35 protein-coding genes and 1 pseudogene (1 of these 36 only partly in view) are annotated in these 57,671 nt (G+C 49.9%); 25 read left to right on the top strand and 11 right to left on the bottom strand.

Annotation, left to right across the window (positions count from 1 at the left end):
• The 4 genes from tyrB to NBA72_RS14415 all read left to right on the top strand — a co-directional run.
• On the top strand, nucleotides 1–449 hold the final stretch of the coding sequence (gene tyrB, locus NBA72_RS14430; RefSeq protein WP_000486909.1) for an aromatic amino acid transaminase. Its footprint begins 745 nt before the window's first position; 449 of the gene's 1,194 nt are visible here — the last part of the coding sequence; its start codon lies off the left edge, out of view; the stop codon is at nucleotides 447–449.
• A 186-nt stretch (nucleotides 450–635) separates the two neighbouring features.
• Complete coding sequence (gene aphA / locus NBA72_RS14425) at nucleotides 636–1,349, top strand: acid phosphatase AphA (RefSeq protein WP_000724435.1); 714 nt, start codon at nucleotides 636–638, stop codon at nucleotides 1,347–1,349.
• A gap of 128 nt (nucleotides 1,350–1,477) precedes the next feature.
• Nucleotides 1,478–1,894 carry a secondary thiamine-phosphate synthase enzyme YjbQ gene (locus NBA72_RS14420; RefSeq protein WP_000270392.1) on the top strand — a complete coding sequence of 139 codons (417 nt, stop codon included), beginning with the start codon at nucleotides 1,478–1,480 and terminating at the stop codon, nucleotides 1,892–1,894.
• Between the two features lie 2 nt (nucleotides 1,895–1,896).
• A complete protein-coding gene (locus NBA72_RS14415; RefSeq protein ID WP_000155665.1) occupies nucleotides 1,897–2,253 on the top strand; it encodes an MmcQ/YjbR family DNA-binding protein in 357 nt (118 codons plus the stop codon).
• On the opposite strand, the gene NBA72_RS14410 is transcribed toward NBA72_RS14415, so the two are convergent.
• The 3 genes from NBA72_RS14410 to uvrA all read right to left on the bottom strand — a co-directional run bounded on the left by NBA72_RS14410 (nucleotide 2,254) and on the right by uvrA (nucleotide 5,991).
• Nucleotides 2,254–2,592, bottom strand: a complete 339-nt coding sequence (locus NBA72_RS14410) for a hypothetical protein (protein ID WP_000146589.1) — start codon at nucleotides 2,590–2,592, stop codon at nucleotides 2,254–2,256.
• Complete coding sequence (locus NBA72_RS14405; RefSeq protein WP_077917571.1) at nucleotides 2,579–3,034, bottom strand: hypothetical protein; 456 nt, start codon at nucleotides 3,032–3,034, stop codon at nucleotides 2,579–2,581. The genes NBA72_RS14410 and NBA72_RS14405 overlap by 14 nt, the downstream gene beginning before the upstream one ends.
• Before the next feature lie 131 nt (nucleotides 3,035–3,165).
• On the bottom strand, nucleotides 3,166–5,991 hold the full coding sequence (gene uvrA / locus NBA72_RS14400; RefSeq protein ID WP_042949349.1) for an excinuclease ABC subunit UvrA: 2,826 nt from the start codon (nucleotides 5,989–5,991) through the stop codon (nucleotides 3,166–3,168).
• A gap of 247 nt (nucleotides 5,992–6,238) precedes the next feature.
• Between uvrA and ssb1 the strand changes: the two genes are divergently transcribed.
• The 7 genes from ssb1 (at nucleotide 6,239) to siiF (ending at nucleotide 31,218) form a co-directional block, all read left to right on the top strand.
• Nucleotides 6,239–6,769 (top strand): single-stranded DNA-binding protein SSB1, encoded by a 531-nt coding sequence (gene ssb1 / locus NBA72_RS14395; protein ID WP_000168322.1) that lies wholly within the window; start codon nucleotides 6,239–6,241, stop codon nucleotides 6,767–6,769.
• 1,040 nt (nucleotides 6,770–7,809) lie between these two features.
• Complete coding sequence (siiA, locus tag NBA72_RS14390) at nucleotides 7,810–8,442, top strand: SPI-4 type I secretion system auxiliary protein SiiA (RefSeq protein ID WP_042949346.1); 633 nt, start codon at nucleotides 7,810–7,812, stop codon at nucleotides 8,440–8,442.
• The gene (locus NBA72_RS14385) at nucleotides 8,439–9,827 is read left to right on the top strand and encodes a MotA/TolQ/ExbB proton channel family protein (RefSeq protein ID WP_023195271.1); all 1,389 of its coding nucleotides are present in this window, start codon (nucleotides 8,439–8,441) and stop codon (nucleotides 9,825–9,827) included. The genes siiA and NBA72_RS14385 overlap by 4 nt, the downstream gene beginning before the upstream one ends.
• On the top strand, nucleotides 9,817–11,136 hold the full coding sequence (siiC, locus tag NBA72_RS14380) for an SPI-4 type I secretion system protein SiiC (protein ID WP_052324022.1): 1,320 nt from the start codon (nucleotides 9,817–9,819) through the stop codon (nucleotides 11,134–11,136). Before NBA72_RS14385 ends, siiC begins: the two co-directional genes overlap by 11 nt.
• Nucleotides 11,133–12,410 (top strand): SPI-4 type I secretion system protein SiiD, encoded by a 1,278-nt coding sequence (gene siiD, locus NBA72_RS14375; protein ID WP_001081935.1) that lies wholly within the window; start codon nucleotides 11,133–11,135, stop codon nucleotides 12,408–12,410. Before siiC ends, siiD begins: the two co-directional genes overlap by 4 nt.
• A 16-nt stretch (nucleotides 12,411–12,426) precedes the next feature.
• Nucleotides 12,427–29,112, top strand: a complete 16,686-nt coding sequence (gene siiE / locus NBA72_RS14370) for a non-fimbrial adhesin SiiE (protein ID WP_439005594.1) — start codon at nucleotides 12,427–12,429, stop codon at nucleotides 29,110–29,112.
• Nucleotides 29,113–29,151: 39 nt separating this feature from the next.
• Nucleotides 29,152–31,218 (top strand): SPI-4 type I secretion system protein SiiF, encoded by a 2,067-nt coding sequence (gene siiF / locus NBA72_RS14365; RefSeq protein WP_000358582.1) that lies wholly within the window; start codon nucleotides 29,152–29,154, stop codon nucleotides 31,216–31,218.
• Nucleotides 31,219–31,496: 278 nt separating this feature from the next.
• Here siiF and NBA72_RS14360 read toward each other — a convergent pair whose 3' ends face one another.
• Nucleotides 31,497–31,778 (bottom strand): YjcB family protein, encoded by a 282-nt coding sequence (locus tag NBA72_RS14360; protein WP_000719058.1) that lies wholly within the window; start codon nucleotides 31,776–31,778, stop codon nucleotides 31,497–31,499.
• A 561-nt stretch (nucleotides 31,779–32,339) separates the two neighbouring features.
• On the opposite strand from NBA72_RS14360, the gene NBA72_RS14355 reads away from it, so the two are divergent.
• Nucleotides 32,340–33,941, top strand: a complete 1,602-nt coding sequence (locus NBA72_RS14355; protein WP_000083651.1) for an EAL domain-containing protein — start codon at nucleotides 32,340–32,342, stop codon at nucleotides 33,939–33,941.
• Here NBA72_RS14355 and soxS read toward each other — a convergent pair.
• Nucleotides 33,929–34,252, bottom strand: a complete 324-nt coding sequence (gene soxS / locus NBA72_RS14350) for a superoxide response transcriptional regulator SoxS (protein ID WP_000019483.1) — start codon at nucleotides 34,250–34,252, stop codon at nucleotides 33,929–33,931. The genes NBA72_RS14355 and soxS overlap by 13 nt on opposite strands.
• Nucleotides 34,253–34,338: 86 nt before the next feature.
• On the opposite strand from soxS, the gene soxR reads away from it, so the two are divergent.
• The 4 genes from soxR to NBA72_RS14330 all read left to right on the top strand — a co-directional run bounded on the left by soxR (nucleotide 34,339) and on the right by NBA72_RS14330 (nucleotide 39,250).
• Nucleotides 34,339–34,797 (top strand): redox-sensitive transcriptional activator SoxR, encoded by a 459-nt coding sequence (gene soxR / locus NBA72_RS14345; RefSeq protein ID WP_000412686.1) that lies wholly within the window; start codon nucleotides 34,339–34,341, stop codon nucleotides 34,795–34,797.
• A 292-nt stretch (nucleotides 34,798–35,089) separates the two neighbouring features.
• On the top strand, nucleotides 35,090–35,758 hold the full coding sequence (locus NBA72_RS14340; protein ID WP_000958575.1) for a glutathione S-transferase family protein: 669 nt from the start codon (nucleotides 35,090–35,092) through the stop codon (nucleotides 35,756–35,758).
• A gap of 346 nt (nucleotides 35,759–36,104) precedes the next feature.
• Nucleotides 36,105–37,454, top strand: coding sequence for a guanine/hypoxanthine transporter GhxP (gene ghxP, locus NBA72_RS14335; RefSeq protein WP_000106907.1), 1,350 nt, complete (start codon nucleotides 36,105–36,107; stop codon nucleotides 37,452–37,454).
• 149 nt (nucleotides 37,455–37,603) lie between these two features.
• Entirely contained in the window at nucleotides 37,604–39,250 is a 1,647-nt protein-coding gene (locus tag NBA72_RS14330) for a Na+/H+ antiporter (protein WP_000402189.1), read from the top strand.
• A 94-nt stretch (nucleotides 39,251–39,344) separates the two neighbouring features.
• Here NBA72_RS14330 and NBA72_RS14325 read toward each other — a convergent pair whose 3' ends face one another.
• On the bottom strand, nucleotides 39,345–40,232 hold the full coding sequence (locus NBA72_RS14325; protein ID WP_000354962.1) for a LysR family transcriptional regulator: 888 nt from the start codon (nucleotides 40,230–40,232) through the stop codon (nucleotides 39,345–39,347).
• Nucleotides 40,233–40,335: 103 nt separating this feature from the next.
• Here NBA72_RS14325 and NBA72_RS14320 point away from each other — a divergent pair, with 103 nt between their 5' ends.
• Nucleotides 40,336–40,746 (top strand): CidA/LrgA family protein, encoded by a 411-nt coding sequence (locus tag NBA72_RS14320; protein WP_000257347.1) that lies wholly within the window; start codon nucleotides 40,336–40,338, stop codon nucleotides 40,744–40,746.
• Complete coding sequence (locus tag NBA72_RS14315) at nucleotides 40,739–41,428, top strand: LrgB family protein (RefSeq protein ID WP_001067096.1); 690 nt, start codon at nucleotides 40,739–40,741, stop codon at nucleotides 41,426–41,428. The genes NBA72_RS14320 and NBA72_RS14315 overlap by 8 nt, the downstream gene beginning before the upstream one ends.
• Nucleotides 41,429–41,466: 38 nt before the next feature.
• Here the strand turns inward: NBA72_RS14315 and actP are convergent, their stop codons facing one another.
• The 3 genes from actP to acs form a co-directional block, all read right to left on the bottom strand.
• Nucleotides 41,467–43,116: a cation/acetate symporter ActP gene (actP, locus tag NBA72_RS14310; protein WP_000832536.1), complete on the bottom strand. Its 1,650-nt coding sequence runs from the start codon at nucleotides 43,114–43,116 to the stop codon at nucleotides 41,467–41,469.
• Nucleotides 43,113–43,427, bottom strand: a complete 315-nt coding sequence (locus NBA72_RS14305) for a DUF485 domain-containing protein (protein WP_000999620.1) — start codon at nucleotides 43,425–43,427, stop codon at nucleotides 43,113–43,115. The genes actP and NBA72_RS14305 overlap by 4 nt, the downstream gene beginning before the upstream one ends.
• Before the next feature lie 245 nt (nucleotides 43,428–43,672).
• The gene (gene acs / locus NBA72_RS14300) at nucleotides 43,673–45,631 is read right to left on the bottom strand and encodes an acetate--CoA ligase (RefSeq protein ID WP_000083877.1); all 1,959 of its coding nucleotides are present in this window, start codon (nucleotides 45,629–45,631) and stop codon (nucleotides 43,673–43,675) included.
• A gap of 431 nt (nucleotides 45,632–46,062) precedes the next feature.
• Between acs and nrfA the strand changes: the two genes are divergently transcribed.
• From nrfA to gltP, 7 genes and pseudogenes are all read left to right on the top strand, one after another.
• Nucleotides 46,063–47,499, top strand: a complete 1,437-nt coding sequence (gene nrfA / locus NBA72_RS14295) for an ammonia-forming nitrite reductase cytochrome c552 subunit (RefSeq protein WP_042949327.1) — start codon at nucleotides 46,063–46,065, stop codon at nucleotides 47,497–47,499.
• 111 nt (nucleotides 47,500–47,610) lie between these two features.
• Nucleotides 47,611–48,177, top strand: coding sequence for a cytochrome c nitrite reductase pentaheme subunit (nrfB, locus tag NBA72_RS14290; protein ID WP_042949325.1), 567 nt, complete (start codon nucleotides 47,611–47,613; stop codon nucleotides 48,175–48,177).
• Nucleotides 48,174–48,845, top strand: a complete 672-nt coding sequence (gene nrfC, locus NBA72_RS14285) for a cytochrome c nitrite reductase Fe-S protein (RefSeq protein ID WP_001278035.1) — start codon at nucleotides 48,174–48,176, stop codon at nucleotides 48,843–48,845. Before nrfB ends, nrfC begins: the two co-directional genes overlap by 4 nt.
• Nucleotides 48,842–49,798: a cytochrome c nitrite reductase subunit NrfD gene (gene nrfD / locus NBA72_RS14280; RefSeq protein WP_042949322.1), complete on the top strand. Its 957-nt coding sequence runs from the start codon at nucleotides 48,842–48,844 to the stop codon at nucleotides 49,796–49,798. Before nrfC ends, nrfD begins: the two co-directional genes overlap by 4 nt.
• Nucleotides 49,791–52,029, top strand: a pseudogene (nrfF, locus tag NBA72_RS14275) (heme lyase NrfEFG subunit NrfF). Before nrfD ends, nrfF begins: the two are co-directional and overlap by 8 nt.
• A complete protein-coding gene (gene nrfG / locus NBA72_RS14270) occupies nucleotides 52,026–52,646 on the top strand; it encodes a heme lyase NrfEFG subunit NrfG (protein ID WP_042949317.1) in 621 nt (206 codons plus the stop codon). The pseudogene nrfF and the gene nrfG overlap by 4 nt, the downstream one beginning before the upstream one ends.
• A 344-nt stretch (nucleotides 52,647–52,990) precedes the next feature.
• The gene (gene gltP / locus NBA72_RS14265) at nucleotides 52,991–54,301 is read left to right on the top strand and encodes a glutamate/aspartate:proton symporter GltP (protein WP_042949315.1); all 1,311 of its coding nucleotides are present in this window, start codon (nucleotides 52,991–52,993) and stop codon (nucleotides 54,299–54,301) included.
• 157 nt (nucleotides 54,302–54,458) lie between these two features.
• Here the strand turns inward: gltP and yjcO are convergent, their stop codons facing one another.
• Both yjcO and fdhF read right to left on the bottom strand, forming a co-directional pair.
• Nucleotides 54,459–55,148, bottom strand: a complete 690-nt coding sequence (gene yjcO, locus NBA72_RS14260) for a Sel1 family TPR-like repeat protein YjcO (protein ID WP_000771451.1) — start codon at nucleotides 55,146–55,148, stop codon at nucleotides 54,459–54,461.
• 176 nt (nucleotides 55,149–55,324) lie between these two features.
• A complete protein-coding gene (gene fdhF / locus NBA72_RS14255; protein ID WP_077917570.1) occupies nucleotides 55,325–57,472 on the bottom strand; it encodes a formate dehydrogenase subunit alpha in 2,148 nt (715 codons plus the stop codon).
• Between the last annotated feature and the right edge of the window lie 199 nt (nucleotides 57,473–57,671).

Raw genomic sequence — 57,671 nt, 5'->3', positions numbered from 1 at the left:
TCTCGCTGTACGGCGAGCGCGTCGGCGGCCTGTCCGTGGTGTGTGAAGATGCTGAAATTGCCGCGCGGGTTCTGGGACAGCTAAAAGCGACGGTGCGCCGAATTTACTCCAGTCCGCCGTGTTTCGGCGCTCAGGTGGTCGCTACGGTCCTGGGCGATGAGGCGTTAAAAGCGGGCTGGCTGGCGGAAGTCGACGCGATGCGTAACCGCATTATATCGATGCGCCAGACGCTGGTGAAGGAGCTGAAGGCGGAGATGCCTGACCGCAACTTTGATTACTTGTTACAGCAGCGCGGTATGTTCAGCTATACCGGGTTAAGCGAGGAGCAGGTCGATCGGTTGCGCGATGAGTTTGGCGTTTACCTGATTGCCAGTGGCCGCATGTGTGTCGCCGGGCTTAATGCTTCAAATGTACACCGCGTGGCGAAGGCATTTGCCGCTGTCATGTAATATTCAGGCCGGACGGCGATAACAGTGCCCTCCGGTCTGACAATAGCTGTTGTGATCATCCTCTTTTTTCGTAACAAAACCGCAGATAATCCTTCCTTTTGACCGTTACTGGCGTTATGGTCAGATAGTTTTTTGAGCAAAGACTCATCTTAATAATTATAATATTTTGAATTTTAAGGGAAAAGCATGAAAAAAATAACCCTGGCGCTGAGTGCCGTCTGTTTGTTGTTTACGCTAAACCATTCCGCGAATGCGTTAGTATCTTCCCCTTCGACGCTCAATCCGGGCACTAATGTTGCAAAACTCGCGGAACAAGCGCCTGTCCATTGGGTCTCTGTCGCCCAGATTGAAAACAGCCTCACCGGACGCCCGCCGATGGCGGTCGGCTTTGATATTGACGACACCGTGTTATTTTCCAGCCCCGGATTCTGGCGCGGAAAGAAAACCTATTCCCCGGACAGCGACGATTATCTGAAAAATCCGGCCTTTTGGGAAAAAATGAACAACGGCTGGGATGAGTTCAGTATTCCAAAAGAAGTGGCCCGACAGCTCATTGATATGCATGTTCGCCGTGGCGACAGTATTTACTTTGTCACTGGTCGTAGTCAGACGAAAACGGAAACCGTGTCGAAAACGCTGGCGGATAACTTCCATATTCCGGCGGCGAATATGAATCCGGTGATTTTCGCCGGCGATAAACCGGAACAAAATACGAAAGTACAGTGGCTGCAGGAGAAGAACATGCGTATCTTCTACGGCGATTCGGATAACGATATTACCGCGGCTCGTGATTGTGGTATCCGCGGTATTCGCATCCTGCGCGCGGCTAACTCCACCTACAAACCGCTGCCGCAGGCAGGAGCGTTTGGCGAGGAAGTCATTGTCAACTCGGAGTACTAAAAATCAGGAGAGCGTCAGGCTCTCCTTTTTTGCATGATTTTTGCACAAACTTGCCCCGCTGGCTTTTACCTTTTCCAGACTTGCTGCACACTATTCAGGAGACGTTTGTTTTTAGGAAGGAGCAGCCTATGTGGTATCAGCGCACCATTACACTGAGCGAGAAGCCGCGCGGGTTTCATCTGATAACAGATGAAATTATCGATAAATTGTCTGGCTTACCGCCTGTCGAAACGGGTTTGCTGCATCTGTTGTTGCTACACACCTCGGCCTCGCTGACGTTAAACGAAAACTGCGATCCCACCGTGCGCGCTGATATGGAGCGCCATTTCCTGAAAACCGTTCCCGATAATGCGGCGTATGAACATGATTACGAAGGGGCGGATGACATGCCTTCGCATATTAAGTCGTCAGTATTGGGCGTCTCGTTGCTGCTGCCTGTACGCCAGGGGCGTTTACAGTTAGGAACATGGCAAGGTATCTGGTTGGGAGAGCACCGTATTCACGGCGGTCCACGTAAAATCATCGCGACACTACAAGGGGAATGATAATGACCATTTCGGAATTACTGCAATACTGCATGGCAAAACCTGGCGCAGAGCAGAGCGTCCACAGCGACTGGAAAGCGACGCAAATTAAAGTGGAAGATGTACTTTTCGCGATGGTAAAAGAAGTTGAAGGACGCCCGGCAGCCTCTCTCAAAACCAGCCCGGAACTGGCAGAGTTGTTACGTCAGCAGCACAGCGATGTACGACCGAGTCGGCACCTTAATAAAGCGCACTGGAGCACGGTCTATCTGGACGGATCGCTGCCGGATTCACAACTCTATTATCTGGTCGATGCCTCTTATCAACAGGCGGTAAATGCGCTGCCGGAAGATAAACGCAAGCAGTTGCCGCAGTCCTGATTATAGCGTGCCGACCAACAACGCCAGGGCGATATCAATGAGGCGGATGACCGTAGACCGGATACGGCTGCCGAGGGCGATTTGCGCATTATTGGCGCGTAGCCTGGCGAGGTCCCGCTGTCCTTCCAGCAGAATAATCATATCGTCGTCGTCCAGCCAGCCGCGAGCATGTTCCTGAAGCGCGCGGGCGATAAACGCGGCGGACTCGCGGATACCGTCGTCGCTGTCTTCTCTTGCCTGCTTATACGTCTGGATAAACTCGGCCATCGTCGAGGAGGCTACAGGGTGTTCGGCCCGGGCGGTGGTCATCAGGTTATGTATTTCGTTAATAGACGCCATTTTCATCTCCCTGAGTGCAGCGGGCGCCCCAATGCAGACACTCGCCCTGTATGGCTAATTTCCAGACCTGATTATTTTGCTGTTGGTATCTCTCAGCCTGGATGTAAGTAAGTGGTTGCTTACGTTGCATAACCCGCGCATAAAGACGCAAATAGTGATTTTTCAGCAGCGCCAGATTATCGAGTCGGTGTTTATCCCCACCTTGACGGGCGACCCGCTCAGCCTGAAAAAATGTCTGGCGGATATCGCGGTCATCCTTGAGCAGTGTCTCTTTTTGCCACGGTATTCGCGCCGCGTCCTGCAGGAAGCGGGTTGAGCGCGCTTGTAATAGCGTCAGTTGTTGAAAAGCCACGGCGCTAAAGCGGTCAGGCAGCGTACAGGCGGATAAAAACAGGCACAGCAGTAGTGTGATTGCGTAGGGCAACTTCATGGTGTTTTCCATAACAGACCGTTTGCGCTATCACATGTCAGAGCGAGGCGGCACGCAAATCACAAATGCTCAACACGGATACAATGAGGTGGGATGAGGAAAAATGATGCCGCTTCCCGGCGAATCGGAAAGCGGCGTGAAGGTTATTTGAGCATAGGTTTAAGGAAGCGGGCGGTATGCGACGCCTCGCACTCCGCCACGGTTTCCGGCGTACCGGAGACGAGAATTTCGCCGCCGCCGCTGCCGCCTTCCGGGCCGAGATCGACAATCCAGTCCGCCGTTTTAATGACGTCCAGGTTGTGTTCGATCACCACGATGGTGTTGCCCTGATCGCGCAACTGATGCAGAACGTCAAGCAACTGCTGAATATCGGCAAAGTGCAGGCCGGTGGTCGGCTCGTCGAGAATATACAGCGTCTGCCCGGTGCCGCGCTTCGACAGTTCGCGCGCCAGCTTCACGCGCTGGGCCTCGCCGCCGGAAAGCGTCGTCGCCGACTGACCAAGACGGATATAGGTCAGCCCCACGTCCATCAGCGTCTGCAGCTTACGCGCCAGCGCCGGAACCGCATCAAAGAACTCACGCGCTTCTTCAATGGTCATATCCAGCACTTCGTGGATGGTCTTGCCTTTGTACTTAATCTCCAGCGTTTCCCGGTTATAGCGCTTGCCTTTGCACTGGTCGCACGGCACGTAAATATCCGGCAGAAAGTGCATTTCGACTTTAATGACGCCATCGCCCTGGCACGCTTCGCAGCGACCGCCGCGCACGTTGAAGCTGAATCGCCCTGGCGTGTAGCCGCGCGAGCGAGACTCCGGCACGCCAGCAAAAAGCTCGCGAACCGGGGTAAAGACGCCCGTATAGGTCGCCGGGTTGGAACGCGGGGTGCGCCCGATCGGGCTCTGGTCGATATCAATCACTTTATCGAAATGTTCCAGCCCTTGAATATCCCGATACGGCGCCGGTTCGGCGATAGTGGCCCCGTTTAACTGACGCTGGGCGATGGGGAACAGCGTGTCGTTAATCAGCGTCGATTTACCGGAACCCGAGACGCCGGTGATACAGGTAAACAGCCCTACCGGTAGCGTAAGGGTCACATCTTTCAGGTTGTTGCCGCGCGCGCCGGTGAGTTTGAGCACTTTTTCTGGATTTGCCGGCACGCGTTGTTTCGGCACTTCAATTTTGCGTTTACCGCTCATGTACTGGCCGGTCAGTGATTCCGGTACCGCCATAATGGCTTCCAGCGGGCCTTCCGCCACCACCTCGCCGCCGTGAACGCCCGCGCCGGGGCCAATATCAATCACATGGTCGGCGGCGCGGATGGCGTCTTCATCGTGTTCCACCACAATCACGGTATTGCCAAGATTGCGCAGATGAATCAGCGTACCCAGCAGCCGTTCGTTATCGCGCTGGTGCAGACCGATGGACGGCTCATCCAGCACATACATCACGCCGACTAACCCGGCGCCTATCTGGCTCGCCAGACGAATACGCTGGGCTTCGCCGCCGGAAAGCGTCTCTGCCGAGCGGGAGAGCGTGAGATAGTTCAGGCCGACGTTCACCAGAAACTTGAGGCGATCGCCGATCTCTTTTAGCACTTTTTCGGCGATTTTCGCTCGTTGCCCGGAAAGCTTGAGATTAGTGAAAAAATCCATCGCATGGCCAATGCTCATATCGGAAATAGCAGGCAGCGGCGTATTTTCCACAAATACATGGCGCGCTTCGCGATTCAGTCGCGTTCCTTCACAGCTGGCGCAGGGGCGATTACTGATGAATTTCGCTAGCTCTTCGCGCACCGCGCTGGATTCCGTCTCTTTATAACGGCGCTCCATATTATGCAGCACGCCTTCGAACGGATGGCGGCGCACGGAAGTATCGCCGCGATCGTTCATATATTTAAATTCAATGTTCTCTTTGCCGGAACCGTACAGCACGACTTTATGTACGTTGGCGCTGAGGCTTGCCCACGGCGCATCCACGTCGAACTTATAGTGTTCCGCCAGCGACTTGAGCATTTGAAAGTAGTAAAAATTGCGACGATCCCAACCACGAATCGCGCCGCCTGCCAGCGACAGGTCGGGATTCTGGATCACGCGGTCCGGATCGAAATATTGCTGAACGCCGAGCCCGTCACAGGTCGGGCAGGCGCCTGCCGGGTTGTTGAACGAGAACAAACGCGGTTCCAGCTCGCGCATACTGTAGCCGCAAATCGGGCAGGCAAAATTGGCGGAGAACAGAAGCTCCTCCGCTTTCTCATCGTCCATATCGGCAACAACCGCCGTGCCGCCGGATAATTCCAGCGCCGTTTCGAACGACTCCGCCAGGCGTTGGGAAAGATCGTTACGAACTTTGAAGCGATCGATCACCACCTCAATGGTATGTTTCTTTTGCAGCTCCAGCTTCGGCGGATCGGAGAGATCGCAGACTTCGCCGTCAATACGGGCGCGAATGTAACCCTGGCTTGCCAGATTTTCCAGCGTTTTGGTGTGTTCGCCTTTACGCTCTTTAATAATCGGCGCCAGCAGCATCAGACGTTTGCTTTCCGGCTGCGACAGCACGTTATCGACCATCTGGCTAACGGTTTGCGCCGCCAGCGGCACGTCATGATCTGGACAACGCGGCTCGCCCACGCGGGCAAACAGCAGGCGCAGGTAGTCGTGGATCTCGGTAATAGTACCCACCGTAGAGCGCGGGTTGTGCGATGTCGATTTTTGTTCAATTGAGATCGCGGGCGATAGCCCCTCAATATGGTCGACATCCGGTTTTTCCATGAGCGACAAAAACTGCCGCGCGTAAGCGGAGAGCGATTCAACGTAACGACGCTGCCCTTCGGCATACAGAGTGTCGAAAGCCAGTGAGGATTTGCCTGAACCCGAAAGCCCGGTCACGACAATCAGTTTGTCGCGGGGGATGACGAGGTTAATATTTTTGAGATTATGGGTGCGGGCGCCCCGAACTTCGATCTTATCCATTCACCTTTCCCGGTAGAGACTCGGATGCCTGGTTTGTTTGAAGGACAAACGGCAGAAACGGCTAATTATGACACAATTTAACCTGTTTGAATATACAGTATTGGAATGCATCTTCAGCTAAAGTATGCAACAATATGAGGTTCGCGCGAGTGACCTGGAACCTGCATCGCAGCTATTAAAATGCTACGTGGAAATGGTACACTCACGCGTTTACACTATTTATGAAACGTATTCAGGAGACTCAATTATGGCCAGCAGAGGCGTAAACAAGGTGATTCTCGTTGGTAATCTGGGCCAGGACCCGGAAGTACGCTATATGCCGAGTGGCGGCGCTGTCGCCAACTTAACGCTGGCTACTTCTGAATCCTGGCGCGATAAGCAGACCGGCGAAATGAAAGAGCAGACTGAATGGCACCGGGTGGTGATGTTCGGCAAACTGGCGGAAGTGGCCGGCGAATATCTGCGTAAAGGTTCTCAGGTGTATATCGAAGGTCAATTGCGTACTCGCAAGTGGACCGATCAGAGTGGCCAGGAACGCTATACGACTGAAATTAACGTTCCGCAGATCGGCGGCGTGATGCAGATGCTGGGTGGTCGCCAGGGCGGCGGCGCACCGGCAGGCGGTCAGCAGCAGGGGGGTTGGGGTCAACCGCAACAACCTCAGCAGCCGCAGGGCGGCAACCAGTTCAGCGGCGGCGCGCAGTCACGTCCACAGCAATCCGCGCCAGCGCCGTCTAACGAACCGCCAATGGATTTTGACGACGACATTCCGTTCTGATTTTTGGTAAAAAAGTCAAAGCGTTATTTGCATTTTCGCTATAGCTCTCGTCTGCTGAAATGCCTGGTGTAAACCAGGCATTTTCTTACCTGGTATTATTGTCTTTGTATCCCTTTCAAAAAAGAGAAGCGCATATCTTACGGAAAAATGTCGCTTATCGCCTCTGGCCGACTCGCCTCGGCACATCATTATCCAGCCGAAGTTCATAAATGTACTGCAATAACCCGGATTGTCTTAAATATGAAAGAGAAATCTCATCTGCAAAATATATAATTTATAGCCATTTTTTGACAACAAAAAGATATTATAAAATAACGGTAGAGAAGGGTCGGTATTATCAATAGTTAATTAAATGTTTGCTTTAGCTTGTGATGAGCTCAAATATGATATGTGTATCTTGCTTTATTTTTAATTGCTGAAGATAAAATTGTTACTTATAGCTGGCTTTATATAAAAAATGGTTTTATTTATGTATTTTTTTACGCAATTCTGATTTTTTACTCCCCACTTATTATATTTTTAATAATTTAAGTTATATTGAAGTCCCTATGGCCCTATGTTTTAATTGTGAAAATTCATTTTATCCTCTGGAGGCAAATTTATTAAATACGTATGGTTATAACGCGTATTAAAAAGAAATATGTCCTTAAAATGATTTAGAGTTTCAATGATTAGCTAACAAATCTATTTATCGGCGGGTGGTTTTAATTTGCTGATGACTATTTTTTATTTATGAGCTGAGAGCTTATGCGATACCTATTATTGGGGAAAATATAGTTAGTGCAATAATTGATGAGTACCTAATTAAAAAAATGAAGAGTGTTTTTAATTAAAGCACTCATCTTTGTTGTGGGCGCATAAAAATGGCGTCGTTGTTTTTATTTTTCTGATTACGAGATGTAAGAAAACTGAAATCTATAAAGCGTATTGGTAGCAGGAAGCCAAGGGCGGTAGCGTTCACTTTCTGAATAAGTTGAGCATCCTTTATCCTTGCTAATCTACAAAAACATTTTATTCACAATGTAATATCAGGAGACAACATGGAAGACGAAAGTAATCCGTGGCCTAGTTTTGTTGATACATTCTCTACGGTATTGTGCATTTTTATATTTCTTATGTTGGTGTTTGCACTTAATAATATGATTATTATGTATGACAACTCAATTAAAGTTTATAAAGCAAATATAGAGAGTAAGACTAAATCTACTGCTCAAAATAGCGGAGCCAATGACAATTCAAATCCTAATGAAATAGTTAATAAGGAAGTGAATACTCAAGATGTGTCGGACGGGATGACTACAATGTCAGGTAAGGAGGTTGGAGTATACGATATCGCCGATGGTCAGAAAATTGATATAACATCTACAAAAAATGAGCTTGTTATTACGTATCATGGCAGGCTGAGAAGCTTTTCAGAAGAGGATACTCATAAAATAGAGGCTTGGTTAGAAGACAAAACTAATAGTAATTTATTGATAGAAATGGTTATTCCTCAGGCAGACATCTCTTTCTCTGACTCTTTACGACTGGGATATGAACGGGGAATTATTTTAATGAAAGAGATTAAGAAGATATATCCTGATGTAGTTATTGACATGAGTGTTAACTCCGCAGCATCAAGTACAACGAGTAAAGCTATTATCACGACTATTAATAAAAAGGTGTCAGAGTGAAATATATAAATCATTACCGCTATTTGTTTGTCTGTTTTTTCCTTGCCATACTCCCTTTTTTCGCTTTATCTTTTCCCGGTATAAGAGAGTATGTCTTTGATAACTTCATGGTTTCTGCAATTTACAATGGAGTCATTATTGCCATTTATATTACAGGTTCTTTGTGTGCATTATTCACTATTCTTAAAAACATTTCAGCAAAAGACATATTAATAGCTCAGGACGCCAGTAGAAAAAATAGCATTCTTTCTAACCTCAATCAGGTTTTGTTTGCCGGGGAGCCCAAACAGTGTGATTTCAATTTACTGATGGAATTAGATGACAATGTGTCTACCGCCCGTAACCAACGATTGTCATTTATTATGAGCTGTAGCAATGTGTCGACGCTTGTTGGCCTGTTGGGGACGTTTGCGGGTCTGTCTATTACGATTGGTTCAATCGGGAACTTATTGAGCTCGCCATCAGATGTTGGCGGTGATAATGCAAGTAATACACTCAATATGATCGTGACAATGGTAGCGTCGCTTTCTGAACCATTGAAAGGGATGAATACCGCATTTGTATCTTCTATCTATGGTGTTGTTTGCGCCATACTCCTGACCTCACAAAGTGTTTTTGTTCGCAGCTCCTATTCCCTTGTTTCTACGGAAATCAAAAAATTAAAAATCATAAGCAACAGATCCAATAATAAACAACGAAGCCTGCGGGTTGAATCAGAGACGCTTGTAGAATTTAAAGAGTTGTTTAAAGCGTTTTTTGATAACTACCTGACAGTTGAAAACTTACGGGCGCAGGATGAAGAAAAGAAACGAGTGATGCTATCAGATAGCTTTGTCACTTTGCAAAACCGACTATTGGATAACTCAGCAAAACTGGAACAACTTTCTACGCTGATTGATGGTTATCTGGTAAGCAGTAACGAAAATCTCAAAAAATTATCTGACGGTGTAATAACAATTACCTCTCGTTTATCTGAAGGTAATATCCTGCTTGCTGATAATAATGCACGACTGGAGGCAATGAGTACAATACAAAATATTATAGATAAAAAGAATGATTCAATAATGGCATCAGTTGATAAATGTTATCAGGAATCTCTTTCACATGGTAAGACCATAAACGATATTGCCGCTGGCAGTGCCGATATTTCCCATACTCTCGATGGGCTGAGAAAAGAAATGGATGAGGATATGAATAATGTTCATTTAGCGCTATCCGATCTATCGGCTACTGATAAAAAGATTATTACTAATACTAAAGAGATTAGTGCTGAAATGGTTAGCTACCGTGATACCTATATGCCATTAATGGAAAAAATAACATCTATGCATCAGGAAATAGTAAAGCAACGTTTGTTAAACAAGGAGGAAAAAAATGAAGATTAAGATGTTTTTTCTGACGACCGCTTTTATTACACAAAGCACATACGCCAGCGAGCTTCCGGTCATTCCTCTAAGAGATTTAGTTAATGCCGCATTAACGCATCAGCCCTCTGTTGCTGTTTCATATTATGAGACTGAAAAGAAAAACAGTGACTTAGATCTTTCACGGGCAGCACTTTATCCTATCCTGGATCTAACATCTGGCCTTAATAATAACAGAAAGGAGTCGTCAGGTACCGAGAGAAACGTTGAAAATAAGGTGTCCTTATCATACAGAATAACGGATTTTGGAGTGAGGGGGGCTAATATCAGGAAATCTGAATATGAAAGAGATAATAGTAAGACTGACTATGAAAAAACAAAGAATATAGTGTCTCAGGAGGTTGTGACAACCTATTACAACATCAGTAAATATCGTGAAATGATTGATGGCGTAAATCTGGAGAAAGAGTTTTATAAAAAGATGCTGGAAACTTTTTCGCTGCTGGTATCTTCCGGTGTAGCGATGCAATCTGATATGCGTAAAGTACAAGTATCTATCGATGCATTAAATACCAGAAGCATTATGTATCAGTCGATGTTGGATGATGAAATGTATAAAATGCAGAATATGACTGGTCTGAATTTGTCACCAGATCAGATTCAAAGCGATGAAAAATTCAACCTCTTCAAAAAATATATCTTTGTCGAAAGCCCTGAAAAACTTATGGACATGGTGATGAAATACAACGATGACTATAAGATGCTTGTCAATACCCGAAAAGCCGCGACCGAAGATATTAATGCCGCAAAATCATCCTATTTTCCGACTGTAGATCTCGTGTCCAGCTATGTACAGAATAATCCGAGCGGTAGTGCCAAAAAAAGTGATTATGAAGATGAATTTAAAACGGGTATCAATGTCAGTTTCAACATTTTCAATGGGTTCAGAAATTCAGCCCAGGAAAGAAAAATGGTGGCAAGTTACTCGCAGGCTAAGCTGCAAATTGACGATTTTTTGATTAAAACGCGTTATAACATTGATTCACAACTTTCAAGATACGCCGCTGCAAAAGAGACTTACTCAGTGGCGGAACGTTCACATACAAACGCGTTACAGCTTACTGAATTATATGAGCAGGAGTTTCAGTTAGGGCAAAAAAGTTTGCTTGATTTAATTTCAAGCCGTAATGAAGCATTTCAGGCATATGTAAGCATGATCGACAGCAAATATAGCCTGTATATTTTAAAGTTACAGCAACTCTCATTGATTTTTCATTTAATGGATTATTTAAAAGGAAATACTGAAAGTGAGTTAAATGTAATGAAATGAATAGAAGACAAAGCGATCATCTCATGATGATAATTATTTCTTTGACGATCTTAATTATTATCCTTACCTACTTTATAGAAATTAATTCAGTGGTTCATGGTCAGGGCGTTATCACTACTAAAGATAATGCTCAGTTAATATCTCTTTCTAAAGGAGGGACGATACAAGATATTTATGTGGCCGAGGGTGATACTGTAAAAAAAGGAGAACTCCTTGCAAAGGTCGTTAACCTTGATCTGCAAAAAGAATATCAAAGGTATAGAACTCAAAAAGGGTATCTGGATAAAGATGTTAACGAAATATCTTTCATTCTTGATAAAGAAAATGAGAGTGGGTTGATTACCCTGGATGGTACCCGTTCTTTAAGCAATAAAGAGGTAAAAGCGAATATTGAATTAGTGCATAGTCAGATAAGAGCTAAAGAGTTAAAAAAAACCTCTCTTGATTCTGAGATTAGCGGATTACAAGAGAAGCTGAGTTCGAAAGAAAAAGAACTTGCATTGCTTGCCGAAGAAATAAATATTCTTTCTCCACTGGTAAAAAAAGGAATTAGCCCATATACCAATTTTCTTAACAAGAAACAGGCGTATATAAAAGTTAAGTCTGAAATTAATGATATTGAAAGTAGCATCACTTTAAAAAAAGATGATATTGAGCTGGTTGTTAATGATATTGAGGCGCTTAATAATGAATTGCGCTTATCTTTATCTAAAATAATATCTAAAAATCTTCAGGAACTTGAGGTTGTTAACTCTACATTAAAAGTAATAGAGAAGCAGATAAATGAGGAGGATATCTATTCACCGGTTGACGGTGTAATTTATAAAATCAATAAAAGTGCCACTACTCATGGTGGTGTGATTCAGGCGGCAGACTTACTTTTTGAAATAAAACCAAAAGTAAGGACTATGCTGGCCGATGTGAAAATATTACCCAAATACCGTGACCAAATATATGTAGATGAAGCCGTTAAACTGGATGTGCAGTCAATTATCCAACCAAAGATAAAATCGTATAATGCGACTATCGATAATATTAGCCCTGATTCCTATGAGGAAAATACCGGAGGAACAATTCAGCGTTATTATAAAGTAATTATTGCATTCGATGTTAATGAAGATGATTTACGGTGGTTAAAACCAGGTATGACTGTTGACGCCAGTGTAATTACCGGAAAACACAGCATTATGGAATACCTGTTATCTCCCTTGATGAAAGGCGTGGACAAAGCCTTTTCAGAACCAGTTAATACTAAACGATTAGATACACCTTGAGAGTGAATATAATATTATGGGAAATAAAAGCATACAAAAGTTTTTTGCCGATCAAAATTCTGTAATTGATTTATCTTCTTTGGGTAATGCCAAAGGCGCAAAAGTTTCTCTTTCCGGGCCAGACATGAACATTACCACGCCGCGTGGTTCAGTGATCATTGTCAATGGCGCTCTTTATTCAAGTATCAAAGGCAATAACCTCGCTGTTAAATTTAAAGATAAGACTATTACCGGCGCTAAAATTCTGGGCAGCGTAGATTTAAAAGATATTCAACTGGAGAGAATTGACAGCTCATTGGTTGATTCTGCTCAGGTAGAAAAGAAAGGTAATGGCAAACGACGAAATAAGAAGGAAGAAGAGGAATTAAAAAAGCAGCTTGACGATGCTGAAAACGCAAAGAAAGAAGCTGATAAGGCGAAGGAAGAAGCAGAGAAAGCTAAGGAGGCTGCAGAAAAAGCGCTCAATGAAGCGTTTGAAGTACAGAACTCATCAAAGCAAATGGAAGAAATGCTGCAGGAATTTTTGGCTGACAATGTAGCAAAAGACAATCTGGCTCAGCAAAGCGATGCTTCCCAGCAAAATACACAGGCTAAAGCAACGCAGGCTTCTAAACAGAACGATGCTGAAAAAGTTCTTCCTCAACCTATTAATAAAAATACCAGCACTGGCAAAAGTAATAGCAGTAAAAATGAGGAAAATAAGCTTGATGCCGAGTCTGTTAAAGAGCCGCTTAAAGTCACATTAGCGCTTGCGGCCGAGAGTAACAGCGGTAGCAAAGATGATAGTATAACTAATTTTACCAAACCTCAGTTTGTAGGTAGCACTGCTCCCAATGCCACGGTTATTATTAAAATTAATGGTATTGCTGTCGGTCAGGCTGTAGCGGATAGTTTGGGTAACTTCACCTTTACAGCGCCTGAAACATTGACTGATGGAACATACAATCTGGAGGCAGAGGCCAAGACTGCTGATGGGAGCGGTAGCGCCAAACTTGTCATTACTATCGATTCCGTTACCGATAAGCCAACATTTGAACTTTCGCCTGAAAGTAGTGTGTCCGGTCATAAGGGCTTAACGCCGACCTTGACGCCTTCAATTGTTGGTACGGCGGAAGAGAATGCTAAGGTTGACATTTATGTAGATAATAAACTGGTTGCCAGCGTTGATGTCGATAAAGATGGAAACTGGAGTTATGAATTTAAAGATAATGAACTATCTGAGGGCGAAAATAGTATAAAAGTCGTTGCCGTAGATAAAGCAGGTAATAAAAACGAAACGACGGATAGTATCATAACCGACACCATTCCTCCGGAAAAGCCGACGATTGAGCTGGATGATAGTAGTGATTCCGGCATTAAAAATGACAACATTACTAATAGCACCCTGCCAACATTTATTGGTGTGGCGGAACCTGGTTCTACAGTCTCTATTTATCTTGGACTTAAACATCTTGGTGAGGTCATTGTTGCTAAAGATGGGACATGGAGCTATACGCTTACTACGCCGCTCAAGGATGGCGAATACAATATAACAGCAACAGCTACTGATATTGCCGGGCATACCTCAGCGACGGCAAATCTGCCTTTTACTATTGATACACGTATCAGCTATTTCAGCGCTGAGATTGAAACGACTGATGATAGCGGTATTGTCGGTGATAACGTTACTAACAATACTCGCCCAACCTTTACAGGTAAAACTGAGCCAAATGCTATTATCAGTGTCATAAATAGTGAGACTGGCGAAGAGGTTGTTTTTAAAGCGAATGACCAGGGTGAATGGACGTTCAATTTCACTTCAGACTCAGTGGAAGGGATTAACAATCTTACGTTCACTGTTGAAGATGTCGCTGGCAACAAAAAGGATTTTTCCTTTAGTTACGTTATTGATACTATTGCCCCTCTACCTCCGACGGTTTCTTTGGAAGATTATGTTGTTTTGCCGAATGGTATAATTTTATCAGGGAATGATTTACCGGCTTTAGTCGGTACGGCAGAGCCAAAGTCTACCATCTTATTGATGCGAGATGGTAAATTATATGACAGCATTGAGGTTGATTCAAACGGGACCTGGAATTATCAGTTTAGTAATAAATTTCTTCAGGGCGCCTATGATATTGAAATCATTTCTCAGGATGCCGCAGGCAATAAATCCTCTACTGTTAAATATTCTTTTACTATTCAAACTGAAGTTGTACCTCCAAAAGCGGAACTCGATGCCAGTGATGATTCCGGTGCAAAAGGCGACTGGATTACCAATAAACATAATGCTCTGACATTACTGGGAACAGCGGATAGGTTTGCTACCGTAAATATCCTTATCGATGGTAAAACGATAGGCGTGACGACTGCGGATGCAGACGGTAACTGGAATTTTGATATTTCCCGAAATCTGTCTGACAATGTTTATAAGATTACGGTTGAATCCATCGATCCTTTAGGAAGAACGTCATCTGTAGATTATCAGCTTACCATTGATAGCTTTACGCCGATCCCTACTGTTATGTTGCATGATAGCGCTGATTCTGGCGTTAAAGGCGATATGATTACTAAAATTAATACGCCGTTGTTTACCGGGATGGCTGAAGCTAATGCTAAGGTTTCCATCTATGTCGACGGTGTGTTAAGTGGCGAGGCTATTGCTGGCGATGATGGTGTATGGAATTTTCAATTTACCACAGCGTTATCCGATGGCTCGCATGACGTAACGGTAAAGGTAGAAGATATTGCCGGTAATACTGCCTCCTCATCAGCGTATAATTTCCAAATCGTAACGCAAACGCAAAAACCAACAATAGAGTTGGTCAACGATACGGGGGTTGATAATACAGACCATATTATTAATGAAAAGAATCCTGCACTGACAGGGACCGCTGCACCCTATTCAACGGTTAAACTCTATATTGATGGTGCACTGATCGCTGAGGTCAGAACAAATAAAGATGGCAGATGGGAGTATACCCTGAAAGCCGATCAAGGTTTGGTTGATGGCGATCATAGAATAACCGCTTCAGTTGAAGATATCGCTGGCAACATTGCCCATTCGGATCCTTTCTTAATTAGCGTCGATACTGCTATTTCAATACCGATAGTTTCATTGAGCCCGGATTCAGATTCGGGAATTTCAGATGATAATTTAACGAATATCGTTAAACCTACCTTGCACCTAAAAGATATTGATCCGGACATTATCAGTGTTCAGGTATGGGATGCCGCGTCTGATACGCAGATCGGTGTTGCCACGCAACAACCTGATGGTTCATGGGCCTATACCTTTACTTCAGATTTAACGGAAGGCTTGCATCAGGTTTATGTCAAGGTTGAGGACATTGCGGGTAATAAAGCGAACAGCGCGGTATTCGATTTTACTATCGATACCACAGTATCAACGCCGGTGATTTCCCTGCTTTCTAAGGATGATACGGGGGTTACAGGCGATAACCTGACCAATATCAATAAGCCAGGTTTTGCTATTTCCGGTGTTGATGCTGATGCGCATCGGGTCGTCGTACAGGTGATGCACAATGGCGTGAGCGAAGAGATCGAACTTTCCCACCTCAATGGTAGTTGGTTATTTACACCAGGGAATACGTGGGCGGATGGCAGCTACACGTTAACGGTGAAAGTAGAAGATAAGGCAGGAAATACCAACTACTCAACGCCGCTGACGGTCGTTATCGATACCCAAATCGCCATTGATGGGGTGGAACTGGTCAACGATAGCGGCGTGAAAGGCGATAATATGACCAACGACGACCGTCCCCACTTTCGTGTGACGGTACCTACGGATGTCAATGAAGTCCGTCTGAGCATTGACGGTGGTCATTCGTGGGTTCAGGCAACTCCGGGCGTAGCAGGAAGCTGGGAGTATATCTGGCCGACAGACCTGGCAGATGGTCAATACACGCTAACGGTGGAAGCGACTGATAAAGCAGGCAATACAGTGACGAAGACCATCGATTTCGCGGTGGATTCCACGCTGTCAGTGCCGGTCATCGTACTGAATAACGCGGACGACACCGGCATCCAGGGCGATAATCTGACGAATCGCACCCAGCCGACATTTGCCCTGCAGCAAATTGATGATGATGCCGTTCGCGTTACGGTCAGCGTGGAGCATGGCGGCGTCACCACTACATTTGACGCCACGAAAGGCACAGGCGGGTGGACCTTTACGCCGCCGGCATTATGGGCGGATGGTGATTATACCCTGAGTGTGTCAGTCGAAGATAAAGCGGGGAACACCAGCCATTCTGCATCGCTGACGGTGACGGTGGACACGCAAATCGCCATTAATAACATTGAACTGGTCAATGACAGCGGTATTCCCGACGATAATCTGACTAATAACGTGCGTCCGCAGTTCCAGGTGACGGTACCGACGGATGTCAACGTGGTGCGCCTGAGCATTGACGGCGGCAAGACGTGGTTCAACGCTACTCAGGGCGCGACGCCGGGCGCCTGGGATTATATCTGGCCGGATGATGTGGCCGACGGAGGCTATACCCTGACGGTAGAAGCGACCGACAAGGCGGGAAACCAGACGACGCAGGAACTTGATTTCACCATCGATACCACTCTGTCTGTGCCGACCCTCTCGCTGGACAGCGCAGATGACAGCGGCATCGCGGGCGATAATATCACCAATGTTAAAACGCCGGGCTTTACCCTCAACAATATTGATACCGATGTCAGCAGGGTGATAGTGGAGGTAATGCACAATGGTATTAAACAGGAGGTACCACTGGTTCAGACCGGCGGACAGTGGCGCTTTGCGCCGACCAGCGACTGGGCGGACGGCGACTATATCCTGACGGTGAAGGTAGAAGATAGGGCCGGAAATGTGAAGCAGTCCGCGCCGTTGACGGTGACAGTGGACACGCACATCGCCATTGACCGTATTGAACTGGTTAACGACAGCGGTATCCCCGACGATAATCTGACCAATGAAGCGCGCCCGCACTTTCAGGTGACAGTACCGGCGGATGTTAACGGTGTAAGACTGAGCATTGATGGCGGCAAAACGTGGTTTGACGCCACGCAGAGCGGGACGTCGGGCGTCTGGGATTATACCTGGCTGACGAATGTGGCTAACGGCCCTCACACCCTGATGGTGGAAGCGTCCGACAAGGCGGGAAACAAAACGACGCAGAAACTGGACTTCATCATCGATACCCTGCTGTCAGAACCGACGATTACCCTGGACAGTGCGGATGATAGCGCCGCTGGCGATAACATCACCAACGTTAAGATGCCAGGCTTTACCCTCGGTAATATCGACGCCGACGTGACCAAAGTGGTGGTGACGGTGGCGCATGATGGTAAGAACCAACAGATAGAGTTGATTAAGAACGGCGGTGTGTGGCGCTTTACGCCGGGCGCAGCCTGGACCGATGGCGACTATACGCTGACGGTAAAGGTAGAAGATAAGGCGGGTAATACAAATTATTCTGCGCCGCTGACGGTGACTATCGATACGCAAACGTCTATTGATCGCATTGAACTTCTTAATGACACGGGTATTGTTGGGGATAACCTGACCAATGAAGCACGTCCACAGTTTCATATTACGGTACCGACGGACGTGAACTCTGTGCAACTGAGTCTTGATGGCGGCATCAACTGGGTTAACGCAACGCTGACGTCTGACGGCGTTTGGGAGTATATATGGCCGACAGATCTGGTCGAAAATACGTATACCCTGACAGTGAAAGCAACCGATGTTGCAGGCAACACGGCGACGGAAACGCTCAATTTTATCATTGATACCACATTGTCGACACCGACCATCACGCTGGATAGCGCAGATGATAGCGGCACCGCCAACGATAATAAGACTAACGTTAAAACGCCGGGTTTTATTATCGGCGGTATTGATTCTGACGTGACTCAGGTCGTCGTGCAGGTGATGCGCGATGGTCACAGCGAGGAGGTGGAGCTGACGCAGACTAACGGGCAGTGGCGTTTTGTACCTGGCAGCGCGTGGACTGATGGCGACTATACGCTGACGGTAACGGTGAAAGATGAGGCGGGTAATATTCGCCACTCAGCGCCGTTGACGGTCACCATCGATACGCAAATCGCCATTGACCATATTGAACTGGTCAATGACAGCGGTATTCCCAACGATAATCTGACTAATAACGTGCGTCCGCAGTTCCAGGTGACGGTACCGACGGATGTCAACGTGGTGCGCCTGAGCATTGACGGCGGCAAAACGTGGTTTAACGCCACACAGAGCTCGACGTCGGGCGTCTGGGATTACACCTGGCTGACCGATGTGGCTAACGGTTCTCACACTCTGACGGTGGAAGCGACCGACGCGGCGGGAAACAAGGCAACACAGAACCTGGAGTTCAACATCGACACCCTACTGTCAGAGCCGACTATCGCTCTGGACAGCACGGACGACAGCGGAACAAAAGGCGATAACCTGACCAATGTGAATAAGCCGACGTTTATACTGGGCAATATTGACGCGGACGCACGGTATGTCACGGTTGAGGTACAGCATGGCGGCACGAAAGAGGTGCTGACGGCCACCAAAGGCGCGACCGGCATCTGGAGCGTGACACCGACCGGCACATGGGCAGATGGCGACTATACGCTGACGGTGAGGGTGGAGGATGATGCGGGGAACGTAAAATACTCAGCGCCGCTGACGGTCACGGTTGATACCCAAATCACCATTGATGATATTGAACTGGTTAATGACAGCGGTACTAAGGGCGACAATCTAACTAACGACGCCAATCCACATTTCCGCATCACGGTGCCAGGGGATGTCAACGAAGTCAGTCTGAGCATTGACGGCGGTGTAACCTGGGTTAAGGCGATGCAAAGCTCGAAGTCGGGCGTCTGGAATTATACCTGGCCAAAGACATTGGCAGATGATGACTACACGTTAACGGTGAAAGCGACTGATAACGCAGGCAATACGGTGACCAGGACGCTCGACTTCACTATTGATACCACGCTGTCGACGCCGGTTATCGTACTGGATAGTGCGGACGATACCGGTGTCCAGGGCGATAACATGACCAATCGCACCCAGCCGACATTTAACCTGCAACATATTGATGATGATGCCGTTCGCGTTACGGTCAGCGTGGAGCATGGCGGCGGCGTCACCACATTTGACGCGACTAAAGACGCAGGCGGATGGACCTTTACGCCGCCGACATCATGGGGGGCGGGCGATTATACCCTGAGTGTGTCAGTCGAAGATAAAGCGGGGAACACCAGCCATTCTGCATCGTTGAAGGTCACTGTCGATACCCAAATCGGCATCGACAATATTGAACTGGTTAACGACAGTGGTATCCCCAATGACAACCAGACCAACAACGTGCGCCCGCAGTTCCAGGTGACGGTACCGACGGATGTCAACGTGGTGCGCCTGAGCATTGACGGCGGCAAAACGTGGTTTAACGCCACACAGAGCTCGACGTCGGGCGTCTGGGATTACACCTGGCTGACCGATGTGGCTAACGGTTCTCACACTCTGACGGTGGAAGCGACCGACGCGGCGGGAAACAAGGCAACACAGAACCTGGAGTTCAACATCGACACCCTACTGTCAGAGCCGACTATCGCTCTGGACAGCACGGACGACAGCGGAACAAAAGGCGATAACCTGACCAATGTGAATAAGCCGACGTTTATACTGGGCAATATTGACGCGGACGCACGGTATGTCACGGTTGAGGTACAGCATGGCGGCACGAAAGAGGTGCTGACGGCCACCAAAGGCGCGACCGGCATCTGGAGCGTGACACCGACCGGTATGTGGGCGGATGGCAGTCATACGCTGACGGTGAGGGTGGAGGATGATGCGGGTAACGTAAAATACTCAGCGCCGCTGACGGTTACGGTCGATACCCATATTGCCATTGATGATATTGAACTGGTTAATGATAACGGTATTCCCGGCGACAACCTGACCAATGACGTTCGTCCACACTTCCGCGTCACGGTGCCAGGGGATGTCAACGAGGTACGTCTGAGTATCGACGGCGGTAATACGTGGGTTCGTGCAACACAGGGCACGGCAGGGATCTGGGATTACACCTGGCCGAAAGATGTGACCGACGGGCTACATACCCTGACGGTAGAAGCGACCGATAAGGCGGGAAATAAGACGACGCAGACGCTCGATTTTACCATTGATACCCGGCTGTCAACGCCTACCATCACTATGGATAGCAGGGACGATACAGGCGCCATTGGCGATCATATTACGAGCGTCAAAAGGCCGGGCTTTACCATTGGCAATATTGACGCCGATGCGCACTCGGTCATTTTGCGGATCACGCAGGGCAGCAATAGCCAGGAAGTGAAACTGACCCAGGTCGGCGGTCAGTGGCGCTTTACGCCAGATGCTGACTGGGCGGACGGTAGCTATACGCTAACGGTAGAAGTCCAGGATAACGCGGGGAATGTCCGCCAGTCCACGCCGCTGATAGTGACGGTAGATACGCAAACCAGCATTACCGATATTACATTGGTCAATGATCATGGCGTGCCTGATGACAATCTAACTAACAGCACCCGTCCGCAGTTTGAGATCACGGTGCCGGCGGATGTGAATTCTGTGCAACTGAGCATTGATGGGGGCGCAAACTGGGTGAGCGCGGCGCAGGGTATCGAAGGCGTCTGGGGCTATACCTGGCCAACGGATATGGGCGATGGAAAACACACCCTTACCGTCATGGTCACCGACAGAGCGGGCAATACGGCGACGCAAACGCTTGAATTTTTCATCGACACCCGGTTGTCGACGCCGACCATTGCGCTGGATAGCACGGATGATACCGGTACGCCTGGCGATGATATGACCAATCGCACCCGACCGACCTTTATTCTGCAGAATATCGATTCGGATGTTATCAACGTTACAGTCAGCGTCACGCATAATGGAACGACAACCTCGTTTACCGCGACACAGGGGGCTGGAGGCTGGAGCTTTACACCGCCAGCGCCGTGGGGCGACGGTGATTATACGCTGACGGTGACAGTGGAGGATCGGGCGGGAAATACGCGTCCGTCTACGCCGCTGACGGTGACAGTGGATACGCAAATAGCCATTGATCATATTGAATTAGTCAACGATAGCGGCGTCCCTGGCGATAATGTGACAAAACATGTGCGTCCGCAGTTCCAGATCTCGGTACCGGATGATGTGGAAAAGGTTCTTCTGAGTATTGACGGCGGCACGACCTGGGTTACTGCAATCAAGAGTTCGACGGCTGGCATTTGGGATTACACCTGGCCGACGGATATGCCAGAGGGACAGCATACCCTGACCGTGGAAGTGACTGACGGTGCGGGTAATAAGATGACAGAGACGCTCAATTTCACTATCGACATCACGTTGTTAACGCCAACCATTGAGCTAGCGCCCGATCAGGATACCGGACAGAATAAGAACGATAATCTGACTAGCGTCACTCAGCCGGTATTTGTGTTGGGGAGTATCGATAAAGATGTTCGACACGTGGAATTGAGTATTGAGCATAACGGCACGTTTAAAACGGTGGTACTCACCGAATCAGCCGACGGCTGGCGCTATCGACCGGATGCTGCTTTGGCGGACGGTAGCTACACATTCACCGTGACGGTAACAGATGTGGCAGGCAACCAGCAAACATCCGCGCCTTTAAAGGTGACGATAGACGGTACGTTGACTACGCCGGTGATTGAACTGGCAGCTGGCGAAGATAGCGGTACTGTTGGCGATCGCCTCACCAATCACGATCGGCCTGTGTTCGACATACGCCAGGTTGATTCTGACGTTACGCGCGTGATGGTCAAAGTAACTTACAACGGTAAAACGCACGAGGAAGCGGCGGTATTCACCAATGGTCAATGGCGCTTTACGCCTTCTGCGAGCTGGGCTGATGGCTCATATCAGTTAGCCGTTGTGGTGGAAGATCTGGCGGGGAATGTAAAAGAATCTGCGCCGTTAGAGGTGCGTATTGATACCACGACAACCATTAACAATATCGTATTGCTTAATGATACTGGCGTGCAGAATGATCAATTAACGAATGTTGCCAAACCGTCATTCAGAATTGACGTTCCCGGTGATGTCATCCAGGTACGCGTAACCCTGGATGGTGGCGCTAACTGGAATGTGATACGCAAAAATGCCGACGGACAGTGGATTTTTGACAGCCCGAATACTCTGGTTGACGGCACATATACCCTTCGCGTAGAGGCCACGGATCAGGCAGGTAATATTGCGAATAAAGATTTAGTATTTAATATCGATACTAATATACAGGTTCCGACTATTGCTTTAGACGCAGGACAAGATACCGGAGCGAATACCGCCGATAATATCACTAATATTTCACGACCCACCTTTACGATTGGTAATGTTGACCCCGATGTTATCAAAGTCGTGGTGACGATTGATGGTCATGATTATAACGCGACTAAGGTTGGGGCTGGTTGGCAATTTACACCAGGCAATGCCATTCCGGATGGTTCTTATAATATTACCGTTACGGTTGAAGATAAGGCCGGAAATACCGCGACATCGAAACCATTACCTGTTGTGATAGATACAACGGCTGAAATTGAAAGCGTCACGTTGGTTACAGATAGCGGTGATAGCGATGTAGATAACATTACCAAAGTCGACAAGCCGCAGTTTAGTATTGTTACCGCTGATGATATTACCCATGTGCGCGTTAAAATCGATAACGCCGCTAATTGGATTGAACTCACAAAAGGAGGGGATGGCCGCTGGATATTTAATGTCGGTTCGGCATTACCTGATGGGCAACACACTCTCTTGGTTGATGTGACTGATATCGCCGGCAACGTTGCGCAAGAAACGCTGCAGTTTACGATTGATACGACTCTGCGAGAGCCGACAATTGTACTTGATCCCACCCATGATACTGGTGATGATACTAATGATAATCTTACCAGGATTAACAAACCGGTGTTTATTATCGGTAATGTCGATAATGATGTATCACACATTGTGGTTCATATTGATGGTCGGGATTACACCATTGAAAACACAGGGGGGAATTTAACCTTTACGCCGGATCAACCGCTGTCTGACGGTCAGCATACGATCTCTGTTACCGTAACGGATATTGCTGGTAATACCAAAACATCGGCCGAACTGCAGATTGAAATCGACACGCAGGTTCAGATTGACAGTGTTACGTTAACAACAGATAGCGGCGTCAACGATCACGATAATGTCACCAATGCTACCCGTCCTTCTTTTGAAATTGCAACGCCTGATGATGTGACATCGGTGCTGGTTTCTTTCGATGGCGTAAACTGGACGCCCATCAGTAAAAATGCGGCCGGGCAGTGGCAATTTACTGCAGGTAGCACATTGTCTGATGGTCATTATACTCTCCATGTCCAGGCGACGGATCGGGCAGGGAATACGGCAAATTCCACGCTGGGCTTCACCGTGGATACGCAGATTGACGGCCTGAGCGTCGTGATGCTGGACGACGCCGGAAAGGATTCTACGGATGGTATTACGAATATTACCTCTCCACGTTTTGAAATTTCAGCCAGAGAACCGCTGCAGAGCGTGACGGTAATTTTAAACGGGAAATCCAGCACACTGACTCAGGGGGCTGGTAATAAATGGCTATTTACCCCTGATACACCGTTAGTGGATGGAACTTACAAAATAGAAATAGTGGCTGAAGATATCGCAGGTAATAAAATTAGCAAAGAGGTATCATTCACAATAGACACTATTGTTTCTGATCCCAGTATTGATTTGCTGAATGCGGATGATACTGGCGAAAGCGCTGTTGATAATATTACGAGTGTCACTAAACCACGTTTCGTTATTGGCAATGTACCCGCCGATATTGATACTGTTGTAATCAGAATTAACGGCGTTTCTTATCCGGTTACGGCAAATGGCAATAACCTCTGGGAATTTCAGGTTCCCGTTGCGTTAAACGATGGCGTATACGAAGCCGTTGTTGTCTTCAGAGATATTGCCGGAAATACTTCTGAAACTAAGCTGCCCTTTACCATTGATACCACGACAAGCGTCAGTGTCAGAATGGAGCCAGCGTCTGATACCGGCAGCTCCAATAGCGATAACCTTACGAATAAGCAAAATCCCAAATTCGAAGGTACTGCGGAGCCTAATGCGAAACTGGTGATTACCATTGTTGACGATAAGTCAGGTCGGGAGGTTTTAAAACACACGATTACGGTTGGCGCCGATGGCAACTGGAGTGTGACGCCGAATATACTGCCGGATGGCATGTATACCATCAACGTCGTCGCAACAGATGTCGCGGGAAATACTGCGCAAACGCAGGAAAGATTCACTATCGATACGGTTACGATCGATCCCACCATTCGCCTTTCGGATCCATCTATTGATGATCAGTATGAGGCAACCAGCCTGCGTCCTGAGTTCAAAGGGCTCGCCGAAGCGTTCTCGACGATTATGATTCAGTGGGATGGGAAAGTGGTCGGCTCGGCAAACGCCAATGCGAATGGCGAATGGAGCTGGACGCCGCCATCAGTATTAGCGCCAGGCTCCTATGTTGTGAGCATTGTTGCCAAAGATAAAGCGGGTAATGAATCGTCGCAGGTCGACTTTCCTGTCGTAATACCTGTTATTGATGTCACGCCTCCAACCATAAAGCTCAGCGAGGAGAGCGATAGTGGTGCCTTAGGAGACTTTACCACGAATAATAAAACGCCGACCCTGGTTGGGAACACGTTACCTAATGCGATTGTGAGTATTTATGTGGATGGCGTGAAGGTCGGCGAGGCGACAGCGGATACAGCGGGTCGATATACTTTCCAGTTATCGGAAATGAAAGATGGCCATTATGTCGTCCAGGTGGGTATCGTCAACCCTCGCGATAATAGCGAACTGCGTTCCACCGCCGTTGATGTCACTATCGATACCGAGGTTGCTGAACTGGTATGGAATATATCTGGAATGCATGAGGGCGGATATATCAATACGGTGACGCCGGAGATTGGCGGCACCAGTGAGCCAAACAGCAAAATCACTATCTTTGTGAATGGCGTTGAAAAAGCGATTGCTTATACGACAGGCGCAGGACACTGGGGCGTAGTATTACCCGCTTTGGGTAATGACGGTAATTATGAATTAACGTTTAAAGTTGAAGACGTTGCCGGCAATATCAGAGAGTTTGGTCCGCAGAATGTAATACTGGATACAGTAATTTCGCCGTTAACCGTGGTATTACGCGAAGCTGATGACAGTGGCAAAGTTGGCGACTGGATCACCAATAAATCTCATGTCACCATCGATGGTACTGCCGAAGCCGGAAGTACTTTAACCATCAGGAATCCGCAGGGGGTGGTTATTGCTACCCTGGTGGTAGGCAATGATGGTCGATGGAGCGCAGAATTAGATCTGCGTGAAGGTAGTAATGCCTTTGTCGTGGTATCGGAAGATAAAGCGGGCAACAGCCAACAAAAAGATATTCTGATAGAACATGATACGCAGATTGAAATCAGCGATATTTCATTAAGTCGGGATACTAATAGCGGTGATAAATATGATCTGATTACCAATAATAAGTCTCCGGTACTGGTTGCCATGACCGATCCCGGCGCGACGGTACAGGTTTATATTAATGGTGTGTTACAAGGCACAGTAGAGGCGAGTTCGTCAGGTAATATTAGCTATACCATGCCGGCAAATAGCGCCGACGGCGAGTATCAGGTGCAATTTGTTGCTACGGATACTGCTGGCAACCGGGTTGAGTCTGCGATTACAACCGTGACAATCGATTCTCAAATTGCTGTCTTTGACATTGATGAAGATTCATTACCGGCCCTCTCTAATAACCGGGCGTTGTCAGTCTCAGGTGTCGGGGAGGCTGGTTCTCAGGTCAGCATCTTTGTCGATGGTAAATTAGTCAACGTTGTTATGGTTGAGGCTGATGGCACATGGCGCGCGCCGATACTGCTGCAAGATGATGGTAAGTTTAATATTCATTTCAGCATTACTGACGTTGCTGGTAACACTGAAGTGAGCAAGGATTATAGCGTGGATGTCGATTCATCAACCGACTTCCCAACGCTCAACCTTGAAGATGCGAGCAACTCTGGTTCACTTGACGATCTGATTACTAGTCACAACAAGCCTGTGTTAGTAGGCACCGCAGAAGCGGGAGCCACAATCCATATTTATGTGGATGAAAAGATCGTGGCAAATGTGCTTGTGCTTGAAGATGGAACCTGGTCCTATCAGTTTGATAATGCGTTAAAAGATGGTGAATATTCTATCCGAGTGGTTGCCGAAGACCCGGCAGGTAATACGGCAGAATCGCCTCGCTTACTCGTCACGATAGATACCAGTACGTTTATCGATAATCCTGTTATGATGGCAGGTTCTGATAACGGTATTTTCAGTAATGATAGTATAACGAGTCAAACCCGGCCTGCGTTTAGTATTTTTGGAGAAATGAACCAGAGTGTTCAGATTTTCATTGATGGAGTGCTAGTCGATACGATCACGGTGACGGACAGAAATCAAGTTTATCGACCTGAGTCACCGTTGGGCGATGGTTCCCATAGCATTTATTATGTTATCACCGATAAAGCAGGCAACACGGCTACCTCGAAAACGCTAAACTTTACTATCGATACCTTTAATACGACGCCTGTCGCCATTGATTCTATCGGCGGACAAACGTTAGCAGAGATGACCGGTAGTGATGGCAAAATATATATAACGGACACGACACGTAACTTATTGTTTAGTGGCAGTGCCGAGCCCAATAGTAAAATAGAAATCATCATTAATGGCTTAAATGTGGGGGAAGTTTGGGTTAATGAAAAAGGCCACTGGCAGATGCCGGTGAACCCGCTTTATTTCACAGAAGGCCAGCTGGATATCACTGTTAAATCTACGGACCGTGCTGGTAACGTAAATCAGGAAAAGTATTCCATTTGGGTCGATACGCATATCCAGGTATTTACCAGCGAGCTTGATGACAATAAATCATCATCGAAAACGGACTGGTGGAGTAATAGCTCCACTATTACCATGAGAGGTATGGGGGAAATTGGCGCTACGGTATCATTAATCGTGGCAGGGGTCACGCTGGCAACCGCTGTCGTTGCGGCTAATGGGCAGTGGGAGTTATCGACCGATCGGCTTCCGGAAGGGAAATACGATATCACGTTGAGTATTGAGGATAACGCAGGCAACCGTAAGGAAGAGGTACATGAAATATTTATTGATCGAACGCCGCCAAACGCTCCGGTCGTAACTTATTCAGATATTGTCAACGATCTAATTATTATGCAGGGAACGGCGGAAGCCAAATCTCAGCTAATAATAACCGATAGTAATGGGAATACTTATACGCTAACCGTTCCTGATAATGGTAAATGGAGTATGGCGATCCCGTATCCATCGGAAGGGAAGTTTACCATTACGAGTGTGGATGCGATTGGTAACCGGAGTGATGATGTCCCTCTCGATATCATGAAAGAGACTCCTGTTATTTCATTATCTCCAGACTCAGACAGTGGTACGGTGGGCGATAATATTACGCGAGATAAGCAACCTACCTTTATTATCGGGAATCTGGAAAGCGATGTTGTGGTCGTTCAGGTCGATATCAATGGGACCGTATATAATGCTGAAAAAAATGCCGATGGCGTTTGGTTCTTTACGCCAGGTACACCGTTAGCTGATGGTTCCTATACGATATCGGTAATCGCAAGCGATGCCGCGGGTAATCAGAAAAACTCGTTACCCATTACCGTTACGATCGACAGTACGCTGACCGTGCCGGAGATTGCGCTGGCAGCAGGTGAAGACAATGGCGCTTCAGACAGCGATAACGTGACGAATCACAATCACACCCAGCCTAAGTTCACGCTGCAGCATATTGATGCTGATGTGACCGGGGTGACCGTAAACGTGACGCATAATGGCGTGACAGACATCTATCAGGCGACGCAAGACGCGGATGGCTGGACATTCACGCCGCCAGCCGCCTGGAATGATGGTACCTACACGCTGAGCGTGACGGTGGTGGATCGCGCGGGGAACTCACTGCAATCTGCTTCGCTGGAGGTGACGGTTGACTCAACGGTGACGGTAACAGCAGATAGCCAGCATGACGATGAGATCGATGATGCCACGGCAACAGCGGTTACTCCACCGGAGTCTGAAACAGTGAATGCCGAAAGCGCTACGCATCTTCGAACTGTGCCGTCGGCGGCGGAAGAAAGCGTGGTGAAGGAGACAGCCTATAGTATTACATTGTTAAACGCTGACTCTGGGGATGAAATAGATCGTTCAATTAGTCAGACACCTTCTTTTGAAATATCAGTACCTGAGAATATTGTTAATGTCAGTGTTATGTTTGAAGGAGAAGAGTTTACTCTGCCGATAACTAACCAGAAAGCAATATTCGAAGTTCCGCTATCTTTGGAAGATGGTGAATATACTATGGACGTGAAATTCATTGATAAGGACGATGATTTCCTGATTAAGGAGAAAACATTCTCAGTCGATCACTCCTCGGCGGATATTGTGAACGCAATGAATGCAAGAGGAAAGACCGAGGATGATATTAATGATTCCCCTTCCACGAGTTCTGTAGGGCACAACAATAACGGCGCTATTGATGTTTTCGCCGTTAATGAAGTTACGCTACCTGTAGATAATCAAGAAGAACACGCATAATAACGGAGGCCCCTCACCTTTGGGTGAGGGGGTTTACTTATGGATAAAAAACTAGAACCTTATTATTTAAGTGCGGAAACGGCATTATCTATAGTGTCTAAAAAATTCAACATAAAAATTGACATCAAAGAGGATGATATAAATTTAAGATTTAAAAAGTACGACAGAAATAACACTGACGACTCTATACAAATGAAGAATTTCTTTTTGTCGTTAGGGCTTTCTCTACAGGATATATTATTTAATAATGGTGAGGATTTACTAAATGAGCCTATGCCGATTTTACTATTAACACCAGAAATGAAGTGGATGGTGTGTGTGAGTGGCGGGCAAAAAATAAAGTTGGTAAACGCGCGTGGTGAACTCTGTTATGTTGAAATTGAAGAAGAATATTTAAAAGAGTTATCTGCATTTAGTATACTACCTTTAAATAAAGTTGTTGATAGTATAAGAGTAAAAAATATCATAAAAAACTCTTTATCGATGAACAAGATTTTTTATACTAAATACTTCTTTTCATCTCTTTTTATGGCAATTTTTGCGTTAACTATCCCAGTATTTAGTAATCTGTTCTATGATAAGCTTGTTCCAAGTGCTTCGGTTTCATCTTTATTTGGCGTGGCTATAATTGTTGCTGTATTTATTGTTTTTGAGTTTATCCTTCGTACTTCGAAAGATATTTATCAGTCTATCACAGCAAGGCAGGATGACGTCGATATTGATATCGCATTTCTTGAAGCGGTCCTGTATAGTAAAAAGAAAAATGGCAGATCCATGTCATCAGCATTTGTGCTATGGAATGAGTTTCAGAAAATTAAACCCGTTTTATTAAACTCGATCTTTCAACGTATAGCCGATATTCCAATATTTATTATATTTCTCATTGTTATATATGTAAATTTAGGTCTGGTCGTTATTGTACCTGTTACCATGTTTATCGTCTCTATTATTATTTCCCTCGTTAACCACCATTATACTAATGAGTTAATGAACAAACAAAAAGAAGGACAGAAGAACAGGAATATTTTTATCTCAGAAGTTTTCTTATCTATTAAAATGATCCATACCTTAAATAATCAAGGTTTACTTTTTGATTGGGTTAATACATCAAATGAACAGTCGTATCTTAACCTGAAGATAAGGAAATTAAATCTTATCTATCAATCTATATTGGGGAGTATGTCATCTATTACCCAAATAACTATTATGGTAATAGCCTTTTTTATGGTAATCAAGGGTGATGTTACTACTGGCGCAATTGTTTCATCTGTCATTGTCTCTGGTCGTATTTCCGGGATCATTTCGAATTTTTCTTCTACATTAATCTCTATTTTATCAGCAGAAAAAACCGGTAAGGATCTGCTTTCTTTTTTTGATGAAGATCAGGCAGAAAAAACACCGGCATTACAGTCAATATCAAAGTGCAATGGCGATATCTCTATCCGGGGCGTGAGTTATCAGTATGATGCTCAATCTCCGATGATTATTAACCGACTGTCTATAGACATACCTGCGGGGCAACGTGTCGCGGTGGTAGGCGAATGCGGAGCAGGAAAAAGCTCATTACTGGGAATGCTATCTGGCTACCTTTCGCCAACAGACGGTGCCATCTTATATGATGGATATAACTTAGGACATTTATCGCAGAACTTTTTTTCTCAGCATTTAAGCGTGGTGACGACACATGATGTTTTATTCACCGGAACCATTGAAAGTAATTTCGCGTTAAAACCGCAAAACGACAGGGGCCGGGTACTCAAGGCGCTTCATCTGGCGAACTGTGGTTTTATCTTGCAACATCCTATGGGGCTGAAGTTTCCGGTGAATTTTATGGCTAAAAACCTGTCATCCGGACAGCAGCAGCAGTTATTATTAGCACGTAGTCTGAGCAGTAACGCCAGCGTCTTTTTATGGGATGAACCAACATCAAATCTGGATGAGAATACCGAGAAGCAAATTTTTGATAACTTAGATGAGTTTATTCATGGGAAAACGTTGATCATGGTGACGCATCGTCGATACCTGATAAAGTATTTTGACCGGGTCCTGGTAATGAAAGGTGGAAAAATAATCCGTGATTGTTCTCCGGATAAATTATTAATGTAAAATAAGCAGCGCTTGTCGCTGTTATCAGGCGGTACTGCTTAATAAAAAAGACCCGTTGCACAAACGGGTCTTTTTTTGTCATTTAACGAGTCGGCAACGTCTTCAATAAGTTTAGCTCGATTCTGTTAGGGCTATTCCACTTGCCATTTTGGGATAACCACACCTGGCGGCCCTCATCAACGGCAATGCGAGGGACGTGATGGTTCGCAAGGCTACCCTTGGCGCGCGATTCCGCGTTGAGATAACCGGTGGGCGGCTTCAGCGGCAGCGATAGCCTATCAGGTCAGCACCATCGGCCATTCTGGCGGGGTCTGGCTCATCGTTTCGACCATCACGGCTTCAATGTTATGCCAGATCGCAGCGAGATCCATCATGGTAATACCGAGTAAGCCGGTGGCAAACCAGCAGGCGGATACCACGCCCAGACCGCTACTGATCACCGCCAGACCAATATAATCTGATTTACGGAAACGGATATTGAGCGTGCTGGCTAAAAACATGAGCACGGCGCTCAGCAGTTGCCAGCGGAGAAGAACGACACCAGTGGTTATGGCAGCCATGAAACATTTCCTCTGAATAGACCTTTGTCCAGGACAGCACGGCGTTGTTCCCGGGAAACGTGGGACATTCTGGCTATCAACGGACGTCACATCAACATCGAATGAAACATTGTTTCTATTTCATTGTTTTTGTGAACTGTATCACAAAAGCCAGCTTGTTCGCCAGATCGGCAATGTATTTTTTGTGCGTTTTATAACCGTATTTTTTGTGTGACTTCTACGCGTCCGTAGAGAAACTGCCGGAAAGCAAAGATGTATTATTACTACTCTTTTATTTTTTTCGTGAAATTCAGACCTGATAAAAATATCAAGTTATTTATCAAAAGAAAGGAGTAAAGATGTATACCCCATCGTTTACTTAGGTATAAATCTGATATTATCAAAAATATTTAGCGTCCTGCCTGGTATGCGAAAGAGATTGCGCGTAGTTATTAATGATAAATGTTGATCGGTAAAAGTCTGTTGCTAATATTGATAAATTCATGCACCGTAAACCTCCGTTTGGTTCACGTCTTATTTTGCCAACAATAGTCACAAATAATGCAGGGAAATAGGCTGAAAATGAGTCAAAGCACACGACGCAAGGTGTTGAGATTTCTCGGAACGATCATTGTGGTGTTACTTCCTGTATTGCTGGCGATCTGGTTTGCTCATATCCGGGCAGTCTCTGAAACCAGAAATCAGTTACATTCATTTGCGCAGTTGGTATTAGATAAAACGGAGCGGGTTATCCTGCAAGCGGATTTAGCCCGCGATGCCGCTGAACAATATCAGGGGCAAGCCTGTACGCCAGCCCATCAACAGCGAATGCTGAATATTATCCGCGGTCGTTTGTACATTAATGAGTTGATTTATGCTAAGGGCCAGCGTTTTCTATGCTCTACGGTTATGACGCCAACAAGTCCTTATTTTATTCCCCGCGCTGACTATAAACGAAAGCCTGACATCGCTATTTATTACTATCGTGATACGCCTTTTTTCAACGGTTATAAAATGACATATATGCAGCGGGGAAACTATGTCGCGGTTATCAATCCCTTATCTTATAGCGAGGTGATGTCAGACGATCCGGCGTTGGCCTGGGGAATGTATGATACGGTGACCAACACCTTTTTCTCCCTGAGTGAACAGGCGCAGGCTGATCAGCTATTACCTTTGGTACGACGGAGTGAACCTGTGTTCCAACAGGGTGAGCGTTTTTATACTCTGGTTAAATCAGCAAAACGACCGGTTGCCGCGATTGTGTCAACCTCAAAGCAACGCTTTTACCAGAACCTCTTTCATCAGCTTACGTTAACGCTACCGTTAGGGATCATCTGTAGCATTATCGTCTTATTTATGTGGTCACGATCCCGGCAGGCATATTACTCACCGCGTCGATTGCTGCAACGGGCCATTACCAGGCACCAGCTTTGCCTTCATTATCAGCCGATCATTGATATCCGAAATGGGACATGTGTAGGTGCCGAAGCGCTATTGCGTTGGCCGGGCTATCACGGTCCGGTGATGAGCCCGTGCGAATTTATTCCGCTGGCGGAAAAAGAGGGGATGATTGAGCAGATCACCGATTATGTCGTCGAAGAGGTATTTAATGATTTAGGTGGTTTTCTGGCCGCGCACCCGCATCTTTATGTCTCTATCAATCTCTCTGCCGCCGATTTTCTCTCTTCCCGACTAATTGTGATGATTCATGAAAAAACGCGTCAGCATTCAGTGCTTGCGCAACAGATAAAGGTTGAAGTGACTGAGCGCGGATTTATTGATGTGCCTAAAATGACGCCGATTATTCAGGCGTTTCGCCAGGCGGGATACGAGGTGGCAATTGATGACTTTGGTACCGGCTATTCGAACTTGCATAACCTGTACTCATTAAATGTCGACCTTTTAAAAATTGATAAATCTTTTGTCGACACGCTAACCACTAATAGCGCCAGCCATTTGATTGTGGAACATATTATTGAAATGGCGCAAAGTTTGCGGCTAAAAATCATTGCTGAGGGGGTTGAAACGGCTGAACAGGTTAGCTGGTTGCTAAAACGCGGCGTGCAGTATTGTCAGGGATGGCACTTTGCGAAGGCGTTGCCACCGCAGGAATTCATCGCCTGGTTACAACAAACGCCCGCGCCTCTGACGATACGCGGGCAGACGCCCTACAGGCGGTGACGGTAATCGCTGGGAGTGCGATCGAACTCGCGGCGAAATACACGCGAGAAGGTTTGCTGCGATACATAGCCCAGGTCCATCGCGATATCAAAAATCGGGCGCTCGGTCGTTCGTAGCTCAACGGCCGCCAACAGGAGACGGCGCTGGCGAATATACTCGCCTAATGTTTGATGCGTTACCGTACGAAACATCCGCTGCAAATACCACTTGGAGTAGCCCGATTTTTTTGCCACCACATCAATGTTTAGCGGTTGGTCGATATGTTCATCAATCCATTCGATAAGGGTCTGAATTATCTGCTGATGCGACATATTGTTGCCTCTTAAACAGTATTCGATTCGTCGTTTTGTCTGCGGGCGAGTATAATTCCTCAAGTTAACTTGAGGTAAAGCGATTTATGGAAAAAAAATCTCCCCGTTTAAAAGCCTTACTGACGCCGGGGGAAGTTGCGAAACGTAGCGGTGTTGCTGTGTCCGCCCTGCACTTCTATGAAAGCAAAGGGCTAATTACCAGTATCCGTAATAGCGGTAACCAACGGCGATACAAGCGTGACGTGTTGCGTTATGTCGCGATTATCAAGATCGCCCAGCGTATCGGCATCCCGCTGGCAACTATCGGCGACGCGTTTGGTATCTTGCCGGAAGGACATACGTTAAGCGCGAAAGAGTGGAAGCAGCTCTCCTCGCAGTGGCGCGAAGAGTTAGACCGACGTATTCATACGCTGGTGGCGTTGCGCGATGAGCTGGACGGTTGTATCGGCTGCGGCTGTTTATCGCGTAGCGACTGTCCGCTGCGAAATCCAGGCGACAGGCTTGGCGAACACGGGACGGGCGCCCGGCTGCTTGAAGATGATTAACATGCACTCGGCCATCGGGCTGAGTTCACCTAAAACTAAAGCGCCGCTAAGGGCGCTTTAGTTTGTTTCCGGTCTTTGTCTTTCGCTCTATCCCGCTGATTACAGGAGGGTTTCCCCCGACGTCAACACCCCTCATATCGAGCACGTGGTGGAGGTTCCGGTTTGTGTTGATACTGTAAGTGTAAGCGACGACGCCCTGTTCGCCAGCGAAATGCTGATTTTTTAGCCGAAATTTTTACGGCAACTGCCATAATTTTCTATAGTTAGTTGGCATACCTTACAGGAGACAGCCATGCTGACGGTGCACCATTTAAATCAGTCTCGTTCGCAGCGCATCCTCTGGGCGCTGGAAGAGCTGGCGTTGCCTTACCAGATTGTGCGTTACCAGCGTGAAAAGACCATGCTGGCGCCGCCGGCATTGAAAAAAGTGCATCCGCTGGGCAAGTCTCCGGTTATCGAAGATCACGGTATGGTTATTGCGGAATCGGGCGCCATCCTGGAATATTTGCAGGACACTTACGACAGTATCGGACGCTTTAAACCTGCGGATGCGCAGGGGAAACAACACTATCGATTCTGGCTACATTACGCTGAAGGTTCGCTCATGCCCTTGCTATTGATGAGATTGCTCTTTACCTCTCTGGGTAAACCGCCGGTACCATTGGGCCTGCGAACGTTGGGCGGCGTTATCGGTAAGGGCGCGCAAAAAGCGTACCTTAATCCGCAACTGGAAACCCATGCGCGCTTTATTGACGGGCATCTGGCAAATCACCCCTGGTTTGCCGGAGAGCAGTTAAGTATGGCGGATATCCAGATGAGCTTCCCGCTATTTGCGCTGCTTGCCCGAGGCGGGATCGCTCATCTCGACCATATCAACGCATGGAAAGCGCGGGTAGAAATGCGTCCAGCCTGGCAGCGAGCGATTCAGCAGGGCGGTCCGTTTACCATTCCCGGCGGATAACGGTGTTTTTGTGAGCAGATTGCGCAACGTATTTGCTAACAGCGATGCGAAAAATTGTTGCTGGATTGCGCAGGGACGATAACGTTTGCGCATCGTCTGGCGATTTATTGAGCATACTAAGCAGAAAAGCATAAAAAGCGGCAAAGTTCAGTTGAAAAAGCGTTTATGATCGCTGGATAATCGTTTGCTTTTTTTTGCCACCCGTTTTGTATACGTGGAGCTAAACGTTTGCTTTTTTGCGGCGCCCCGGTTGTCGTAAATGTAGCACAAGGAGATAACGTTGCGCTGTTAGTGGATTACCTCCCACGTATACCGACGAATAATAAATTCTCAGGGGATGTTTTCTATGTCTACGCCTTCAGCGCGTACCGGCGGTTCACTCGACGCCTGGTTTAAAATTTCACAACGCGGGAGCACCGTTCGCCAGGAAGTCGTTGCTGGCTTAACCACGTTTCTTGCGATGGTTTACTCCGTCATCGTGGTGCCAGGGATGCTGGGTAAAGCCGGGTTCCCGCCTGCTGCCGTCTTTGTAGCGACCTGCCTGGTCGCAGGCGTCGGCTCTATCGTTATGGGGCTTTGGGCGAATCTGCCGCTGGCTATCGGTTGCGCTATCTCGTTGACGGCGTTTACCGCGTTTAGCCTGGTCCTGGGGCAGCATATTAGCGTCCCGGTCGCGCTTGGCGCCGTATTCCTGATGGGCGTACTGTTTACCGTTATCTCCGCCACCGGCATTCGTAGCTGGATTTTGCGTAACTTGCCACAGGGCGTGGCCCACGGAACCGGTATCGGTATTGGCCTGTTTTTGTTGCTGATTGCCGCCAACGGCGTCGGCCTGGTCATTAAAAACCCGTTGGATGGCCTGCCGGTCGCGCTGGGCGATTTCGACACCTTCCCGGTGATTATGTCGCTTGTAGGGCTGGCTGTTATTCTCGGTCTGGAAAAGCTGAAAGTCCCCGGCGGCATTCTGTTGACCATTATTGGCATTTCTATTGTGGGTTTGCTCTTCGATCCTAACGTCCATTTTTCCGGCATTTTCGCCATGCCTTCGTTGAGCGATGAAAACGGCAACTCACTGATCGGCAGCCTGGATATTATGGGCGCGTTAAACCCTGTCGTTCTGCCAAGCGTACTGGCGCTGGTGATGACGGCGGTGTTTGATGCGACCGGAACGATCCGTGCGGTCGCAGGGCAGGCTAATCTGCTGGACAAAGATGGACAAATTATCGATGGCGGTAAAGCGCTAACCACCGACTCCTTGAGTAGCGTTTTCTCCGGCCTGGTCGGGGCGGCGCCAGCCGCGGTGTATATCGAGTCTGCGGCCGGTACGGCGGCGGGTGGTAAAACGGGCCTGACGGCGATTACCGTGGGCGTGCTGTTTTTGCTGATCCTGTTTCTTTCGCCGCTCTCTTATCTCGTTCCCGTCTACGCAACCGCCCCGGCGCTCATGTATGTCGGTCTGCTGATGCTGAGTAACGTGGCGAAAATCGATTTTGCTGATTTCGTCGATGCGATGGCGGGGCTGGTAACGGCTGTATTTATTGTACTGACCTGTAACATTGTCACCGGGATTATGATCGGCTTTGCCACGCTGGTCGTCGGGCGTCTGGTTTCCGGCGAATGGCGTAAGCTGAATATCGGAACTGTCGTCATTGCGGTCGCGCTGGTCGCTTTTTATGCCGGCGGTTGGGCTATCTAGTTCTGCCTTCATTCTGAAAAACGGGCGGCGTTGGTCGCCCGTTTTCATTTTCAGGACACATCACGTTACCTTTTGCGTTAATCTGAAGAAGGTGAAACCGAGGCATGATGCCTTTCTCCATCATAAAAAACATCGCAAACAGGGAACGCATGGAAATTTTCTTCACAATACTCATCATGACCCTTGTGGTCTCGCTGTCGGGGGTATTTACGCGTGTATTACCCTTCCAGCTTCCTTTACCCCTTATGCAGATCGCCATTGGCGCGCTGTTGGCGTGGCCGACGTTTGGTTTGCATGTGGAATTCGACCCGGAACTCTTCCTGGTGCTGTTTATTCCGCCGCTGCTGTTTGCGGATGGCTGGAAAACGCCGACCCGTGAATTTCTTGAGCATGGACGAGAGATTTTCGGGCTGGCGCTGGCGCTGGTCCTGGTAACGGTCGTGGGAATCGGCTTCCTGATTTATTGGCTGGTGCCCGGCATTCCGCTGATCCCCGCCTTTGCGCTGGCCGCCGTGCTGTCGCCGACCGATGCGGTAGCGCTCTCCGGAATTGTGGGCGAGGGGCGTATCCCGAAAAAAATCATGGGCATTCTGCAGGGAGAGGCGTTAATGAACGACGCCTCCGGTCTGGTATCGCTGAAATTCGCCGTCGCGGTGGCGATGGGGACGATGGTCTTTACCGTCGGCGGCGCGACGCTGGAATTTTTTAAGGTCGCTATAGGCGGTATTCTGGCGGGTTTTGTGGTCAGTTGGCTGTATGGCCGCTCGCTGCGTTTTTTGAGCCGCTGGGGCGGCGATGAACCCGCGACGCAGATCGTCCTGTTGTTTCTGCTGCCCTTCGCGTCTTACCTGATTGCCGAACATATTGGCGTCTCAGGCATCCTGGCCGCGGTTGCCGCCGGGATGACCATCACCCGTTCTGGCGTAATGCGCCGCGCGCCGCTGGCAATGCGTTTGCGCGCGAACAGTACCTGGGCGATGCTGGAATTTGTCTTTAACGGTATGGTCTTTCTGCTGTTGGGACTGCAATTGCCGGGTATTCTGGAATCTTCGCTGGCGGCGGCGGAAGCTGACCCGAATGTCGAAACCTGGATGCTCTTTACCGATATCGTGCTGATTTATGCAGCATTGATGCTGGTTCGCTTCGGCTGGCTGTGGACCATGAAAAAGTTCAGCCTGCGCTTTTTGAAGAAGAAACCGATGGAGTTCGCCAGCTGGACGTCGCGTGAAATTCTGATTGCTTCCTTCGCTGGCGTTCGTGGGGCGATCACCCTGGCTGGTGTGCTCTCTATACCGTTACTTTTGCCGGATGGCAGCGGATTTCCGGCGCGTTATGAACTGGTATTCCTGGCGGCTGGCGTCATTCTGTTCTCGTTATTTGTCGGCGTGATCATGCTGCCGCTGCTGTTGCAACATCTGGAAGTCGCCGATCATGCGCAACAGTTGAAAGAGGAGCGTATCGCCCGCGCGGCGACGGCGGAAGTGGCGATTGTCGCCATTCAGAAAATGGAAGAGCGTCTGGCGGCGGATACCGAAGAAAACATCGATAATCAGTTGCTTACTGAAGTAAGCTCACGTGTCATTGGTAACTTGCGTCGCCGTGCCGATGGGCGAAACGATGTCGAAAGCTCCATACAGGAAGAAAACCTGGAGCGACGTTTCCGTCTGGCGGCGCTGCGTTCCGAACGCGCCGAGTTGTATCATCTGCGCGCCACACGAGAAATCAGCAATGAAACATTGCAAAAGCTGCTGCACGACCTGGATTTGATGGAAGCGCTACTGATAGAAAATCAGTAGTCCTTGTGGCCCGGTGGCGCCATGCTTACCGGGCCTACAAGTAGGCCGGATAAGGTGCTTGCGCCGCCATCCGGCAAGGGTTTTAACCCATGGTTTACGGTTGTTTCAGCCAAAACCCTTCGCAACAGGTTAACCATGCCCGGGCGCTGTGCGACAGATACACGCCCTCTCGCCAAATCATGCCTAACTGCCAGCGGAGATCGCTTTCCAGCGGTAGCCAGCGCAGCGTGGCCTTATCCAGACGCTGACAAATTGGCTCCGGCAAAATGGCGATACCGACGCCCGCTTGCACCATGGCGGCGAGAAAATCCCATTGCCCGCTGCGCACGGCAATCCGTGGTTTTACGTCATGCTGGCTAAATAAGGTCATCAACTGGCGGCTCAGGGCAAAGTCTTCGTTATAGATAAGAAGAGGATGCTCCGCCAGAGCTTCAGGCGCGATGGAGTCGCAGGTTGTCCACTGACCGGAACGGGGAACCAGCACGCACAGCGGATGACTGAACAGCGATAACGTCGTCAGCCCGCTCGCTTCTTCCACCGGGAGCGCGGTCATCGCAACATCCAGCTCACCATTCATTACCGCCTGCTGTACCGTCAGGCCGCCAAACTCCGAAATTTTGAGTTCAACGCCAGGGTAGCGTTGTCGAAACAAACTGATTGGCCCGGCCATCAACATGCCGACCATCGGGGGAATACCCAGCCGCAGCACGCCCTTATTGAGATGGTTAATATCGCTCAACTCAGCCTCTAACTGGCGAAACTCAGCGAGGATCGCCAGACCGCGTTCAAACACCACGCGTCCGGTATCGGTCAGCAATAACTTACGTCCGTCGCGGATCAGTAGCGTACAGTTAAGCTCATCTTCAAGATTTTTCAGCATCTTGCTAATGGTGGGCTGGGTGACAAATAACTTCTCCGCTGCGCGGGTGAAACTTTGCTGGCGCACCACCTCGACAAAATAACGCAGCGTTCTGATATCCATGATTATTCCTTCCGACTATGCCTGCAATGATTTTAATTCATTTCTGCCCGTGACGGAGGTTCTCTATACTGGCGCTCCGTATTATTTTTCAGGACATTCCCTCATGGCTGTGGCGATAAGCCGCGTTACGCCTGCCGTTGTGCAACGACTCCAGGTACCGGTTCAGGTACTGCTCTATGCAGGTTTATTCATTTTTTCCCAATATCTTGTCTCCTGGCTGCACCTGCCGTTGCCCGCGAATCTGGTCGGCATGGTGCTTATGTTGGCGCTGATCGTTTGCCGGATTATTCCGCTTAGCTGGGTACGCGCAGGCGCACGCTGGCTGCTGGCGGAGATGCTGTTATTCTTTGTTCCCGCCGTCGTGGCGGTAGTGAACTATGCCCATCTGTTACTGGTGGACGGCTGGCGCATTTTCTCGGTGATAGCGATCAGTACCTTAATGGTACTCGGCGCGACGGCGTGGGTGGTGGATAAAGTGTATCGCTATGAGATGAGTAGGCTAAACCGTGAATAACGTTCAGTTAAGCGTACTGTGCCTGGTGATTACGCTGGGAATTTATTTCGCCAATAAGCGCCTGTATCGCCGTTTTCGCAAATTGCCGTTGATGCCATTAGTGCTGACGCCGGCACTGCTGGTGTTAATGCTGGTGTTCGGTCATATCTCCTGGCAAAACTACATTGGTGAATCGCACTGGCTATTGTGGCTGCTCGGCCCGGCGACCATTGCCTTTGCGGTGCCGGTGTACGATAACCTCGCGATTATCAAACGTCACTGGATGTCGCTCACCGCGGGCGTAGTGACGGCGACGGTGGTGGCGGTCACCAGTTCCGTTTGGCTGGCGCGTTTGTTCACGTTATCGGATGAGATTCAGCGTAGTCTGGCGGTACGTTCCGTTACTACGCCGTTTGCGCTGGCGGCGGCAGAACCCCTGGGCGGGCAGCCGGATCTGGTGGCGCTGTTCGTGGTCGTCACTGGCGTGTTTGGCATGGCGGTCGGCGACGCGCTATTTTTGCGTCTCTCTATCCGGGAAGGCATGGCAAAAGGGGCAGGATTCGGCGCGGCGTCACATGGGGCGGGCACGGCGCGTTCCTATGAACTTGGTCAGCAGGAGGGCGTCGTCGCCAGTCTGGTAATGATGCTGTCCGGCGTGGTGATGGTACTGGCTGCCCCGCTGGTGGCGAGGGTGATGTTCTGATTTTCCTCCGACCCACGGGGCCGGAGGAAACGGTAAGATTAATGCGCACGCCCTTGTTGTACGCCGAATCCCGTTTGGGAGCGGATAAACTGAGCGCGGAACTGCTCACGTTCACGGTTGCCTTCTGCCGAGTTATCGGTGGCCGAGAAAAACCAGATCCCCAGGAACGCCACGCTGATAGAGAACAGCGCCGGATACTCATACGGGAAGATCGCTTTTTCGTGACCGAGGATCTGCACCCAAATGGTAGGGCCAAGAATCATCAGCACCACCGCTGTCAGTAAACCTAACCAGCCGCCCAGCATAGCGCCGCGCGTGGTCAGTTTTGACCAGTACATGGAAAGCAGAATGATGGGGAAGTTGCAGCTCGCGGCGATAGCAAACGCCAGGCCCACCATAAAGGCGATGTTCTGATTTTCAAACAGGACGCCGAGGATAATGGCGATCACGCCCAGCACCAGGACGGTGATTTTCGACACCTTCAGCTCTTCACGTTCGGTTGCGCCTTTGCGGAACACGTTAGCGTACAAATCATGCGACACCGCCGATGCGCCCGCCAGCGTCAGACCGGCGACCACCGCCAGAATGGTGGCAAACGCCACTGCCGAAATAAAGCCGAGGAACAGGTTACCGCCTACCGCGTTGGCCAGATGCACCGCCGCCATGTTATTGCCGCCAATCAGCGCGCCCGCCGCATCTTTATAGGCGGGATTCGCCCCCACCAGCATGATAGCGCCGAAGCCGATAATAAAGGTCAGAATGTAGAAATAGCCCATAAAACCGGTGGCGTAGAACACGCTCTTGCGCGCTTCGCGGGCATCGCTGACCGTAAAGAAACGCATCAGAATATGCGGCAAGCCGGCGGTGCCGAACATCAGTCCCAGACCCAACGACAACGCCGAAATCGGATCTTGCACCAACCCTCCTGGGCTCATAATCGCTGTGCCTTTCGGGTGTACCGCCATCGCTTCGGTAAACAGATTATTGAAGCTAAAGCCGACGTGTTTCATCACCATAAAGGCCATAAAACTGGCGCCAAACAGCAACAGGACGGCTTTGATAATTTGCACCCACGTTGTCGCCAGCATCCCGCCGAACAGCACGTACATCATCATCAGCACGCCGACCAGCACTACGGCGATGTGATAGTTGAGGCCGAACAGCAGTTCAATCAGTTTACCGGCGCCGACCATTTGGGCGATGAGATAAAGCGCCACCACTACCAGGGAGCCACAGGCCGAAAGAATACGGATTGGCCCCTGTTTCAGGCGATAAGAGGCAACGTCAGCAAAAGTATAACGTCCCAGATTACGCAGGCGCTCGGCAATCAAAAACAGGATGATTGGCCAGCCGACAAGGAAGCCCAGCGAATAGATCAGCCCGTCATAACCGGAGGTAAACACCAGCGCGGAAATGCCGAGAAATGACGCGGCGGACATATAGTCGCCGGCAATCGCCAGGCCGTTCTGGAACCCGGTGATATTGCCGCCTGCGGTGTAGTAGTCGCTACGGGAACGTACGCGTTTAGAGGCCCAGTAGGTAATACCGAGCGTAAACACGACGAAAATCAAAAACATGATAATCGCCTGCCAGTTGGTGGGCTGGCGTTCAACCGCGCCGCTAATGGCATCCGCCGCATGAGCGGCGAAGGGGAGTGCGGCGGCGAGCGCCGTCAGAACTCTCTTCATAATGCTTTCACCTCATGCAGTACGGCGTTATTAAGACGATCGAATTCGCCGTTCGCCCGCCAGATATAAATTCCGGTTAACACAAAAGAAATCACAATCACCCCGACGCCAATGGGAATTCCTCGGGTGACGCTGGTTCCCGCATGTAGAGGCGTGCCCAGCCAGCCAGGCGCGAAGGCGATCAGTAAAATAAAGCTGATATAAACCGCCAGCATGATAACCGACAGAATCGTGGCAAACCGTTGCCGTTTTTCAACTAATTCCCTGAAACGCGCACTGTCTTCTATCCGCTGATAAATTTGGTCATTCATCACAGAGCTCTCCAGAGGTCCCCCTGCGTCTTTCGCGCTACAGGCGCGTTGGCCGCACTCGCGCGCCCCAGCCACATAGTGAACTTGAACTATGCTGCTGAGGGTGTGCTCGCTTGCCGCCTTCCTGTAACACGAAATCCTTTGGGGGAGGGTTTTTTATATTTCCCTCTCCCGGTTTGAGAGAGGGCAGGGGTAGGGTCGTAGGCCGGATAAAACGCGTTCGCGTTGCCATCCGGCATTTATGGTTATGACGGCATCGCGATGGCCTGCTTCTCTTCGAGCAGTTTCTCCACCACGCCAGGATCGGCGAGAGTCGAGGTATCGCCCAGATTGCTGGTATCGCCCGCCGCGATTTTGCGCAAAATGCGGCGCATAATTTTGCCGGAACGGGTTTTTGGCAGTGAGTCGGTCCAGTGCAGCACGTCCGGCGTCGCCAGTGGGCCAATCTCTTTACGTACCCAGTTGCGCACCTCCGCGTACAGTTCTGGCGACGGCTCCTCGCCGTGGTTGAGCGTCACATAAGCGTAAATCGCCTGGCCTTTGATAGCGTGCGGAATACCCACCACCGCCGCTTCGGCGATCTTCGGATGCGCCACCAGCGCTGACTCGATTTCCGCCGTACCCAGACGGTGGCCGGAGACGTTTAACACGTCATCCACGCGACCGGTGATCCAGTAATAGCCGTCTTCATCGCGACGCGCGCCGTCGCCGCTGAAATACATATTCTTAAAGGTAGAGAAATAGGTCTGCTCAAAACGTTCATGATCGCCGAACAGAGTACGCGCCTGGCCCGGCCAGGAATCGGTGATGACCAGATTGCCTTCCGTCGCGCCTTCTTGCGGATGGCCTTCGTTATCCACCAGCGCAGGCTGTACGCCAAAGAAAGGACGGGTGGCGGAACCGGCTTTCAGTTCGATAGCGCCCGGTAGCGGAGTGATCATAAAACCGCCTGTTTCAGTCTGCCACCAGGTGTCGACGACCGGACATTTTTCCTTGCCGATCTTCTTCCAGTACCATTCCCACGCTTCGGGATTGATCGGCTCGCCGACGGAACCCAGAATGCGTAGTGAAGAACGGTCGGTGCCTTCAATGGCTTTATCGCCTTCCGCCATCAGCGCGCGGATGGCCGTCGGGGCGGTATAGAGAATGTTGACCTGGTGTTTGTCGACCACCTGGCACATGCGAGCGGGCGTTGGCCAATTCGGCACGCCTTCAAACATTAAGGTGGTCGCGCCGCAGGCCAGCGGGCCATACAACAGATAGCTGTGCCCCGTCACCCAACCCACATCGGCGGTACACCAGTAAATATCGCCAGGGTGATAATCAAAGACATACTTAAAGGTGGTCGCGGCGTAGACCAGATAACCGCCGGTGGTGTGCAGCACGCCTTTCGGCTTGCCGGTGGAGCCGGAGGTATAAAGGATAAACAGCGGATCTTCGGCATTCATCGCTTCAGGCTGGTGCTCAGGGCTGGCTTTTTCAATCAAATCGCGCCACCACAGGTCGCGGCCTTCTTGCCAGTCAATGTCGCTGCCGGTGCGCTTCAGGACGATCACATGCTCAACGCTAGTGACATTCGGGTTTTTCAGCGCGTCATCGACATTCTTTTTCAGCGGGATACTGCGTCCGGCACGTACACCTTCGTCAGCGGTGATCACCAGCCGCGAGCTGGAGTCGATAATGCGTCCGGCGACGGCTTCCGGCGAGAAGCCCCCGAAGATCACCGAATGCACCGCGCCGATGCGGGCGCAGGCCAACATTGCCACCGCCGCTTCCGGCACCATCGGCATATAAATCGCTACCACATCGCCTTTTTTAATGCCCAGATCCAGCAGTGTATTCGCGAAACGGCAGACATCGCGATGCAGTTCGCGATAAGAGATATGTTTACTCTGCGACGCGTCATCGCCTTCCCAGATAATGGCGGTGCGATCGCCATTTTCCTGCAAATGGCGGTCAAGACAGTTCGCCGCCAGATTCAGCGTGCCGTCCTCGTACCATTTAATCGACACATTGCCTGGCGCAAAGGAGGTGTTTTTCACTTTTTGGTACGGCGTGATCCAATCGAGAATTTTTCCCTGTTCGCCCCAAAACGTATCGGGGTCGTTAATAGACTGTTTATATTTAGTCTCATACTGCTCTGGATTTATCAGGCAACGATCCGCAATGTTGGCGGGAATGGCGTGTTTATGTGTTTGGCTCATGCTGTTGTTCTCCTTGTAGGATGTTAATAATATGTCGCATAAACGTTAAATGTAGGGTCTTAATAAGTTTTGTTTAGTATTTGGGCGACAGATCACGCAAAAAGGGAACTGTGCAAATAAGCAGCAATCTATTTTTTGATTGTGTCCCGCAAAATTAGATAAATTTTCGGGATAACATGACGTTATATGAAATTTTTTAAAAAAGTGATCCGTGTCCGGAAATCAGAAAAGAGAGGGAGTTTTGTCCAGGTTACTAACTCTAAAGTGGTATTTTACATACACTTACAATTGATTAAAGACAACATTTTAAGTGTGGTTATTTGTTACACATAGAGGAGATCAATGTAATAACAGTATTTGTGCGGTTGCTGTTATGGAAAACGATAAAAAATCGCCATTAAAGATAATGGCGCAATCTGGATGAGACCTCTATGGCAAGGAAAACACTACGCGCACGCCGTTTCTTCAGCCTTATATTTCCTTTTTTCTTCATTACCTCTGTTTACGCTGAGCAAACGCCTGAATCCGCAAAAACCGTTACTGTTGAAGCGAAAAATGAAATGTTCGCGCCTCAACACCCCGACCAATATCAGTCATGGAAAGCGACGTCAGAACAGTCTGCCCGTGAAGATGCGCTGGCGGAAGACCCTCGTCTGGTGATCCTGTGGGCGGGCTATCCCTTCTCCCGTGATTACAACAAACCACGCGGCCACGCGTATGCGGTAACTGACGTGCGCGAAACACTGCGTACCGGCGCGCCAAAAACGGCGGAAGACGGCCCGCTGCCGATGGCCTGCTGGAGTTGTAAAAGCCCCGATGTCGCGCGCCTTATCCAACAAGAAGGCGAAGACGGCTACTTCCATGGCAAATGGGCGCGCGGCGGCCCGGAAATTGTCAACGATTTGGGCTGTGCCGACTGTCATAACACCGCGTCGGACGATTTCGCCCAGGGGAAGCCAGCGTTAACGTTGTCGCGCCCCTATGCCGAACGGGCGATGGAGGCTATCGGCAAACCGTTTGAGAAAGCCGGTCGCTTTGATCAGCAATCAATGGTCTGCGGTCAGTGCCACGTGGAGTACTACTTTGACGGTAAAAACAAAGCCGTTAAGTTCCCGTGGGATGAGGGCATGAAGGTCGAAAATATGGAGCAATACTACGACACTATCGCCTTCTCTGACTGGACTAACTCTCTGTCGAAAACCCCGATGCTCAAAGCGCAGCACCCGGAATATGAAACCTGGAGCGCGGGCATTCACGGTAAGAACAACGTGACCTGTATCGACTGCCACATGCCGAAAGTACAGAACGCCGAAGGCAAGCTCTACACCGACCATAAAATCGGCAACCCGTTCGACAATTTCGCGCAAACCTGCGCCAACTGCCACACCCAGGACAAAGCGTCCCTGCAAAAAGTGGTCGCCGAGCGTAAACAGGCGATTCATGACCTGAAAATCAAGGTTGAAGATCAGCTGGTACATGCGCACTTCGAAGCGAAAGCCGCATGGGATGCGGGGGCGACAGACGCGGAAATGAAACCGATTCTGAACGATATTCGCCACGCGCAGTGGCGTTGGGATCTGGCGATTGCGTCACACGGTATTCATATGCATGCCCCGGAAGAAGGTCTACGGATGTTAGGCAGTGCGATGGATAAAGCCGCGGATGCCCGAACTAAACTGGCGCGACTGCTGGCGACCAAAGGCATTACCCATGAAATTCCGCTGCCGGATATTTCGACGAAAGAGAAGGCGCAGAAAGCGATTGGTTTGAATATGCAACAAATCAACGCGGAGAAGCAGGACTTCCTGAAAACGGTCGTACCGCAGTGGGAAGATCAGGCGCGTAAAAACGGTCTGTTAAGCCAATAACCTCACATGTGACAAATTTGCCGGATGACAGCGCAAGCGCTTTATCCGGCCTACAGAAGTCTTGTAGGCCTTAAAGCTGCGCGCCATCAGGCATTATGTAATGGAGTGAATATGAGCGTATTACGTTCGTTATTAACTGCTGGGGTGCTGGCGTCAGGCCTGTTCTGGAGCCTGAGTGGAATCACTGCCACGCCAACGCCGCAGGAGTCGGATCAACGCTGGACGGTCACCCAGCAGCGTAATCCGGATGCTGCCTGTCTGGACTGTCACAAGCCGGACATCGAAGGTATGCACGGTAAACATACGGGCGCTATCAACCCGAACAATAAATTGCCGATAACCTGTACCAACTGCCACGGTCAACCATCGCTTCACCACCGTGAAGGGGTGAAAGATGTGATGCGTTTTAACGACCCGATGTATACGGTAGAGCAGCAGAACAGCGTCTGTATGTCCTGCCACTTGCCTGAACAACTGCAAAAAGCGTTCTGGCCGCACGATGTTCATGTTACTAAAGTGACCTGCGCCAGTTGCCATTCCCTGCATCCGCAGCAAGACACGATGCAGACGCTAAGCGAGAAAGGGCGGATCAAAATATGCGTGGATTGCCACAGCGATCAGCGTACTAACCCGCACTTTAACCCGGCGTCCGTTCCGTTGCTTAAGGAGCAGCCATGAGTTGCACCCGACGTCAATTTATTACCCGCGTCGGCGCGCTGGCGGTGGTCAGTGGGATGGCAGGACGCGTTGTAGCGAACACGTTGAATATTAACGGCGTGCGTTATGGCATGGTACACGATGAGTCATTATGCATCGGCTGCACGGCCTGCATGGATGCCTGTCGGGAAGTCAACAACGTGCCGGAAGGCGTATCGCGCCTGACGATTATTCGCAGCGAGCCGCAGGGGACGTTTCCTGATGTGAAATATCGCTTCTTCCGCCACTCGTGCCAGCATTGCGACCATGCCCCCTGCGTTGACGTCTGCCCGACCGGCGCATCATTCCGCGATGCCGCCAGCGGTATTGTCGACGTGAACCCGGACCTTTGCGTCGGCTGCCAGTACTGCATTGCCGCGTGTCCCTACCGCGTGCGCTTTATCCATCCGGTCAGTAAGACGGCGGATAAATGCGATTTCTGCCGGAAAACCAACCTGAAAGCGGGCAAACAGCCCGCCTGCGTTGAGTCATGCCCGACGAAGGCGCTGACGTTTGGTAATCTGGACGATCCCAACAGCGATATCTCCCGTTTGTTGCGGCAAAAAACTACCTATCGTTACAAGCTGGCGCTGGGCACAAAACCGAAGGTCTACCGCGTTCCCTTTAACTATGGGGAGGTGAGCCAATGACATCCGCTTCTGCATTTCATTTTGCATCACTGGTGTGGGACTGGCCCATCGCCATCTATCTGTTTCTGATTGGCATCTCCGCCGGACTGGTTACGTTGGCGATTCTGCTGCGCCGCTTCCATCCGGAGGCGGGCGGTTCGGACAGCACGCTGCTGCGCACTACGCTGGTGTTAGGGCCGGGGGCGATTATCTTCGGTCTGCTGATTCTGGTCTTCCACTTGACGCGCCCGTGGACCTTCTGGAAGCTGATGTTCCACTACAGCTTTACCTCGGTGATGTCGATGGGGGTCATGCTGTTCCAGTTGTACATGGTAGTGCTGGTGCTGTGGCTGGCGAAAATCTTTGAAAAAGAGGTGATTGCCCTGCAACAGCGTTGGCTGCCGCGGTTAGGGATCGTGCAGAAAGTGTTGGCGCTAATAACGCCGTTTCATCGCGCGCTGGAGACGTTAATGCTGGTACTGGCGGTTCTGCTCGGAGCGTACACCGGCTTTCTGCTGTCGGCGCTGAAATCCTATCCGTTCCTGAATAACCCGATCCTGCCGGCGCTGTTCCTGTTCTCTGGAATTTCCTCCGGCGCGGCGGTGGCGCTGATCGCTATGGCGTTACGCCATCGTAGCAACCCGCACAGCACCGAGGCGCGCTTTGTACATCGCATGGAAACCCCAGTGGTATGGCTGGAGATCTTCCTGCTGGCGGCGTTCTTCGTCGGTCTGGCGCTGGGCGATGACGGCAAAATGCGCGCGCTGGCGGCGGCGCTGGGCGGCGGATTCTGGAGCTGGTGGTTCTGGCTTGGCGTCGTAGGGCTGGGATTGATTATCCCGCTGCTGCTGAAACCCTGGGCAAATCGTAGCGTCACGTTTCACGGCGTGCTGGCCGTTTGCGGCGCCAGTTTGACCGGCGTGCTGCTGCTGCGCTTTTTCATTCTTTATGCGGGACAGCTAACGGTTGCATAATCTGGACATCTTCCTTCCTGAAGCCGGATTTCTGGCGCTGTTGTTGAGTCTCGGGGTCAACGTGTTGACCCCGCTGGCGACGTGGTGCGGGATGGCGCAGCATTGGCGTGGCGTCATGCGCCTGACGATCTGCGGCGCGTGGACGGCGTTCACGCTGCTGCTACTGGCGTTTGCGATTCTGGTTAGCTGTTTTCTGACCAGCGATTTTTCGGTCGTTTATGTTGCGCAGCATAGCCATAGTCAATTGTCATGGGGACTGAAACTGGCGGCGGTATGGGGCGGTCATGAAGGCTCTCTCCTGCTGTGGGCGCTGCTTCTTTCGGGGTGGACGGCGCTATTCGCCTGGCGCTCCCGGCATGAATCTGACGCGCTTTTTCCGCTGACCCTGAGCATCTTGTCCCTCATTATGGCCTCGCTGCTGCTATTTATTGTGCAGTGGTCCGATCCGTTCCTGCGTATTTTCCCTCCCGCCATGGAAGGGCGCGACCTTAATCCCATGCTGCAACATTTGGGGCTGATCTTACATCCGCCGCTGCTCTATCTGGGTTATGGCGGCCTGATGACCGCGGCGAGCGTAGCGCTGGCTTCGCTACTGTGCGGCGGCTTTAACGCCGCAACCGCCTGGGTTTGCTGGCGCTGGGCGTTACCCGGTTGGTGCGCTCTGACGCTGGGGATCATTCTCGGATCGTGGTGGGCGTATTGCGAACTGGGCTGGGGCGGCTGGTGGTTCTGGGACCCGGTGGAAAATGCCTCATTGTTGCCGTGGCTTGCCGCCAGCGCGTTGCTGCACAGTTTGTATGTCAGCCGCCAGCGCGGGGGCTTCCGCCACTGGTCGTTGCTGCTGGCGATACTGACGCTGATCCTCTCGTTGCTGGGAACGCTGATTGTGCGTTCCGGCATTCTTGTTTCGGTACATGCCTTTGCGCTGGATAACGTGCGTGCGGTGCCGCTGTTTACCCTTTTTGCCGCGTTAAGTCTGGCATCGCTTGCTCTGTACGGCTGGCGGGCGCGGGAGCCGTATCCGGCGACGCGTTTGGGCGGCGGAAAGTGTGAAACGCTCATTCTGGCGACGCTGCTGCTCTTTAGCGCCGTCTTGTTGATCGTACTAATCGGGACGCTCTACCCCATGATTTATGGTTTGATGGGCTGGGGAAGGCTTTCGGTGGGCGCGCCCTATTTTAATCGCGTCACGCTGCCGTTTGGCCTGCTGATGCTGGTGGTTATCGTACTGGCGACAATCAGAAGCCGCAAAGTCTCTGTGCATCGTCAGCTTCCGGCATTGCTGGCGCATACGGGCGTATTTATCTTCGCCGCCGGGATCATGGTTTCCAGCGGCAGTCGGCATGAAATCAGCCTTAACCTCAGCCCCGGTCAGCAGGTGGTACTGGCGGGCTATACCTTTCGTTTCGAGCGTCTGGATCTGGAGGCCAAAGGCAACTACACCAGTGAAAAAGCGCGGATCACGTTGTGGCGGAATGAAAAACGCATTGGCAGCCTGCAGCCTGAAAGGCGCTTCTATGCCGCGCGTCGTCAACAGATGATGGAGCCGGGGATTCACTGGAACCTGCTACATGACTGGTACGCGGTGATGGGCGAAAAAACCGGACCGGATCGTTACGCCATGCGCTTATACGTGCAGACCGGCGTGCGCTGGATCTGGGGAGGGGGATTGTTGATGGTGTTTGGCGCGCTGCTGAGCGGATGGCGGGGGAGGAAGCGTGACGCGTAAATTACTCACAGCGTTGCCGGATGGCGGCGTAAACGCCTTATCCGGCCTACAGGATGCGCAAACCGTAGGCCGGATAAGCGTAGCGCCATCCGGCAGAAAGTTTTTACTCTTAACGATCGTCCTGTTTTTAATCACCTTCGCCACCCGCGCCCAGGTGGTGGATACCTGGCGCTTTGACAATCCGCAACAGCAGGAAAAAGCGCTGTCTATTGCCAGTCAACTGCGCTGTCCGCAGTGTCAGAACCAGAATTTGCTGGAATCCAATGCGCCCGTGGCGGTCAGTATGCGCCATCAGGTTTACAGCATGGTGGCCGAAGGTAAAAGCGAAGCGGAAATCACCGCCTGGATGACCGATCGTTATGGTGATTTCGTGCGCTACAACCCGCCGTTGAATGAGCAAACGCTGCTGTTGTGGGCGCTGCCGTACCTGCTGTTATTGCTGGTGGGAGTGGTAGTCTGGCGGGTGAGAAAGCGTCAGCACGCAGAAGAGGGAGAACAATGAGCCAGTCTGAACACTCCACTGCGCCGTTACGTCCCATGCCCGTAAAGCGTCTGGCGGCTGCGGCGGTGTTGATGGTGGCTGCCTGTGTCGGCGGCTATCTGTTGACGCCGAAATGGCAGGCTGTGCGTAGCGAGCAACAGCGTCTGGCCGATCCGCTACGTGACTTTACGAACCCGCAAACGCCAGAGGCGCAGCTTTCCACGCTGCAAGAAAAAATCCGCGCCAATCCGCAGGATAGCGAGCAATGGGCGCGGCTGGGCGAGTATTATCTCTATCGCAATGCGTATGACAATGCGCTGCTGGCATATCGTCAGGCGTTGCGTCTGCGAGGCGATAACGCGCAGCTTTTCGCCGCGCTGGCAACGGTGCTGTATTACCAGGCCGGGCAACATATGACGCCTGCGACGCGTGAAATGATTAATAAAGCGTTAGCGCTGGATGCGACAGAAGTGACCGCGCAGATGCTGCTGGCGGCGGATGCGTTTATGCAGGCGGATTATGCGCAAGCCGTGTCGCTGTGGCAAACCTTACTGGATGCCAACTCGCCGCGAGTGAACCGCGCGCAGCTGGTAGAGGCCATTAATTTGGCTAAATTGTTACAAAATCGGCAGAAATAATTTTTTCTTTTTTGTGACTTTTGTCATGTGTGCTGTTTAAAAAAACGGCGAATGAGACACAAGTAAAAATTAATTACCTCAGTGTATTATTCGTTTTTGACGAAGTAAAAAACTTTCCATAACAAATAGTTATTCATCATTAACGCCATAAACTCGCGTTATTATGCATAAAAACAGCCAAAAGCCCTGTTATGAAAGGGTTGCGCAAGACGCTATGCAAATGATACTGATTATGCGCGTTAAAAAACTCTACAAACCAACGCAACACAAATCATACCCTTTCAGTATGTATTGCTCTCATGCTTTCGGCGGAGAGCAACGCTTCATCGAGGAAGTCTGTTGTTATGAAAAATTTGAAAGTCAGCCTGGCCTGGCAAATTTTGCTGGCTATGGTGCTGGGCATTCTGTTGGGCAGCTATCTGCATTATCACAGTGACAGTCGTGAATGGCTGATTGCCAACCTGCTGTCGCCTGCTGGCGATATCTTTATCCATCTGATTAAAATGATCGTCGTGCCGATCGTGATCTCGACTCTGATTGTCGGCATCGCCGGCGTTGGCGATGCAAAACAGCTAGGCCGTATCGGCGCCAAAACCATTCTCTATTTTGAACTGATCACCACGGTGGCGATTATCCTCGGCATTACGCTGGCGAATGTCTTTCAGCCAGGCTTAGGCATTGATATGTCGCAACTGGCGACCGTCGATATTTCGAAATACCAGAACACCACGGCGGAAGTACAAAGTCATGCGCATGGGCTGATGGGGACGATACTGTCGCTGGTGCCGACCAATATCATCGCATCGATGGCCAAAGGGGATATGCTGCCAATTATCTTTTTCTCGGTCCTGTTTGGGCTGGGGTTGTCGTCCCTGCCGGCAACGCACCGCGAACCGCTGGTGACGGTATTTCGTTCCATCTCTGAAACCATGTTTAAAGTCACCCATATGGTGATGCGCTATGCGCCAGTGGGCGTTTTTGCGCTGATCGCCGTCACGGTAGCGAATTTTGGTTTCGCGTCGCTGTGGCCGCTGGCGAAACTGGTGCTGCTGGTACACTTTGCCATTATCTTCTTTGCGCTGGTGGTGCTGGGTATCGTGGCGCGCCTGTGCGGGTTAAGTATCTGGATTCTGATTCGCATTCTGAAAGATGAATTGATTCTGGCGTACTCGACCGCCAGCTCCGAGAGCGTGCTGCCGCGCATTATCGAGAAGATGGAAGCTTACGGCGCACCAGCCTCTATCACCAGTTTCGTGGTGCCGACCGGGTACTCATTTAACCTCGACGGCTCCACGTTATACCAGAGCATCGCCGCCATTTTTATCGCGCAGCTATACGGTATCGACCTGTCGCTGTGGCAGGAAATTGTACTGGTGCTGACGCTGATGGTGACGTCGAAAGGGATTGCCGGCGTGCCTGGCGTTTCCTTCGTGGTGTTACTGGCGACGCTGGGCAGCGTGGGCATTCCGCTGGAAGGGCTGGCGTTTATCGCCGGTGTCGACCGTATCCTCGACATGGCGCGTACTGCGCTAAATGTGGTGGGGAATGCGCTGGCGGTGCTGGTGATCGCCAAGTGGGAACACAAGTTTGACCGCAAAAAAGCGCTGGCCTACGAGCGCGACGTGCTGGGCAAATTTGATAAGACCGCCCAATAACGGATTGCCGGATGGCGCTTTGCTTATCCGGCCTACAGCGAAAGAGAATGTAGGCCGGATAAGGCGTTCACGCTGCCATCCGACAACCTGCTCCGGGTTGCCTGATGGCGCTACGCTTATCAGGCCTACAACGACTACGTTCATCCGGCAATAAACATCAGCCATTTGTTAGCGTTTCGAACTCTTCGCAACCGGTATCAAACCCTTCCAGACAGCTTAGATTCAACCAGTGCAACGCCTTCTGCTTGTTCTTTTCAATAAAGCCCGGTTCTCCGTTTAAAAACATCATTCCCGCCCAGTATTCTGAATAGCCGGTACGGGAAATGGCGGAACTGCGTTTGAAATACCAGGCGGCTTTTTCATCATCGGCGGCAATGCCCACGCCGTTGGCGTAAATCAGGCCAAGCAACATTTGCGCATCCACCGCGGAGTCGTTATCCAGATCTTCAGAGGCCTTTTGCAGCAGCGAGATGGCTTTTGGGTAGTCCGGACGCCCGGCCTGGGTGTTGATCAGGATCCGCGCCAGCGTAATTTCGCCCGCTTTACTGCCCGCGTTAGCCGCCTTTTCAGCCAGCTTTTTCGCGTCGGGATAATCCAGGCTTACCGGATTAGTGATTTTGATTTGCGCCAGTAGCGCGCAGGCGTCGGCGTCGCCACTGTCGGCGGCTTTTTGCGCCCAGTATTCAGCTTTGTTCAAATCGCCATAGCTCAACCAACTATCGGCCAGAAAATATTGTGCGCGTCTGTCACCTGCCTCTGCTGCCTGCAAATACTGGCTACCCGGCTCAGGATCTGCGGCATGGGCAAAGAATGTCATAAACAACATCAATGCAAGAAGTAGTTTCATTTTGAATTTTATTTAGGGTACGGAAAAGACAGTATAAAGAGATCGTATGGATAAAAAAACAGCCTCCGGGCGGAGGCTGTTATAGGGAAAATGCCTGATGGCGATGCTAATGCATCTTATCAGGCCTACAGTAGACGCAGGCCGAATAAAGCATTCTGATGCCGCCATCCGGCAGATCAACCCATTGCGCTTTCGCGCAGGCGGGTTTTCAGCTTGTTGTACTCATCAATCACATACTGCTCGGCGGCTCGCTGATCGGCGATCGGCTCAACGCGTACGGCGCAGTATTTGTACTCCGGCGTTTTGGTAATCGGGCTGAGGTTTTCAGTCACCAGCTCGTTACAGGCGCCAATCCACCACTGGTAGGTCATGTAAATCGCCCCTTTGTTCGGGCGATCGCTGACCTGCGCGCGGGTGATGATTTTACCTTTGCGCGAATGAACCCACACCAGCGCTTCATCTTCAATGCCCAGACGCGCGGCGTCGGCGGTATTGATTTGCGCATAGCCCGGTTCATCGGCCAGCGCGGCCAGCGCCGCACAGTTACCGGTCATTGAGCGGCAGGAGTAATGGCCGACTTCGCGCACCGTCGACAGTACCATCGGGTACTCTTCGGTGAGTTTATCGATAGGCGCTACCCAGTCGCAGGTGAAGAACTGCGCCAGACCGTTGGGGGTATCGAACTTCTCTTTAAAGAGGTACGAGGTTCCCTGATCGGCATCCGACGTGTCGCGGCATGGCCACTGGATATAGCCCAGTTCGCCCATTTTCTCGTAAGTGGCGCCGTAGAAATCCGGGCACAGATGACGCAACTCATCCCAGATTTCCTGGGTATTGTTGTAGTGCATCGGATAGCCCATCCGGGTGGCGATTTCACTGATAATCTGCCAGTCGGTTTTCAGGTCCCACTTCGGTTCAACGGCTTTAAAGAAGCGCTGGAAGCCACGGTCAGCCGCAGAGAAGACGCCTTCATGCTCGCCCCAGGAGGTGGAGGGTAAAATCACATCCGCCGCCGACGCGGTTTTGGTCATGAAGATATCCTGCACGATGACCAGTTCCAGATCCTCAAACGCTTTACGTACCGCAGAGAGTTCCGCATCGGTTTGCAGCGGATCTTCACCCATAATGTACGCCGCGCGCACTTCGCCATGCGCCGCACGGTGCGGCAGCTCGCTGATGCGATAGCCGGTATGCGCAGGCAGACTTTCTACGCCCCAGGCTTTAGCGAACTTCTCGCGGTTTTCCGGGAACTTAACGTACTGGTAGCCCGGATAAGTATCCGGGAGCGCGCCCATATCGCACGCGCCCTGAACGTTGTTCTGGCCGCGAACCGGGTTAACGCCCGCGCTTGGCTTGCCGAGGTTGCCGGTCAGCATCGCGAGGCTGGTCAGTGAACGCACGGTTTCCACACCCTGATAGAACTGGGTGACGCCCATACCCCACAAGATCGCTGCGCTTTTCGCGCTGGCATACATCCGCGCCGCCTGACGAATCTCCTGTGCGCTCACGCCAGTGATCTCTTCGACGGACTCCGGCGTATAGCCTTCGACAATCTTACTGTACTCTTCAAAACCTTCGGTACGGCTGGCGACAAACGCTTTGTCGTACAGGTTTTCTTCAATAATGACATGCCCCATGGCGTTGAGCAGCGCGATATTCGAGCCGTTTTTCAACGCGATATGCATGTCAGCGATGCGCGCAGTTTCAATTTTGCGCGGATCGCAGACGATAATTTTCGCCCCGTTGCGTTTAGCGTTAATCACATGATTCGCCACGATAGGGTGGGAATCCGCCGGGTTATACCCGAAGACGAACACTAAATCAGTGTTATCAATTTCGTTGATCGCATTACTCATTGCGCCGTTACCGACCGATTGGTGCAGACCTGCAACCGATGGGCCGTGTCAGACGCGAGCGCAGCAGTCAACGTTATTGGTACCAATAACGGCGCGTGCGAATTTTTGCATTACATAGTTGGTTTCATTTCCGGTACCGCGAGAGGAGCCGGTTGTCTGGATTGCATCCGGACCGTACTTCGCTTTGATGGCGCTCAAACGTTCAGCGACGTAATTGAGCGCTTCATCCCAGGAAACAGATTCCAGTTTGCCGCCACGCTGGCGACGGATCATTGGGGTTTTCAGGCGCGGGGTCAGGATCTGGGTATCATTAATAAAATCCCAGCCGTAGTAGCCCTTCAGACACAGGGTACCCTGGTTGGTTTTCCCCTGCGCCGCCTCAGCCCGGACGATTTTGCCGTTATCGACCACCAGATTGATTTTGCAACCTGATGCGCAATACGGGCAAACCGTGACGACTTTTCTCATCGGTTTCGCTCCAGTTAATCAAATCGCGCATACGCGCTGTCGCCCTCAGTATGCATGTTTTATGCCACTTTTTTAGTATGGGCTTTCCCTGATATTACGGGCGAATTTTGTTCAAAACCCTGACGAAAAACAGGCTATCGTCAGTTTTGACGTGTCGAAAGAAAATGCCGCATGACATTTATTATGGGGAGAAACGCTG

This window comes from Salmonella sp. NW1250, from assembly GCF_051812965.1.
In the GTDB taxonomy this organism is placed as follows: domain Bacteria; phylum Pseudomonadota; class Gammaproteobacteria; order Enterobacterales; family Enterobacteriaceae; genus Salmonella; species Salmonella enterica.
Note: the sequence above shows the minus strand (reverse complement) of the source record. Positions and strands in the feature narration are given on the sequence as shown.

Excerpts from the sequence above, each read along its gene's own strand:
- aphA (WP_000724435.1), top strand. The coding sequence starts at position 636 with ATGAAAAAAATAACCCTGGCGCTGAGTGCCGTCTGTTTGTTGTTTACG.
- NBA72_RS14420 (WP_000270392.1), top strand. The coding sequence starts at position 1,478 with ATGTGGTATCAGCGCACCATTACACTGAGCGAGAAGCCGCGCGGGTTT.
- NBA72_RS14415 (WP_000155665.1), top strand. The coding sequence starts at position 1,897 with ATGACCATTTCGGAATTACTGCAATACTGCATGGCAAAACCTGGCGCA.
- NBA72_RS14410 (WP_000146589.1), bottom strand. The coding sequence starts at position 2,592 with ATGGCGTCTATTAACGAAATACATAACCTGATGACCACCGCCCGGGCC.
- NBA72_RS14405 (WP_077917571.1), bottom strand. The coding sequence starts at position 3,034 with ATGGAAAACACCATGAAGTTGCCCTACGCAATCACACTACTGCTGTGC.
- uvrA (WP_042949349.1), bottom strand. The coding sequence starts at position 5,991 with ATGGATAAGATCGAAGTTCGGGGCGCCCGCACCCATAATCTCAAAAAT.
- ssb1 (WP_000168322.1), top strand. The coding sequence starts at position 6,239 with ATGGCCAGCAGAGGCGTAAACAAGGTGATTCTCGTTGGTAATCTGGGC.
- siiA (WP_042949346.1), top strand. The coding sequence starts at position 7,810 with ATGGAAGACGAAAGTAATCCGTGGCCTAGTTTTGTTGATACATTCTCT.
- siiC (WP_052324022.1), top strand. The coding sequence starts at position 9,817 with ATGAAGATTAAGATGTTTTTTCTGACGACCGCTTTTATTACACAAAGC.
- siiD (WP_001081935.1), top strand. The coding sequence starts at position 11,133 with ATGAATAGAAGACAAAGCGATCATCTCATGATGATAATTATTTCTTTG.
- siiE (WP_439005594.1), top strand. The coding sequence starts at position 12,427 with ATGGGAAATAAAAGCATACAAAAGTTTTTTGCCGATCAAAATTCTGTA.
- siiF (WP_000358582.1), top strand. The coding sequence starts at position 29,152 with ATGGATAAAAAACTAGAACCTTATTATTTAAGTGCGGAAACGGCATTA.
- NBA72_RS14360 (WP_000719058.1), bottom strand. The coding sequence starts at position 31,778 with ATGGCTGCCATAACCACTGGTGTCGTTCTTCTCCGCTGGCAACTGCTG.
- NBA72_RS14355 (WP_000083651.1), top strand. The coding sequence starts at position 32,340 with ATGAGTCAAAGCACACGACGCAAGGTGTTGAGATTTCTCGGAACGATC.
- soxS (WP_000019483.1), bottom strand. The coding sequence starts at position 34,252 with ATGTCGCATCAGCAGATAATTCAGACCCTTATCGAATGGATTGATGAA.
- soxR (WP_000412686.1), top strand. The coding sequence starts at position 34,339 with ATGGAAAAAAAATCTCCCCGTTTAAAAGCCTTACTGACGCCGGGGGAA.
- NBA72_RS14340 (WP_000958575.1), top strand. The coding sequence starts at position 35,090 with ATGCTGACGGTGCACCATTTAAATCAGTCTCGTTCGCAGCGCATCCTC.
- ghxP (WP_000106907.1), top strand. The coding sequence starts at position 36,105 with ATGTCTACGCCTTCAGCGCGTACCGGCGGTTCACTCGACGCCTGGTTT.
- NBA72_RS14330 (WP_000402189.1), top strand. The coding sequence starts at position 37,604 with ATGGAAATTTTCTTCACAATACTCATCATGACCCTTGTGGTCTCGCTG.
- NBA72_RS14325 (WP_000354962.1), bottom strand. The coding sequence starts at position 40,232 with ATGGATATCAGAACGCTGCGTTATTTTGTCGAGGTGGTGCGCCAGCAA.
- NBA72_RS14320 (WP_000257347.1), top strand. The coding sequence starts at position 40,336 with ATGGCTGTGGCGATAAGCCGCGTTACGCCTGCCGTTGTGCAACGACTC.
- actP (WP_000832536.1), bottom strand. The coding sequence starts at position 43,116 with ATGAAGAGAGTTCTGACGGCGCTCGCCGCCGCACTCCCCTTCGCCGCT.
- NBA72_RS14305 (WP_000999620.1), bottom strand. The coding sequence starts at position 43,427 with ATGAATGACCAAATTTATCAGCGGATAGAAGACAGTGCGCGTTTCAGG.
- acs (WP_000083877.1), bottom strand. The coding sequence starts at position 45,631 with ATGAGCCAAACACATAAACACGCCATTCCCGCCAACATTGCGGATCGT.
- nrfA (WP_042949327.1), top strand. The coding sequence starts at position 46,063 with ATGGCAAGGAAAACACTACGCGCACGCCGTTTCTTCAGCCTTATATTT.
- nrfB (WP_042949325.1), top strand. The coding sequence starts at position 47,611 with ATGAGCGTATTACGTTCGTTATTAACTGCTGGGGTGCTGGCGTCAGGC.
- nrfC (WP_001278035.1), top strand. The coding sequence starts at position 48,174 with ATGAGTTGCACCCGACGTCAATTTATTACCCGCGTCGGCGCGCTGGCG.
- nrfD (WP_042949322.1), top strand. The coding sequence starts at position 48,842 with ATGACATCCGCTTCTGCATTTCATTTTGCATCACTGGTGTGGGACTGG.
- nrfG (WP_042949317.1), top strand. The coding sequence starts at position 52,026 with ATGAGCCAGTCTGAACACTCCACTGCGCCGTTACGTCCCATGCCCGTA.
- gltP (WP_042949315.1), top strand. The coding sequence starts at position 52,991 with ATGAAAAATTTGAAAGTCAGCCTGGCCTGGCAAATTTTGCTGGCTATG.
- yjcO (WP_000771451.1), bottom strand. The coding sequence starts at position 55,148 with ATGAAACTACTTCTTGCATTGATGTTGTTTATGACATTCTTTGCCCAT.